The 55,586-nt window shown below is 67.6% G+C and carries 33 protein-coding genes; 6 read left to right on the top strand and 27 right to left on the bottom strand.

Going from position 1 to position 55,586, the window contains the following annotated elements:
- The 14 genes from pks13 to AB4Z09_RS21265 form a co-directional block, all read right to left on the bottom strand.
- On the bottom strand, positions 1-3,756 hold a 3,756-nt coding region (gene pks13, locus AB4Z09_RS21330; protein ID WP_442240616.1), incomplete at its 3' end, for a polyketide synthase Pks13.
- A gap of 45 nt (positions 3,757-3,801) precedes the next feature.
- The gene (fadD32, locus tag AB4Z09_RS21325) at positions 3,802-5,697 is read right to left on the bottom strand and encodes a long-chain-fatty-acid--AMP ligase FadD32 (RefSeq protein ID WP_174907487.1); all 1,896 of its coding nucleotides are present in this window, start codon (positions 5,695-5,697) and stop codon (positions 3,802-3,804) included.
- 238 nt (positions 5,698-5,935) lie between these two features.
- Complete coding sequence (locus tag AB4Z09_RS21320) at positions 5,936-6,937, bottom strand: LLM class F420-dependent oxidoreductase (protein ID WP_114724117.1); 1,002 nt, start codon at positions 6,935-6,937, stop codon at positions 5,936-5,938.
- A gap of 186 nt (positions 6,938-7,123) precedes the next feature.
- The gene (locus AB4Z09_RS21315) at positions 7,124-8,116 is read right to left on the bottom strand and encodes a cutinase family protein (protein WP_174907485.1); all 993 of its coding nucleotides are present in this window, start codon (positions 8,114-8,116) and stop codon (positions 7,124-7,126) included.
- A gap of 6 nt (positions 8,117-8,122) precedes the next feature.
- Positions 8,123-8,689: a DUF732 domain-containing protein gene (locus tag AB4Z09_RS21310; RefSeq protein WP_174907483.1), complete on the bottom strand. Its 567-nt coding sequence runs from the start codon at positions 8,687-8,689 to the stop codon at positions 8,123-8,125.
- Positions 8,690-8,744: 55 nt separating this feature from the next.
- The gene (locus AB4Z09_RS21305; RefSeq protein WP_174907481.1) at positions 8,745-10,631 is read right to left on the bottom strand and encodes an alpha/beta hydrolase-fold protein; all 1,887 of its coding nucleotides are present in this window, start codon (positions 10,629-10,631) and stop codon (positions 8,745-8,747) included.
- A 194-nt stretch (positions 10,632-10,825) separates the two neighbouring features.
- Entirely contained in the window at positions 10,826-11,824 is a 999-nt protein-coding gene (locus AB4Z09_RS21300; protein WP_174907480.1) for an alpha/beta hydrolase, read from the bottom strand.
- 290 nt (positions 11,825-12,114) lie between these two features.
- On the bottom strand, positions 12,115-14,031 hold the full coding sequence (gene zomB, locus AB4Z09_RS21295) for a flagellar motor control protein ZomB (RefSeq protein WP_302675470.1): 1,917 nt from the start codon (positions 14,029-14,031) through the stop codon (positions 12,115-12,117).
- Positions 14,009-14,914: a decaprenyl-phosphate phosphoribosyltransferase gene (locus tag AB4Z09_RS21290; RefSeq protein WP_114724123.1), complete on the bottom strand. Its 906-nt coding sequence runs from the start codon at positions 14,912-14,914 to the stop codon at positions 14,009-14,011. Before AB4Z09_RS21290 ends, zomB begins: the two co-directional genes overlap by 23 nt.
- Positions 14,911-15,426 (bottom strand): phosphatase PAP2 family protein, encoded by a 516-nt coding sequence (locus AB4Z09_RS21285; protein WP_114724124.1) that lies wholly within the window; start codon positions 15,424-15,426, stop codon positions 14,911-14,913. The genes AB4Z09_RS21290 and AB4Z09_RS21285 overlap by 4 nt, the downstream gene beginning before the upstream one ends.
- Positions 15,410-17,260 carry a glycosyltransferase gene (locus AB4Z09_RS21280; RefSeq protein ID WP_174907478.1) on the bottom strand — a complete coding sequence of 617 codons (1,851 nt, stop codon included), beginning with the start codon at positions 17,258-17,260 and terminating at the stop codon, positions 15,410-15,412. The genes AB4Z09_RS21285 and AB4Z09_RS21280 overlap by 17 nt, the downstream gene beginning before the upstream one ends.
- Positions 17,257-18,477: a UDP-galactopyranose mutase gene (gene glf / locus AB4Z09_RS21275; protein WP_114724126.1), complete on the bottom strand. Its 1,221-nt coding sequence runs from the start codon at positions 18,475-18,477 to the stop codon at positions 17,257-17,259. Before glf ends, AB4Z09_RS21280 begins: the two co-directional genes overlap by 4 nt.
- Positions 18,478-18,559: 82 nt before the next feature.
- Positions 18,560-19,318 (bottom strand): MerR family transcriptional regulator, encoded by a 759-nt coding sequence (locus tag AB4Z09_RS21270; RefSeq protein ID WP_442240615.1) that lies wholly within the window; start codon positions 19,316-19,318, stop codon positions 18,560-18,562.
- 166 nt (positions 19,319-19,484) lie between these two features.
- Positions 19,485-21,200 (bottom strand): SpoIID/LytB domain-containing protein, encoded by a 1,716-nt coding sequence (locus tag AB4Z09_RS21265; RefSeq protein ID WP_442240614.1) that lies wholly within the window; start codon positions 21,198-21,200, stop codon positions 19,485-19,487.
- 389 nt (positions 21,201-21,589) lie between these two features.
- Here AB4Z09_RS21265 and AB4Z09_RS21260 point away from each other — a divergent pair, with 389 nt between their 5' ends.
- On the top strand, positions 21,590-23,617 hold the full coding sequence (locus tag AB4Z09_RS21260; protein WP_442240613.1) for an N-acetylmuramoyl-L-alanine amidase: 2,028 nt from the start codon (positions 21,590-21,592) through the stop codon (positions 23,615-23,617).
- A 144-nt stretch (positions 23,618-23,761) separates the two neighbouring features.
- Here the strand turns inward: AB4Z09_RS21260 and AB4Z09_RS21255 are convergent, their stop codons facing one another.
- The 11 genes from AB4Z09_RS21255 to AB4Z09_RS21205 form a co-directional block, all read right to left on the bottom strand.
- Positions 23,762-27,040, bottom strand: coding sequence for a protein kinase domain-containing protein (locus AB4Z09_RS21255; protein WP_442240612.1), 3,279 nt, complete (start codon positions 27,038-27,040; stop codon positions 23,762-23,764).
- 246 nt (positions 27,041-27,286) lie between these two features.
- Positions 27,287-28,111, bottom strand: coding sequence for an HAD family hydrolase (locus AB4Z09_RS21250; protein WP_114724131.1), 825 nt, complete (start codon positions 28,109-28,111; stop codon positions 27,287-27,289).
- Positions 28,112-28,202: 91 nt separating this feature from the next.
- A complete protein-coding gene (locus AB4Z09_RS21245; protein ID WP_174907468.1) occupies positions 28,203-28,961 on the bottom strand; it encodes a lysophospholipid acyltransferase family protein in 759 nt (252 codons plus the stop codon).
- A gap of 119 nt (positions 28,962-29,080) precedes the next feature.
- Complete coding sequence (locus AB4Z09_RS21240) at positions 29,081-31,396, bottom strand: Ig-like domain-containing protein (RefSeq protein ID WP_442240611.1); 2,316 nt, start codon at positions 31,394-31,396, stop codon at positions 29,081-29,083.
- A 107-nt stretch (positions 31,397-31,503) separates the two neighbouring features.
- Positions 31,504-32,919 (bottom strand): Ig-like domain-containing protein, encoded by a 1,416-nt coding sequence (locus AB4Z09_RS21235; RefSeq protein WP_442240610.1) that lies wholly within the window; start codon positions 32,917-32,919, stop codon positions 31,504-31,506.
- Between the two features lie 435 nt (positions 32,920-33,354).
- On the bottom strand, positions 33,355-34,602 hold the full coding sequence (locus AB4Z09_RS21230) for an Ig-like domain-containing protein (RefSeq protein ID WP_442240609.1): 1,248 nt from the start codon (positions 34,600-34,602) through the stop codon (positions 33,355-33,357).
- 250 nt (positions 34,603-34,852) lie between these two features.
- Positions 34,853-36,928, bottom strand: coding sequence for an Ig-like domain-containing protein (locus AB4Z09_RS21225; protein WP_442240608.1), 2,076 nt, complete (start codon positions 36,926-36,928; stop codon positions 34,853-34,855).
- 26 nt (positions 36,929-36,954) lie between these two features.
- Positions 36,955-39,276, bottom strand: a complete 2,322-nt coding sequence (locus AB4Z09_RS21220; protein WP_442240607.1) for an Ig-like domain-containing protein — start codon at positions 39,274-39,276, stop codon at positions 36,955-36,957.
- A 256-nt stretch (positions 39,277-39,532) separates the two neighbouring features.
- A complete protein-coding gene (locus AB4Z09_RS21215; RefSeq protein WP_442240606.1) occupies positions 39,533-43,168 on the bottom strand; it encodes a beta strand repeat-containing protein in 3,636 nt (1,211 codons plus the stop codon).
- 355 nt (positions 43,169-43,523) lie between these two features.
- Positions 43,524-46,457: an Ig-like domain repeat protein gene (locus AB4Z09_RS21210; protein WP_442240605.1), complete on the bottom strand. Its 2,934-nt coding sequence runs from the start codon at positions 46,455-46,457 to the stop codon at positions 43,524-43,526.
- 221 nt (positions 46,458-46,678) lie between these two features.
- Positions 46,679-49,870 (bottom strand): beta strand repeat-containing protein, encoded by a 3,192-nt coding sequence (locus AB4Z09_RS21205; protein ID WP_254622725.1) that lies wholly within the window; start codon positions 49,868-49,870, stop codon positions 46,679-46,681.
- Between the two features lie 553 nt (positions 49,871-50,423).
- Between AB4Z09_RS21205 and AB4Z09_RS21200 the strand changes: the two genes are divergently transcribed.
- Positions 50,424-50,912, top strand: a complete 489-nt coding sequence (locus AB4Z09_RS21200) for a PaaI family thioesterase (protein ID WP_114724140.1) — start codon at positions 50,424-50,426, stop codon at positions 50,910-50,912.
- 82 nt (positions 50,913-50,994) lie between these two features.
- Here AB4Z09_RS21200 and serS read toward each other — a convergent pair whose 3' ends face one another.
- Both serS and AB4Z09_RS21190 read right to left on the bottom strand, forming a co-directional pair.
- Positions 50,995-52,254, bottom strand: coding sequence for a serine--tRNA ligase (gene serS, locus AB4Z09_RS21195; protein ID WP_174907455.1), 1,260 nt, complete (start codon positions 52,252-52,254; stop codon positions 50,995-50,997).
- A 30-nt stretch (positions 52,255-52,284) separates the two neighbouring features.
- Positions 52,285-52,707 (bottom strand): ankyrin repeat domain-containing protein, encoded by a 423-nt coding sequence (locus AB4Z09_RS21190; RefSeq protein WP_174907453.1) that lies wholly within the window; start codon positions 52,705-52,707, stop codon positions 52,285-52,287.
- A gap of 51 nt (positions 52,708-52,758) precedes the next feature.
- Between AB4Z09_RS21190 and AB4Z09_RS21185 the strand changes: the two genes are divergently transcribed.
- From AB4Z09_RS21185 to AB4Z09_RS21170, 4 genes are all read left to right on the top strand, one after another.
- Complete coding sequence (locus tag AB4Z09_RS21185; RefSeq protein ID WP_441346792.1) at positions 52,759-53,841, top strand: septum formation family protein; 1,083 nt, start codon at positions 52,759-52,761, stop codon at positions 53,839-53,841.
- A 1-nt stretch (position 53,842) separates the two neighbouring features.
- A complete protein-coding gene (locus AB4Z09_RS21180) occupies positions 53,843-54,193 on the top strand; it encodes a metallopeptidase family protein (RefSeq protein WP_114724143.1) in 351 nt (116 codons plus the stop codon).
- A gap of 124 nt (positions 54,194-54,317) precedes the next feature.
- A complete protein-coding gene (locus tag AB4Z09_RS21175; RefSeq protein ID WP_174907449.1) occupies positions 54,318-54,626 on the top strand; it encodes a PE family protein in 309 nt (102 codons plus the stop codon).
- A gap of 55 nt (positions 54,627-54,681) precedes the next feature.
- A partial coding sequence (locus AB4Z09_RS21170) for a PPE domain-containing protein (protein WP_442240604.1) occupies positions 54,682-55,586 on the top strand: 905 nt, incomplete at its 3' end.

Genomic DNA, 55,586 nt, shown 5'->3' with positions numbered 1-55,586 from the left:
GCCCTCGGTTGCGGCAGCCTCGCGCTCGGCCTGCTGCTGCGCGGCCAGGGCCGCGACCTCCTCGCGGTTCTCGACCGCGTAGTGCAGGTACTTCGCGACGTCCTGCATGCTCGCGTCCTTCACGGCCGCCAGCTGCAACTGCGGAATGTCGAACTCGTACTCGACCCGGTTCTTGATCCGCACCGCCATCAGCGAGTCCAGACCCAGCTCCACGAGCGGAATCTCCCCCGGCAGATCCTCCGGCGCGTAACCCATCGACTCCGCGACGATGATCGTCAACCGATCCTCGAGGGACTGCGAGCTGCTCGGATCCCACCGGTCACCGAACGTCTCGACAACCTCGCCCTGCACCTGGTCCGACACGGTGGTCGGGGCAGCGACGGCAGCGAGGGCGGGCTCCGGCAGTGCCTCGCCCGAAGACACGACGGCGTCGTAGACCAGCGCGAACGCGTTGCCGGCCTTGCCATGCACCTGCACCGACGCGCCACCGAGGTGCGGCACCAGCGTCGTGGTCAGGGTTCCGGTCGACGGCACGTCACCGTGCGCGACGGCGCCCGTGAGCGCGACATCGGCGAACAGCTGCGACGCGGCGGCGGTGACCAGGGCGTTCAGGTCCGAGACCGCGGACGCCTGCACCTCCCACGCGTGCCGGCCGTCGGGCAGCGCGACATGCGCGCCGGGGACCCGGGTGTTGCCGGCCGACGACACCCGCGCGTCGATCCAGTGCCGCTTGCGCAGGAACGCGGTGCGCGGCAGGTCGGCGTAGTCGCCGGCGGGCAGCAGCGACGGCAGATCCACCGCATGCCCGTGGACGTACAGCTGCGCGAGGGCGGTGAGCACGCCGAGCGGCTCGTCCTCCTTGCGCTTGAGCGTCTGGATCAGCTGCGTGTCGGCGACACCGGCAGCCCACGCGGTGGCCGCGACGGACATCAGCGTCACCGGGTTGGGCGCGAGCTCGACGAACGTGGTGTGTCCGGCGTCGACCGCGGCCTTGACGGCGTTGGTGAAGTACACGCTGTGCCGCAGACCCTTGGTCCAGTACTCCACCGGATGGATCGGGGCGTGCCCGGCCGGGTAGAAGGTGTCCTGGTCGACCGACGAGTACTGGCCGACCTTCAGCGTGTGCGGCTCGATACCGGCCAACTCGGCCGCGAGCTCACCGAGCAGCGGATCGACCTGCGACGTGTGGCTGGCGCCCTTGGTCTTGAGGACCCGGGCCATCTTCTCCTCGGCCTCGGCGCGCGCGACGATCGCGTTCACCTCGGGCTCGGGGCCACCGATCACGGTGTGGGTCGGCGCCGCGTACACGCACACCTCGAGATGCGGGAAGTCCGGCAGGACCTTCTCGATCTCGTCGGCCGTGTACTCGACCAGCGCCATCAGGCGGATGTCGTCGCCCTCGAGCAGCCCCTCGGCCTCGCCCATCAGGCGCGAACGCGAGCAGATCACGCGGACGGCGTCCTCGAGCGACAGGCCGCCCGAGACGAACGCGGCGGCGGCCTCGCCCATCGAGTGGCCGACGAGTGCGGCCGGGTCGGCGCCGTGGTGGCGCAGCGTCTGCGCCAGACCCACCTGGATCGCGAAGATGCCGACCTGCGACGTCTCGACGTCGTAGTCGACCGAGTCGTCGAGGAACTTCTCCTTCATGGAGTAGCCGGCCTCGTCCTCGATCAGCGCGTCCACCTCGTCGATCGCGGCCGCGAAGACCGCGTTCTCGAGGTACAGCTGCTTGGCCATCTTGCGGTGCTGCGAGCCGAAGCCCGAGAACACCCAGACCGGGCCCTTCGACGCGGGTGCGTCGGCGGACAGCACACCCGGCGCGGGCTTGCCGGCGGCGACGGCGCGCAGGCCGGTGACGGCCTCGGCGCGGGTCTTGGCGATGACGACGGCACGGGAGCGGCCGTGGCTGCGCTTGGCGAGGGTGCGCGCGACGTCGGCGAGCGGCGTGCGGCTGCCCTCCTCCGTCTCGAGCCAGTTGGCGAGGTCCTCCGCGGCGCGGCGACGGCGGGACGGCAGGGACGCCGACACCGCGAGCACGACCGCCGTCTCGGTGGCATCCGACAGGCCCACCGACTCGGCGGCCTCCGCGAGCATCCGCTCGGCCTCGGCCTCGATGGTGGTGTTCTCGTGGTCGAGGTCGACGGGAGCCGCATCGGCGTCGGCGACCGCGGCGGGACCGGTGTACTCGCGGACCACGACGTGCGCGTTGGTGCCACCGAAACCGAAACCGGACACGCCCGCGACGGCCTTGCCGGTGTACCGCGGCCACGCGGTGGCCTCCGGAATCACCTGCAGGTGCGCCTTGTCGAACTGGATGTACGGGTTGGGGCCCGCGTAGTTGAGCGACGCCGGGATGACGTCCTCACGCATCGCGAGCACGACCTTGATCAGGCCCGCGGCGCCCGCGGCGGCCTCGAGGTGACCGAAGTTGGTCTTGGCCGAGCCGAGCAGCACCGGCTTGTCGTCGTCGCGCCCCCGCCCGACGACGCGGCCCAGGGCATCCGCCTCGATCGGGTCGCCGAGGATGGTGCCGGTGCCGTGCGCCTCGATGTAGTCGACGCCGGTCGGGGCGATCCCCGCATCGTGGTACGCGTGTCGCAGGCAGTCGGCCTGCGCGTCCGGGTTGGGCGCCAGCAGGCCGTTGGAGCGGCCGTCCTGGTTGACGGCGGTGCCCGCGATGACCGCGAGGATCGAATCGCCGTCACGCTCGGCATCCTCGAGCCGCTTGAGCACGACGACGCCGCCACCCTCCGCGCGGACGATGCCGTTCGCGTCCGACGAGAACGCCTTGATCTTGCCGTCCGCGGTGAGGATGCCGCCCTCGTCGAAGCCGAGGGTCGCGGGCGGCGCGAGCAGCATGTTGACGCCACCGGCCAGCGCGATCTCGGACTCACCGGAACGCAGGCTGCGCACCGCCTGATGGACGGCGACCAGCGACGACGAGCACGCGGTGTCGAGCGCCACCGACGGGCCACGGAAGTCGTAGAAGTACGAGACACGGTTCGCGACGATCGCGGTGGACGTGCCGGTGAGCGCATACGGGTGCGCCGACACCGGATCGCTCACCGCGAGCAGCTGGTAGTCGTTGGCCGACGAGCCGAGGAAGACACCGACCTCGCGGCCCTTGAGCTGGTTCGCCGGGATGTGGGCGTGTTCGAGCGCCTCCCACGTCAGCTCCAGCGCGAGGCGCTGCTGCGGGTCGACGTTCTGGACCTCGAGCGGCGACATCGCGAAGAACTCCGCGTCGAAGCCCTGCACGTCGTCGAGATAGCCGCCCTTGGTGGCGGCCTTCTCCACGGCCGCCGCCACGTACGGATCGGCCATGAACTCGGTCCAGCGGCCCTCCGGCAGATCGGTGACCGCGTCGCGGCCCTCGATCAGCAGCTTCCACATCTCCTGCGGGGTGTGCCCGGCGCCCGGGAACCGCGTCGCCAAACCGACGATCGCGATGTCGTGGGACTGCCCGGCAGGGAAGCCACCGCGATAGTACGAGGCGTCCTCGGCCTCCGCGGGCAACTCCGGCTCGCCCTCGATGATGCGGGTGGCCAACGAGGCGATGGTCGGATGCTGGTAGACGATCGTGGCGGAGAGCGTGACGCCCACCAGATCCTCGATCTCGCCCGACAGCGCGACCGCGTCGCGGGAGGAGAGCCCGAACTCCTCCAGCGGTCGATCGTCGGATATCGAAGCGACCGGTTGCCCGGTGGCCTCCGCGATCCACTTACGCAGCCATTCGCGCAGCTGCGCGACCGTCATCTCGTGTTCAGCCATCAAATCACCAAGCTACCCATCAGGAAAGGACTAGTCGGAAACGCTATCGGGGAAAGCGGTCTGGGCGTGACCGCCACGCAGCGTTCCCTCGATGTAGCTCGCCTTGCAGGCCCGGCGCGCCAGCTTGCCGCTGGACGTACGCGGAATCGAACCGGCCGGCACCAGCAGCACGTCACGCGCGGTGACGCCGTGACGCGACGAAATGGCGGCACGGACCGCGTCGGCGACGGGCTGCGGATCGGCCTTGCCGGCACCCGGCGCCCGTTCCGCGACGATGACCAGCTGCTCGGACGCGTCGTCCTGGTCGAACTCCAGACCCGAGTGGGAGTTCTCGAACACGACCGCCGGAAGCTGGTTGGCCGGCACGGCGAACGCGGCGACGAAGCCGGGGCGCAGAGCGGCGCTGGCCTCCTGCGCCGAGTACTCGAGGTCCTGCGGGTAGTGGTTGCGACCGTCGACGATCACCAGGTCCTTGACGCGACCGGTGATGTACAGCTCGCCGTCGACGAAGACGCCGTAGTCGCCGGTGCGCAGCCAGTTGGCGTCGTCGGGCGCGCCCGCAGCGTGCGTGTTCTCCGGCAACCGCTCGAGCAGCTTGTTGTGGAAGGTCTCGGCAGTCTCCTGCTCACGACCCCAGTAGCCCTGGCCGATGTTGTCGCCGTGCAGCCAGATCTCGCCGACGTAGCCGTCGGGGCGCTCGGACGCGGTGTCGGGATCGACGATCGTGGCCCACTGGCTGCGCGAGATGGCACCGCACGCCACCTGCGCGACAGCGCCCGGAGCGTCCTGGTCGACCTGGACCATGCGGCCGTTGTTGAGCGCGTCGCGGTCGACGTACATGACCTTGGCCTCGTCCGACGGATGCGTCGTGGACACGAACAGCGTGGCCTCCGCCATGCCGTACGACGGCTTGATCGCCGTCTTGGGCAGGCCGTACGGCGCGAACGCCTCGTTGAACTTGCGCATCGACGACACCGTGACCGGCTCGCTGCCGTTGATCAGGCCGATGACGTTGCTCAGGTCGAGGTGCTCGCCGTCCTTCGGCAGACCGCGCACCGCGGCGTGCTCGAACGCGAAGTTCGGCGCGGCCGCGTACGTGCCGGCACCGTCGGCGATCGCCGCGAGTTCCTTGATCCAGCGGTACGGACGCGCCACGAACGCGCGGGGGCTCATGATCGTGATGTACTGCCCGCCCAGCGCAGGCAGGATCACGGTCAGCAGACCCATGTCGTGGTAGAGCGGCAGCCACGTGACGCCACGCGAGTGCTCACTGAGCCCGAGGGAGTCGACCATCTGCAGCACGTTGGTGGCGACACCACGGTGCGTGATCTCGACGCCCGCGGGGGTGCGGGTGGAGCCGGACGTGTACTGCAGGTACGCGATGTCGTCGAGACCGACGTCCGGGCGGACCCACGTGTCGCCGACGCTGTCCGGGATCGCGTCGACGGCGATGATCCGGGGGCGCTTCGCGGCGGGCAGCGCGCGGAAGAACTGGCGCACACCTGCAGCGGACGACGTCGCGGTGAGGATCGCGGCCGGCTCGCAGTCGCCGAGGACCGCGTGCAGTCGGTCGGTGTGGCCGGGCTCGTCCGGGTCGAACAGCGGGACCGCGATACGGCCGGCATGGATCGCCGCGAAGAACGAGATGACGTAGTCGAGGCCCTGCGGAGCGAGGATCGCGACGCGGTCACCGAATTCGGTGACCTGCTGCAATCGCGCCGCCACAGCGCGTAGACGCAGACCGAACTGACCCCACGTCAGCTCGTGGGCCTCACCGTCACGCTCACGCGAGTAGTCGACGTACCGGTACACCAGTTCGCCCGCATTGTTGCGCGTGTGCTCGTCGACATAGTCGATCAGCGTGTGACCCGGCGTGAGCCGGATGTGGCCCTGTTCGTCGAGGTAGTCGTCGAACATTGCGTTCATTCCTTCTCCTGTCGAAGCGATCACACAACCATCAACCGACATGATTGCGCCCCAGACTTCCTTCGCCGCGCGGATTCAATTGCTTCTCACTGCTTGGTCGGTGCCGGCCTGCTACTTGTCGCCGCTCGTGGCTACCCTGTTCAGTGGTAGTCACTCGCAACTTTCGGGACGTAGACGACATGCCTACGAGTCACTCCATCGACTCGAAACCAGCAACATGTTACAGATGTGCATCGATCTATTCGCCTCGGAGCAATGGGATCACCGGCGCGAAAGCTTCCATCTGAGTCGGGAACACACCCACATATGACATCGACGTCTTCTCGCGTACGTTACGGATCTGATCCGCGATCTCGTCGTACGACCCGATCGCCAGGTACGGCGAGTTCAGGATCTCCTCGACCGACAATTTGACGTCTACCTCGATGTTCGGGGGGAATCCCTGATCGAGGGCGGCCAGTGCCATCTCCGCCGCCTGCTCACGGTCATCCGTGATGAGGATCATCGTGATGGTCCAGTTCAGCTCGATGTCGTCGAAGCGATCACCCGCGGCGTCCCGGATCCGCTCGACGCGGGCGATGGTGTTCTCCATCGTGATGCCCGACAGCAGCAGCCGGCCCTCCGCATTGGTCGGGGTGGCCACGGAGATGATGTCGGCGTACTTGGCCGCCAGCGCCAGCATCTTCGGTCCACCGCCACCGACCGCGATCGGCGGGCGCGGGCCCTGTCGCGGGCGCGGGCTGCCCTTGAGACCACTGATCCGGTAGTGCTCGCCCTCGAAGTTGCACTCCTGGCCACGCAGCAGCGTGTCCAGAATCTGCAGGGACTCTTCGAGTTTCGCAATTCGGACACCGGGGCGTTCGTACTCGATGCCGCCCTTGTCGAACTCTTCCTTCATCCACCCGGCACCGATGCCGAGCTCGAGGCGACCACCCGACAGGACGTCAATGGTGGCCGCGTCCTTCGCGAGGACCGCGGGATGACGGAAGCCGTTGGCGAGGACAGCCGTGCCCAGCCGGATCTTGTCCGTGGCGATCGAGAGCGCGCCGAGCGCGGCGATCGGTCCGACCTGGTTGCCCAGATGGTCCGGGATCATGAAGCTGTCGTAGCCCAGTTCCTCGGCCTTCTGCGCCAGCTTGACGAATCGACGGGCACCGCCTTCCTCGGCGTTCCCCTCGCCACCGGCCGCGAACCGGAACTTACGCGGCACTCGGATACCCGAGTCGTCGGTGGAACTCATCAAAGCCTTCTTCCTCACTTCACGCACGCGAGCATGGTTGGGCCCGTCGGGCACCAACCCATCAGCATAGGGACCCACCCCTACGACCCGTGATCGGGCCGCGAGCACGGACACTACCGCGCAACTGACCGCCAGGTAGCCACTTCCGCCGACTCGGTGCGACTCGGTGCGCCCGGGCGCGAACCGCTACTCGTGCGCAGGCGTCGGAGCCGCTTCGATCTTCTCGGTCGCCCAGTTCGTGATCCACTGCGTCGCGGTGGTCCCGTTTCCGTCGACGACGAACGAGTTGTACAGCGCGTGAACAGGATTGTTGTAGTACTCGCCGAGACGCGACGCACTGCTGAGCCAGTTTCCGACCTTGAGCGCTTCGGCAGGGGCATCGCAGATTCCGTCGCTGGGCGCGCAGATCTGCAACGCCCGGTCCGAGAGCGCGCCGAACCCGCCGGGCCGCGGGCCGGTCATCGTGATGCCGGGAAGTTTGAGCCCGGAGAGCGCCAGTTCGGCGCCGACACCGGCGACCGGCGGCCCGACGGTGGGTGCCGCCGCCGGATCCCGCCGGCCGTCCGCGATGAGGCCGACGCCCAGCACCAGGTCCGCGGGCACCGGCCCGTCGCCGGCCCCGATCCGCGCCGCGACGTCGCCCGCGATGACCGCGCCCTGCGAGAAGCCCGCCAGCACGTACGTCGTGAGCGGGCATTCGGCGTACCGGCGCTCCATGACGTCGATGGTGGCCTCGGTACCTGCGGCCCGGGAATTGTTGTACGACTCCTGACCATCCGGCGGGAGCGCGATCGGATTGGAGAACTGCGCGACGTACGGGACGGTGTACACGTCGGCACGCTGCGGAGAGAAGCTCTCCCGCAGCGGCCGGGTGACGTTGAGCATGAGCGACGCGGGATTCGCGGTCGGGTTGTGCGGGTCGTCGCCGACACTCGACTCCCACGTACCCGGAACCGAGATCACCTGGACATCCGGGCAGTCGGCCGGTTGCGCGCTGGGCGGCGTCGGCCCCGGAGGCGTCGGCGGTACCGGCGAGGGCACGCGCCCCGCCAGCAGATACCAGATCGCCAACAGCACGAGGACCAGCACGAGGAGTGCCGCCACGATGGCGACGATCCCGAACCGCCTACGTCCCCGATTCTTCCCCGACTTACGCGTCCCGCGTCCGCTCACAGTCATCGATTGCTACTTGCTGCAGTACTCGGCCTGCGCGACACGGATGTAGACCTGGGCGTTCTTCCCGGCCTGCTCCGGTGTCAGCTCCTGACCGGCCGCGCTCGCCTCACTGCCGACGGCGGCGGTGACGAACGTGGCGATCTCCGCGTCCGAGCTGCCCTGCTCGCCGGCAGCACAGATGTAGTCGGCCGTCGAGACCGCGATGAGGCCGTCGGAGGCGGGCGTGATGCCCTCCTTCTTCAGCCCGTTGAGGAAGGCCTCTCCGCGCGGGGAGATCGGCACCTCGGTCGGGCCGGGGAAGCCGCTCGGCACTGCCTGCGGCTCCTCGACCGGCTGGGTGGCACCGCCGCCCGATCCCTGGGCGGGAGTCTGCTCCGGAGCCACCGGGGCCGCCGACGCGCCGCCACCGGAGGGCGCCTTGGACGTGGTGGACGCCGCCGTCGTGGTGGTGGTGGGGCTGCCCGTCGCCGTCGTGTCGTCGTCGCCACAGGCGACCAGCAGGCTGCCGGCAGCGAGCGTCATAGCGCCGACGGCCACAGTGCGGGCCAGCGCGGAACGAGTGCGTAAGAAGTGCATATCAGTCCTTGCGTTGACTTGGGTCGTACACCGCCCGCACGTGGTCAGCTACAGGTCAGCGGATCGCTGCCTTGCCGTCCTTGATGGTGATGACACCATGCTGGAAGTTCTGCTCGACACCACCCGGGATGTCTCGCTGGTCACCGATCGGGAAGCCGAGACGGCCGTTCTCGTAGTTCTCGTCCTTCCAGGCGTCGAAGATCGGGCCGTTCTTGACCGACCATGCGCCGCTGGCGGGGCTCCAGTAGATGTTGCCGTTCTGGAACCGGTTGAAGCGACCGCCGTCCTTCACGGGAACCTCGTTGGTCAGCGGCAGGCCGAGCCAGCCGTTCTCCCAGTTCAGTTCGCCGTACTTCTTCATGATCAGGCCCTGAACCGCATTCGCTCCGGTCTGCGGCGTCCAGTAGACGGCACCGCCCTCGAAGCTCTGGATCAGGCCTTCCTTGCCCGGGATCTTGACCGCGTCGTCAGTCGGGTAGCCCAGTCCACCGGTCTCCCAGCCCAGCTTGGACCAGGTGTCCCGGATCGGACCGCTCACCGCGTGCGCGCCGGTCTGCGGCGTCCAGTAGACCGAACCGTTCTGGAAATGGTTCAGACGCCCGCGGCCGTCGGCCAGCACGATCTCGGGGGTCGTCGGCATTCCGAGGTCACCGGCCGGTCCGCCGGCACCCTGGTACGCACCACCGATGCGTCCCGCGACCGGGTACGTACCGCTACCCGAGTGGAAGATCCGACCGAAGCGGTAGTCCTGCGCCACACCGCCGGGCACGGAGTACTCACCGGTGAGGCAGTCGCCGATCCACTTGTTGCCGTTCGCGACCGGCGCGATGGCACCGCTCGGACCGCAGGCCGGCTTGTCGACCTCGACGCCGAGCGAGTTGGCGAGCTGCGGCCACAGCTGGTGCAGCTCGAACTCCCAGTACGGCCACGAATGCGTGCCCGACGGACGGTAGTTCACGGTTGCGGGGATGTTCAGCTTGCGCAGCTTGGTCGTGAACGTCTGCGACGTGAGGCGCGACAGGATCTCGAGACCCATGCCCGCGTAGTTGGTGCTGATGCCCGGGATGCCGGACGGCTGGTCGTAGGGACCCGTCGTTCCGCTGCCGCTGGAGATGTAGAGGCTGACGCCCTTGAGCTTGTCGGCCAGCAGGTACGGATCGTGCGCGGCCCACGCGTCGTTGGTGGGGTTGCCCCACATCGCGTCGGCGTCGAATCCGCCGGCGTCGTTGATCGCGTACGAGATGGCCTGCGGCATACCGAGCGTCGTGGTCGTCAGGATGCCCGACAGCGAACCGGCGAACTTGAAGAAGCCCTGGTTGCGCGCCGAGAGCATCATCGCGGACGTGCCGCCCATCGACAGGCCGACGACACCACGCGTCTGCGTGGTCCGCCACTGGCCCTCGAGGATCGGCGGGAGTTCCTTGGTGAGGAACGTCTCCCACTGGTAGTTGTGACCGTTGTTCTGGTCGAGCCAGTCGGCGTAGAAGCTGGAGTTGCCGCCGATCGGCAGCACCACGTTGACGTTCTTGTCGGCGAAGAACGCCTCGGCGTCGGTGTCGAGCGTCCAGCCGTTCTCGTCGTCGCGCGCACGCATGCCGTCGAGCATGAAGACGGCGGGGAACTTGGCGTCCGGCTTGGCATTCCAGTCCCGTGCGAGCAGCAGCTGCACCTGGATCGGGACGCCCATCGACGGCGAATTGACCCACACCGCGACCCGACGATCCGTGAGCCAGTCGACGCGCTGGACGGTGCCCGGCACCCCGGACTGCATGGTCGAGGGCGCCTCGGGGGAGCCGATCGACTGGGCGACAGCGGTGCCACCCGACGTCAGGCCCGCCGCGATCGGCAGCACGAGCGCGGCCGCGGCGAAGCCGAGCGCCCGCTTGCGCCAACCTCCCCCGGCTCCTTCGCGGCGCTGTGGCCGCTCGAGACCTAATCGCATCGGGACAACTCTCCTTCGTCGTGGCGGACGCCCCCAACTGGGCCAGAACATCGCTTCCTTACTACACGGAAGGACCTTCGAAGTGGGGTTGCCGCGCTGGTGGGATAGTGAATTTGTCGTTACAGAATGCGACATGCCATCCCCCGCGCCCGAGGGCGTGGAGGATGGCATATCGGTTCAGGTCATGGTTGCGGTCACCGAGCGCCGAGCGCGTCGAGGATCTGACCACGGGCCTTCCACAGTTCGTCCGACCAGTAGCCCCATGCATGGGTGCCGTTCGCCGGGAAGCTGTAGGTGGCCGGGATCTTCAGCGTGGCCAGGCGCAGCTGGAACGCGCGGGTGTTCGCCAGCGACAGCGCCTCGAGGCCCATCGCATTCGCCGCGTTGTAGTAGTCGATGGCCTTGCGCGGGTTGTCATACTTGCCGGGCAGACCGCTCGCCGCCGAGATGTACATCGACAGGCCCTCGAGCTTCGGCGCGAACACGAACGGGTCGTTGCGCAGCCAGTTGGGGCTCCACGGCGGGCCCCACATCGAGTCGACGTTGAAGCGGCCGGCGTCGAGCATTGCGACGCGGATCGCCTCACGCATGCCAGGCGCCGAGATGTGCAGGTACCCGGAGAGCGACCCGGCGAACTTGAACTGGTCCCGGTGGTAGGCGGCCAGCGTCAGTGCGGCCGAGCCACCCATCGACAGTCCGAGGACGGCGTTGTTGCTGCGCGAGACACCGCGGGTCGCGAGGTAGGCCGGAAGTTCCTTGGTCAGGAACGTCTCCCACTTGTAGGTGATCTGCTGCCCGTTGAAGTTGCTGGGCGCGTACCAGTCCGTGTAGAAGCTGGACTGGCCGCCGACCGGCATCACCAGGGTGACGTCGTCGAGGCGGAACTGGTCGAGTGCGTTGGTCTCGAAGGTCCACGCGTTGGCGTCATCACGAGCACGAAGACCGTCGAGCAGGTAGAGAGCGGCGTCGCCACCACGGGCGGCCCACTGGACCTGCACCTTGACCGGCCCCATCGACGAAGGCACCGAGAGCTCTTCGTATCCGCCCGCGGGAGCAACGGCGCGCGCCGGAGCGGCAGTTGCGACTGCACCGCCCGCGATTCCGGCGGCGAGAGGCAGCACCAGGGCGGCAGCACCGAGCGCCATCACCCGCTGCTTGAAGCGCCGGGTCAACCTTTGTCGATCAAAACGCATGGATACTGCTCTCTCTTCGTCTTCGTCTGCGGCGCCCCGCTCAGGAGAGTGGGCACCGTCGGATTCCGTCGGGAAACAAGGCATTTACCGGCCCGCTTTCGACAAGGCCGGTAGCGGACCTCATCCAAGTCACACTGCGCTCGGTGGACTTTATGTCACGGTTTGCGTTGACACAAATGGCACTCAATGCAACGGCGAGGGATCTCCTCGTGTGCCGCTCGTCACGTGATTGGATCGATTCGTCGCAGCGTAGCGTTACGCAAACGAGACACTTCGACCCGGGTGAACCCTCACGACGTCGGAGTTCCGAGCCCACACCTCTGGATCTCGTACGCCGGGATGCGGTCGATCCGATAGTCGGCGAACTCGAAGGACCGTCGGAAGTTCTGTTTGAACCGGGCCCACGTGAGATCCGAGCGATAGGACGTGAGCAGATCCTGGGTCTGCGGGCAGGTCAGCGCCGTTCGAGCATCCGCCACCCAGCGCTCATCGATGAACGGCGGCAACCACGGATGCACTGGCACCATCCCCGTGTCGGCGACGAGCCAGTCCGGGAGCAGGTCCTTGTCGTGGCCGATGCGTCCGTCGGCAAGTCGATCCGTGTGCGCGGCGATGGGGTTCGCCAGTCCGATGTTGTCGACCACACGAACGTCCAGCGGGACGTTCATCGCCGCCATTCCGAGCATCGGGAAGAACACCGTGTGGCCGGCGCCGCCCGGCGGGATCGGCACCGGAGGCGGAACCACCCACATGAAATCTTGGGCGCCGGAGGACATCAACAAACCACCGTCCGGGGTGTCCGCGATCGTCTCGACGATCGCGCGTACCCGCGGGAAGTCGAGGTAGTCCTCGGCACGGATCGGGTGCTTGTGGCCGGTGTTGAGCGAGTAGAACGCTCGCTCGTCGACGATGCCGCTCCTGCCGACAACGGTGCCGTTCGGCATGCCGACGAGGCTGGCGGCCCATGCGGCCCACCCCACGATGCCGACCCAGACCGCGAGCGATCCGGCACCGAGGATCATCGCCCGCCGGTCCTGCCGGTCCCCTGCCCGCGGCACGCGGATCGGGACGACGGCGACCGGCAGCAGCAGGCAGAAGAGGGCCGGCAGCAGGGTGCGTCCGTGCATGAAGTCGCCGCCGACGCGAATGGCGTACGCCGCCAACAGGGCTCCGCCGACCAGGATGAAGGCCACGACCCCACGGGTGCTGCGCAGCCAACCGCGGAATCGGAGTACCCGCGACGGCGCGGAAACCGCGATCTCAGCGGTGCGGGTGGACCGGGTCAGGCACCAGACGAGCCCGGCACCGACGCCGAGCAGAAGCAGTGGAAGCCACAACAGATACGGCCCGACCAGGTTGCCGAGGTAGGTGAAGCCCTGGCTCCATTCGGAACCGCCGGCTTCCTTCGTCACCGCCGTGTTCGGGTACGGCAGACCGTAGTAGCCCATGCGGAAGATCTGATAGGCCACCGGCACCAGGCCCGCCACGACGACGACCGCGGTCCTCGAGCGCCAGTCCATTCCGGTCGAGAGGAGAACCATGAGGAGGGCGAGGGCGCCGAGGATCGCCATCTCGGGACGCACCAGCGGACTCAGCCCGGCGACGAACGCCAGTGTGAGGACCGAGGCGCGGGACGGGTCGGCGGCCTGCGCCCATCGCACGAGCAGCAGCGCCAGCAGGGCGATCCAGAAGATGACCAGGCAGGTTTCCAGACCGGAGGTCGCGAAATCCCGGGCCGGGGGCAGGGCGATGTAGACGAGGACTCCGGCGGGCAGAAGCACCATCGTGCTGCCCGATGCCGACATGGTCGGCGCGTAGAGACGCCGGGCGGTGAACATTGCCAGCACCATCGCACCGACCGACATGACCAGGGCGATCGTCAACACGACGTACTCGAGCCGGGCCTGCGTGATCCAGCCGAAGGCGTAGACGACGTACGTCCACAGCGTGCTGGTGTTGGCTTCGACGCGCTCCCCCGCGTTGAAGACGGGACCGTTGCCGGCGAGCAGATTCCGGACCGTGCGCAGCACGATCAGCCCGTCGTCGGCGATCCACCGTCGCTGCCACGCACCCCAGGCGAAAAGGAATGCCGTGACGACGACACCACCGACGAACACGGCGCGGCTGATGCGGTTGCCCTGGGGGCTCCGATCAACTACGGGTTCGTCGGTGGTGCGTGTCGGCTCAGATGAGGTAGAGAGCGACACCTACTACTCCGATCCAGGCAATCGCGAGGAACTGGAGCACTCGGTCACCAAGCGCAATCTCTTCGGGCTCGCCCGCCTCGCCACCGTCGACGTCCACTGCGTATCGCAGGATAGCGATCGTGAAGGGCACCATCGAGATCGCGAACAGGTTGGTGTCGTTCGCGCGATCCTGCTCGAAGGCCCACAGCCCGTAGCAGATCACGACAGCCGTCGCCGACAGCGTCCACACGAACCGCAGGTAGGTGCCGGTGTAGTACTCGAGGGACTTGCGGATCTTCGCGCCGGTGCGCTCCGCCAGCTGGAGCTCGGCGTATCGCTTGCCGGCCGCCATGAACAGCGATCCGAACGCCATGATCAGCAGGAACCACTGCGACAGCGGAATCTCGGCGGCCACACCACCGGCGATCGCGCGCAGCAGGAAGCCCGACGAGACGATGCAGATGTCGAGGACGGCCTGGTGTTTGAGGCCGAAGCAGTACGCCAGCTGGATCCCGATGTACACGGCCATGACGACCGCGAGCTGCCAGTTCGCGACGAACGACAGGAGGATCGAACCGGCGAGCAGGACGACGGCCATGCCGTAGGCCATGTTGACCGGCAGCACGCCGGCCGCGATGGGCCGGAACCGCTTGGTGGGGTGTGCCCGATCGGCCTCGACGTCCATCGCGTCGTTGACGAGATAGATGCCCGACGCCGCCATGCAGAACACGACGAACGCGATCGCGACCGGCAGCAGGACGTCGCCCTGTGTGACGGACCCGGCGGCCAGCGGGGCCGCCAGCACGAGCACGTTCTTGACCCATTGGCGCGGACGGACGGCCTTGACGATGCCTCCGGCCAGCGTCTTCGGGGGTCCGGTGACGACCGCCGGCTCCTCGCTCATTTCACTCCAAACTTCTGCTCGGCCCGCAGCACTGCTGCTGCGGACACGGCGCCGAGTGCCGACCCCGCGAGCACGTCGGTCGGGTAGTGCACCCCGAGAACCAGGCGCGAGAGCAGCATCGGCGGGACCAGTACCGCAGGCAAGGGTAGCCCGGTGAGTCGACCGAGCAGCACCGCCGCCGCCGTGGTGGATGTCGCGTGCGAGGACGGGAAGCTCAACTTGCTCGGCGTCGACACGTTGATCTGGACGGACGGGTCGTTCGGCCGGGGACGGCGGACGACTCGCTTGATGACGATCGACGCCGCGTGCGCGCCGACCGCGCCGACCGCGACGCCTGCCCAGCGCCGACGTCGCGGCTTGTCCAGTGCCGCACCGACACCGGCGACGGCCACCCAGCCGAGCGCGTGTTCACCGAAGTGCGACAGCCCGCGCGCCGCGCGGATCACCTGGGGCCTGGACCCGATCGTGGCCTGCACGGTCTGCAGGATCCGGACCTCAGATGCCGAAGACACGTTCCCACCTCTCCTTGCTGGTCAGCTCCGGCGCGGCGGCCTGGTACTCGCGCGCGAGTTCCGGGAACCGCTCGGCGAGCTCGCGCCGCAGACGCAGCGATTCCTTGAGCAGCCGCGCCGCGACCTTGGGGTCGCGCTTGCGGTAGACGACGCCGCGACCGTCGGCGGTGGTGACGGTGACACCGTCCACCTGCGACAGCAGGAACCAGCGAGCGTCGAGCGTCGGCACGTTCAGCTGCGGCTGCTCGAGGTGCTCGGGCTTGGACTTCTTGACGTTGTGCACCAGACCCTTGACCAGGCGGGTGGCGATGGCCACCTTGTTGGTCGGGAGGCTGACGTTGCCCACGTCCTCGCGGGACGGGAGCGGCAGGCTCGTCGAGGACGGCAGCACCACGGCGTCGGGGTATTCCTTGCGCAGCGCGTGGACGGTGCCCAGCGCGGTGGGCAGCAGGTCGGCGACGTGCTCGGGCCCAGCGAGGAAGTCCTGGATCGCGAGGTTCTGGATCGCGACCGTGGAGTACTCGAGGCACAGCAGGTGCTTGGCGGTGGCCTTGACCGTGTGCAGCACCAGCCCGTTGATGCTGTCGGGCATGTGCAGCGCCGCGACGACGAGGCGATTCCTCAGGTGGAAGTACGCCTGCCAGTCGATGGCGTCGTCCTTGTCGCTCCACGCCATGTGCCAGATCGCGATACCGGGCACCGTGGCCGTCGGGTAGCCGGCACGCTGGGCGCGCAGCGCGTACTCCCAGTCGTCCCACTTGATGAACAGCGGCATCGGGAGACCGATCTCCTCGGCGCAGACGCGGGGGATCATGCACATCCACCAGCCGTTGCCGTCGACGTCGATGCGCCGGTGCAGGTTCTTCGAGTTCTCGCGGTCGCTCAGCGGGTACTCGGAGAAATCGTGGTCGTACTCGGCGTTCGGCGCACCCGTCCACATCGTGACGGAGCGGTCGATCACCTCGCCCATCGTGTGCAGGTGGCTTCGTTCCTGCAGGTTGAGCATCTGGCCGCCGACGAGCATGGGGCTCTTGGCGAACCGCGACATCGCGAGCGCGCGCAGGACCGAGTCCGGCTCGATTTCGATGTCGTCGTCCATGAACAGGATGTACGGGCTGTCGGTGTTCTTCAGGGCCTCGTACATGATGCGGCTGTAGCCGCCGGAGCCACCGAGGTTGCCCTGGTCGTGAATCGTGAGCTTGTCGCCGAGGATGGCGGCGGCCTCGGCGAAGCCCGGCTCGTCGCGCACCTTGCGGGTGCCCTGGTCGGGCATGATCACGGCGTCGATCACTTCGAGAACGAGGGGATCGGACGCCAGCGCTGTGAGCGCCTTGACCGCGTCGGTGGGGCGGTTGAAGGTGGGGATTCCCACCGCGACGCGGCCCTCACCCGGGGCGTCGACCGGCGCGTACCAACCGGCGCTGCGCAGTTCCACCTCGGCGTCGGTGGTGATGTCGAACCAGATCCAGCCGCCGTCCTCGAACGGGCCGAGATCGATGTCGAACTCGAGAACTCCTTCGCGGAACTCCTTGCCCTCCACGTGGATTCGAGAACCGTCCGCCTTCGATCGGTAGACGTCGACCCGGCAGTGCCCGAACAGTTCGAGCCGCAGCACGACGGATTCGAGGACGGTCCACCGCCGCCAGTAGCTCGCGGGGAACGCGTTGAAGTAGCTGCAGAACGACACCTCGGACTCGGCACCGATCGAGACCGACGTGCGCGACGTGGCGTGCGCGCGGCGCGCGTTGGTCTCGGATTCCTCGGTGTAGAGGCTGCGGACGTCGAGCGGTTCACCGGCGCGCGGGAGCAGGACCCGCTGCAGCAGCGCGCTCACGCCTGGTCTCCGGCCAGCGGCTCACCGGACTCGAGGTGCGGACGCAGCGTGTTGTCGAACATCGACAGCGCGCTCGCGATCGCCATGTGCATGTCCAGGTACTGGTAGGTACCGAGGCGCCCGCCGAACAGGACCTTCGCGTTGGCCGTCTCGGACTTCGCGCGGTCGCGGTAGGCCTCGAGCTTCGCGCGGTCCTCGGGGGTGTTGATCGGGTAGTACGGCTCGTCGCCGCTCTCCGCGAAGCGCGAGAACTCGCGCATGATGACCGTCTTGTCCTTGGGGTAGTCCCGTTCCGGGTGGAAGTGGCGGAACTCGTGGATACGGGTGAACGGCACGTCGGCGTCGTTGTAGTTCATGACCGGGGTGCCCTGGAAGTCACCGCAGTCGCTCAGCACCTCGGTCTCGAAGTCGAGGGTGCGCCAGCCCAGCTCGCCCTCGGAGTAGTCGAAGTACAGGTCCAGCGGGCCGGTGTACACGACGGGGGCGTCGGGGTTGGCGGCGCGCAGGTCGTCGCGGACGTCGAACCAGTCCGTGTTCAGCCGGACCTCGATCTTGGGGTCCTTCGCCATGTTCTCGAGCCACGCGGTGTAGCCGTCGACCGGCAGACCCTCGTAGGTGTCGTTGAAATAGCGGTTGTCGAACGTGTACCGCACCGGCAGGCGGGTGATGTTGCCGGCTGGGAGGTTCTTCGGGTCGGTCTGCCACTGCTTGGCGGTGTACGCCTTCATGAACGCCTCGTACAGCGGGCGACCGATGAGGCTGATCGCCTTCTCCTCGAAGTTCTTCGCGTCCTTGCTGTCGAACTCGGCGGCCTGCTCGGCGATGAGCGCACGCGCCTCGGCCGGCGAGAAGTAGCGGCCGAAGAACTGCGACACCAGCCCGAGGCCCATCGGGAACTGGTAGGCCTGGCCCTTGTGCATCGCGAAGACGCGGTGCTGGTAGCCGGTGAACTCGGTGAACTGGGTGACGTAGTCCCAGACCCGCTTGTTCGACGTGTGGAACAGGTGCGCGCCGTACTTGTGGATCTCGATCCCGGTTTCGGGATCGGCCTCCGAGTACGCGTTGCCGCCGAGGTGGTGGCGGCGCTCGACGACGAGCACGCGCTTGCCTAGCTGCGTCGCAGCCCTCTCGGCGATCGTCAGACCGAAGAATCCGGATCCGACGACGATCAGGTCGTACTGACCTACGGACGGTGCGGGCGCGTTTTGGGCAGTCACGGAAAACAGGGTAGGCGACTCCGCCGCCTGTGCGCCTTTCCGGTGGCGCGAACCACCGAAAAGGCGCACGGGCGCCCAGCGCCTACAGGTCGAGCGCGAACGCGAGCATCGCGTCGCTGACGAATGACGCGGTCCCCTCGCCGTGCCGGTCGTAGTTCGCCGCGAACCGGGGGTCAGCCACATACATCTGGGCCAGGCCCGCGAACTCGTCGGCGCCGGGGCGACGCCCCTGCCAGCCCGCCGCGACCCATTCGTAGTGCCGACGGGTGATCTCCCGCACTTCGGGGCCGTCGGGCGCAAGTCCGGCGGCGTGGGCGCGTCCGTAGTCGGCGGCGATGTCGAGTTGCTCCTGCTGGAAGCTGTTCTTGTCCGCGTCCGGCAGCGCGCGCCACCAGGCGTCGCTGCTCCGGTACGCCTGCTCTCCCCACCGCTCGATCACCTCGTCCTTGTATCGGGTGTGATCGAATCCGTCGAACATCTCCTCGGCCATCAGTGGCTCACCTCTCCTCGTCTTGTCCAGGGTCGTGCGCACCGACGCGATCTGACGTTGCAGTCGAGCCTGTTCCTGCTCGAGCAGGTCGAGGTGGGTGCCCAGTGCCGTGACGGCGTCGGTCTCGCCGCCGAGCACGTCGGCGATCGCGGCCAGCCCCAGCCCCAGTTCACGCAGCAGCAGGATCCGCTGCAGCCGCACGAGCGCGGCCTGGCCGTAGAAGCGGTACCCGTTGGCCCCGATGCGGCTCGGCTCGAGCAGGCCCAGGCTGCCGTAGTGCCGCAACGTCCGGCTCGTGGTTCCGGTGATCCGCGCCAACTGCTGGATGGACCACTCTCCGGGTCGGTTCACGTCGCACCTCCTCGACCTCGATCTTCGTCGGTCCTTCCAGCGTGCAGGTTGACGCGACGTCAAGGTCAAGCGGAGAACAGAAATCGGGCAGGACCCACGGAGAGTTGCTGATTCTCCTGGGGTTCCTGCCCGATTCCCTCAGGCGCCGGCTGTCGGCGTCCTCCTTCTATCCGGTAGCGCTTCCCGGCTCGATCTCACCGCTGCCCTGAAGCACCTGCTGCAGGACGACGCTCGAGTCGACGACCTGCGCACCCAGCGTCGGCGTCCACACGATGGTGCCGCCGGCGTAGGCACGGAACTTGCCCGACTCGTCGGGCAGCATCAGCTCCGGGCCGGTGGGTTCACCGAGACTGCCCGCCGGTCCCCCGAGTTCGCGGTACTTGGCGTCGATCAGCGACTCGGGATCTGCGACGTCGGCGACGGCCGCGACATCGACAGGCTCGGCGATCGGCAGTGGTCCGCTCGAGCCCGGCAGGGGCGGGAGCGGGGGCAGCGGCGGAAGCGGGGGCAGCGGGAGAGACTCGAGCGAGCCCGGCGTGATCTCCGGCAGCGGCGGCAGTGGGATCGACTCGAGCGAACCCGGTGGCAACGGGATCGGCAGTCCCGGGATCGGCCCCGGTGCTCCACCGCCGCCCACTGTGAACCAGTCCGACTTGAGCCCGAGCTTCCACCGGGCTTCGTCGCCGGTCGCCTCGACGGTGCGGGTCGAGCCGGCGACCCGCACCCGGGTCACGCGGCCGCCGTCGGCACCCAGCCCGTTACGGCCGATCACCTCGAACGAGAACAGTTCGCCGACCCCGAACGCGTTCGCGATGGCCCCGGCCGTGACGGTCTGCGTCCAGTTGCGGTTCGGCGACATGACGTCGCCGTCGTCGGGGACGGCCGGGAAGACACCGCCGGCGGTGAATCCACCGGACGAGGACGAGAACTCGGCGGCCATGGTCTGGTTACCGCGCTTGAGCACGGTGCCGGCGGTGGAGTTCACCGCGTCGGTGGTCCGGCGGTCCTCGTTGGACGACCCGCGATACACCTGGCAGGACTGGGTGTCGCAGGTCTGCGCGTACCCGTAGCGGCGCTCGGCCGCGGCGTACGAACGCGCCGCGATGGCCTGGGCGCGCAGCGCCTCCCGCCCGCCGGAGTCGGCCCACGACGGGACCGATTCGGCCGGCACCACACCATAGAGATAGTCCTCCATCAGTACCCGGTTCACGGTCCGCCAGGCGCCGTTGCCGTCGCGCGTGGCGTTCATCGCGCCGCGATACGGCACGTTGCCGTCGCACAGTCGCAGGTGTTCGTTGGCCGGACGGTTCCCGCCGAGGTTCACCGGGTCGACCCACGGATGGTTGGTGGAGCCCCGCCAGATCTCGCGGCCGGTGCACCCCTCGGTGACGGTGACATCGGCGCCACCCGGCGTCGGGGTGAGGTGCGCGGAGGAATTGGGCCCGAAGTAGCGACCCGCGACGTTGAGTCCGGCCTGCGAGTAGACGTCGAGGCGCTTGTCGTCGCGGCCGAGCAGTCGCACGGCCACCCACGGGTCGTCGACTCGGCCGAGGGTGGTGTTGCCGTAGTAATGGCCCACGATCCGCTCCGCTGACCAACCCTGATTCTTGGCGTAGCCGTAGGCGCCGTACTGGCCCATCCCGCGGCCGTGTCCGTAGCCGTGACCGTTGAGCGTGATGGATGTCTCGGCGGCAACCACCGGCGCGATCGCGGGTTCGGAGTCACGCTCGAATGCGGCGAGTCCCACCACGGCTCCCACCGCGAGGGCCGGGGCCAGCCCGAATGCTGTCAGTCGGGCCAGGGACCAGGAGGGGCCGGTCACGGATCGTCGGCGGATACGGACACCGCGATTCGTGACTCTGCGGAGACGGGGGGTCGCCATACTGCGCTCCTCATCGGTGAAGGGTCCGGAACATCGCGCGAGGTCCGGAAACGGTCGTGCCGACGACGCAGCTGCCGTGGATCTGGAGCGAGGCAGCCGCCCGACCTGCACACTCCCAAAAGGCTCAAGCTAAGGTTGAGCGTTATGGATGTTGCGACTAGTGTGGCAACTGTGACTGGTGTTGGCAACAGCTACCACTGAGGTAACACCAATCACATCAGTAACATCTGCATCACAAGTTGCAGACATCCTCGGATGATCTGTGGACTTCCTCCCGGGGCAGCCCCCAGGATTCAGTCCGAACCCCGACCCCACCGGGATCGGTCCGGCCGAGAGGTCGCTCGCAGCGCACGAAGACACCCCGCGCACTACCACGAGGAGAATTCGCCTTGCCGCACCGTCGACCGAAGAACTCGATCGTTCTGGCCGCAGTCGCCGCGGTGGCAGTCGCCACGCCGTTCGCGGTGCAGGCCCTGAACAGCGACCAGTCCGATGTCCGCTCCGCCAGTGATTCCTACCCGACGATCGAGACCCAGATCGCGGAGGTCGTCCTGGCCTCGGTTCCGGACATCGTGATCCCGCTCAAGGAACTCACCGGGCTCGATCTCCCGGACATCCACCTGCGTGACCTACCGCTGCCGACCCAGATCCCACTTCCGGGTGGCGGTTCACTCGACCTGCCGTCACTGACCACGCCGGACGCGCCGGGCGACATTGCCGCTCCCACACCGGCACCGGCGCCCGAGACGACGACGGTCCCGGCCGATCAGCTCGGTGCCACGGTCAAGGAGATCACCCGGGACGAGCCGTTCTCGATGGTCGCGCTCACCGCGCCGGACCTCGAGTCGACGGTGACGAAGCTCCGCGCGAAGCTCGCCGACGGGTCGTGGGGTGAGTGGTTCACCCCCGACGTGATCGAGAGCGGCAGCTCCGACATGGCATCGCAGTCCGGCAAGCAGGGCACCGATCCCGTGTTCGTCGGCGAGACCAATGCGGTCCAGATTCTCGTGTCGCCCAAGGACGGTGCCGCCGCCGGCACCGCTGGAACCGGCGAGCAGGCAGCGCCGGCCGCAGGGGCCCCCGCGGAAGCGCCCGCCGAGTCCCCGGCCCCGGACGCAACGGCCGAGACGCAGCAGCCGCTGGGCTACGTCCCGGCAGCGGTGTCCAAGCCGCTCCACGCGGCCACCGTCAACGCGAACGACATCGCCGCCGTCCTCATCAATCCCGGTAGCGGACCGCAGGATTCGAACCTCTCCGACATCGCGACGCCGACGTCGGTGAACGGCATCAACGTGATCTCACGCAAGGCGTGGGGCGCCGACGAGGGCATCCGCTGCCAGAACCCGACCTACGACGACTCCACCGGTGGCGCGACCGTGCACCACACGGCCGAGAACAACAACTACACGAAGGACCAGTCGGCGGGCATCGTGCGCGGCATCTACGCCTACCACGCGCAGACGCTGGGCTGGTGCGACGTCGGCTACAACGTGCTCGTCGACCGCTTCGGCCAGATCTTCGAGGGACGTTTCGGTGGCCTCGACCGCCCCGTCCAGGGTGCGCACGCCGGTGGCTTCAACGAGAACACCGTCGGTATCGCCATGATGGGCAACTTCGTCAACACCCCCGCACCGGCCGCGACGATCGAGTCGGTGGGCAAGTACCTCGGCTGGCGGCTCAAGCTCGCGAACCTGAACCCCAAGGGCTTCACGACCATGTACTCCGAGGGCACCTCGTTCACGAAGTACCCGCTGGGCACGGCCGTGAATCTGCCGATCATCTTCGCGCACCGCGACGTCGGCTACACCGAGTGCCCGGGTGACGCCGCCTACAACCAGATGAACCAGATCCGTGACATCGCCGCAGCCAACTACGGCGGCGGAGTCGGCGGCCCGCCGCCCACGAACCCCAGCTCGGGCAACAACAACGGCGGGAACAACGGCGGGAACTCGCTCGACCTGGCACAGCACATTCCGGCCGTCGTCAACGGGATCCTGTCGATCGCCGACTCCAACCCGATCGCACAGCAGTGGCTGGCCATGGGCGGCAACCGCAGCATGCTGGGCGACGCCATCACCGGACTGCTGACCACCGCGACCGGACAGCTGTACGCGTTCTTCCAGAACGGCGCCATCTTCACCTCACCGCAGGGCGGGGTGGTCACGATGCTCGGCGAGATCTTCAAGTCGTGGCAGGCGTCCGGCGGCGCACTGAGCGACATCGGTCTGCCGATCAGCGACGAGTACCGGGTGGCCAACGGCTTCCGCAGCGATTTCGAGCGTGGATCGATGATCTTCGACGAGACCACCAAGCAGGTCACGACGATCCTGAACTCGCCCGCAGCGGCACCGGCGGCGGCCCCGGCCGCAGCAGCACCGGCGGGCACGGTCTCCGAGGCCCCGGTCCAGATCAACTGATCACCGCTCGCGACAACGAAAGCGCTTCCGCTTCCACACAGTCGGCGGATTCCAGGCGTTGTCGCGACACGCGAACCGAACACGAAGTGCTTGCCACGACCGAGGTCGTGGCAAGCACTTCGTGTTCGACGATCCGGTTTGCTCTCACATACCCGACGCATGTTCCTGTTCGACGACCCAAGCCGCGATCTGCGCCCGCGAAGTGAACCCCAGTTTCGTCAGGACATGCTCGACGTGCCCGTCCACCGTTCGTTGCGAAAGTACGAGTCGGGCCGCGATCGCCTTGTTCGTCAGGCCCTCGGCGACCAGCTCGGCGACCTGCTGTTCGCGCTTGGTCAGGTCGGTCGGGGCACGGGCGGCGGCGGTCCTGTCGTCGGAGCGCTCGCCGAGGGCGAAGGCGATCGCGGCCTCCAAGTCCAACGAGCGACCCTCGCGGTAGGCGGTTTCGAACGCTCGCGCACCGAGTGCGCGACGGGCTTTCCGCTCGGACTGTTCCTCGTAGGGGAGCAGACTGGGAAACAGAATTGGCGGGCTGCCCACGGTATGCCGCAGTTCGGCGGCGGCTCCCATCATGACAGCGGCCCGCCGAGAGTCGTTGCGCTCGGCGGTAATCCACGCCAGTGCCTGCAGACACGTCGATGTCGTAATCAGATTGTCCACCGGTCGAGTAAACAGGAGTGCCTTTTCGAGTTGTTGTAGCGCGTAATCGCTGTCTCCGTGCCGCCATAGGGCGATTCCCATGGCCGCCAGCGCGTACGACCTGTACACCGACTCGCCGTGAGATTCCGTGATGGCCAGCACCTTCTCGTGATTGGCAAGAGCTCGAGCGGTCTGACCGCTCATTTGGTAAACCCATCCGAGCAGCAGGAGCGCATAGATCCGTGGCGGGAGGTCGTCCGGTACTTCGGGTACCTCGGTGGCCTCTTCGAGGCACTCCCGTGCGCGGTTCAGATCCCCGCCGGCGACAGCGACGAACCCCTCGGCGGCGGCGACGAAGGCGTGCGTCAGGGGGTCGACTCCGGCTCCCGGCACCTCGAGGGCATGAGCTTCCGCGACCCAGGTGTCGGCCGCTGCCAGGTCACCCTGGATCGCAGCGAACTCGGACGCGGCGAAGATCGCCTTGGCGCGTTCGACGGTCGAGTCGCGGCGGGGCTGGGCCAAGGTGCGATCGAGCCAGCGTCGGCCCTCGCTGACCAGTCCCCGGGAGCGCCAGAATTCGTAGAGGGCCGCAGCGATCTGGAGTGCGCTGCCGTCGCGCTCGGAGAGGCCGAACTCGAGGGCTTCGCGCAGGTTCGGCAGTTCCCGCTCCAGCCGGGTGATCCAGTCGAGCTGACGGGGACCGATCCACTCGGCTTCGGCGGCCAGCGTCAGCCGCTGGTACCACTCGCGGTGCCTGCGGCGCAGATCCTGGTACCGGTCGGCGTGCGTGATCGCGTCCCGACCGTAGTCACGGATCGTGTCGAGCATCCGGAAGCGGACCTCGCCGTTCGATCCCTCGCAGATCAGGATCGACTTGTCCACCAACGCGGTCATCGTGTCGAGGGGATTGTCCGGCGCCCCGTCGCCGCCGCACACGTACTCGGCCGCACCGAGGTCGACGCTGCCGGCAAACACCGACAGCCGACCCCACAGCTGTTGTTCGGCGGAGGTGCACAGGTCGTAGCTCCAGCCGATGGCCCCGCGCAGCGTCTGCTGCCTGGTCGGGGCGCTCCGGCTGCCACGGGTCAGCAAGGTGTACCGGTCGGTCAGCCGCTGCAGGATCTGCTCGGGCGAGAGCGTCCGAATCCGCGGCGCCGCAAGCTCGATCGCCAACGGCAGCCCGTCCAGGCGAGCACAGATCGCGGCGACGACGCCCCTGTTCTCGTCGGCGAGTTCGAAGCCCGGTACGGCGGTGGAGGCGCGTTCGGCGAACAGCGTCATGGCGTCGAAGCGGGACACGTTCCGCCGGGAGAGAGTGTCGTCCGGTTCGGGAGTCGTCAACGGGGACACCCTGATCACCGATTCGCCGCCGATGCCGAGTGCTTCTCGGCTGGTGGCGAGGATGCGCAGCTTCGGGCATCTCGTCAGCAGTGTCTGTGCCACGTCGGCGACGGCCGCGATCACCTGCTCGCAGTTGTCGAGCACCAGGAGCGTGGTGCGCGGGGCCAGGACATCGACGAGAACCTCACGCACAGGTCTGGCCGACTGGTCGCGTACTCCCAAGGAGGTGGCGATCTGCTCGATCACCAGCGCGGGGTCGCGCAGCTCGCCGAGTTCGACCAGCCACACGCCGTCGGGAACTGCCCGCTGTGCGGCCGCGGCAGCCCGCAGCGCGAGCCGGGTCTTGCCGACCCCGCCGATGCCGGTCAGCGTCACCAGACGAGCTGCCGACAGGGAATCTCGCACCTGCGACAGTTCGGTGCGGCGCCCGACGAAACTCGTCAGTTCCGTCGGGAGATTTCCCCGGCGTGCCCGGTTCTTCCGCGCATCTCCCGCCGCGATGTCGGTGCCGGCCGACGGTGCGGTCTGCCGTTCGAAAACCGGGTCGGCCTCTGGCGCAGTGTCCGCGACGGACGGGCCGTCGCCACGCTCGAGTCGGCCGAGCTGCTCGCCCAACGCCTCCGGGGTGGGGCGCTGGAGGGGGTCTCGCGCCATCGCCGCCTCGATGGCCGCACTGACGTCGGCGTCGATCCCACTCTCGCGCAGGTCCGGTACGGGTTGGGTGGTGATACGCAAGAACTGTGCGACCAGTCGCTCACCGTCGTAGCGCTCGAACGCGGCATGGCCGGTGAGCGCGCAGAACAGGGTCGCGCCGAGCCCGTACACGTCGGCGGCAGGCGTGGGGGGTTGGCCGCCGAGCACCTCGGGGGCGGTGAAGGCGGGCGAGCCGGCGACGATGCCGGTGGCAGTCTGGAAGCCGCCCGAGATGTGGGCGAGACCGAAGTCGGCCAAGGCCGGCTCACCGTAGTCGGTGAACAGGATGTTCGCCGGCTTGATGTCGCGGTGCACGATGCCGAGCCGGTGCGCTGCCTCGAGCGCCCCGGCCAAGTTCACCCCGAGCCGCAGCACCTCCTGCACCGGGAGGGGGCCGCTTTTGCGAATCCGGGCGTCCAGGGATCCCTGCTGGTGGTACTGCATCACCAGGAACGGTCGCCCCGATTCCGTCTGGCCGACCTGCAGTATCCCCACGATGTGCGGGTGTCCGGTGAGCTGCCCCATCGCGCGTTGCTCGCGCAGGAATCGCGGCAGATTCTCCGCGTCCGGTTCGGCCGCGAACATCTTCACCGCGACCGTCCGGTCGAGACCTACCTGGGTGCAGCGGTAGACGATCCCGAACCCACCCCGCCCGATCTCGACAGCACCGTCGAACCCAACCGCGCTCAACTCCGCGGCGGGGGCCGACTCCACGTTCCGCTGTGTTCTGAAGGGATCGTTCTCGACCATGAAGTCACCTGCGATTCAACTGCCAAACCAGGGTAGCCCGACGCAGGCCGACCTCGTCTTCCCGAATCCGGTGCCGACCGTTTCGTTTCCGACGACCGATTCGTTTCACAGGTTCGTGGTTCCACCGGGCGGATCGCCTCCGGCCGACACCGGACTCGGCACAGTCGTTGCACCACAACATGGTTCACACAGGACCGGAATGCCCCACAGCCGAACTACGTGGTGGGGGCAGGGGTTGTTCTCGGTTCAGTCCGCCCAGATGCGTTCGAGGACCCGGGCCACGCCGTCGTCGGAGTTGGTGGCGGTGACCTCGTCTGCGGCCGCCTTCGCCTCCGGGTGCGCGTTGTCCACGGCGACACCGTGACCGGCCATCGCCAGCATCGGGATGTCGTTGGGCATGTCCCCGAACGCGACGATGCCCGACTCGGGCACCTCGAGGCGCTGCGCCATCAGCTGCAGCCCGGACGCCTTGGTCACGCCCGGCGCCGACACCTCGATCAGACCGTTGTTGGTCGAATACGTCAGGTCGGCCCGCTCCCCCACCAGTGGGCGCAGCTTCGCCGCCATGTCGGCGCTGCTCGCGCCGGGAACACGGATCAGCATCTTGACCGCGGGCGCGGACAGCAGGTCCTCGGGCGCCATCTCCGTGTGGCCGGGATTGAGCCAGGCGTGCTCGTAACCGGGGGCGCTCACGAACTGTGCGGTCGCGGTGTCGTGCGCGGAGGCACCGATCCGTTCGGCCGCCAGGCCGGCGCCCGGTAGCTCCCACTCCACCAGGTCCGCCAGCCACGCGAGGGTCTCGAGCGACAGCGTCGCGGCGGAGATGACCCGGTCGGCTTCCGCGTCGTAGAGCACCGCGCCGTTCGCGCACACCGAGAGCGGCGCGAAGCCCAGACCGTCGACCACCGGGCCGAGCCAGCGCGGCGGGCGGCCCGTCGCGAGGACGAACGGCGTGCCGGACTCGACCACCGCCTGCACCGCCGCCCGGGTGCGGGCGGTGACGCGTTCGTCGTCGTTGATCAGGGTGCCGTCGACATCACTGGCGACCAGGCTGGGGAGTTCGGGGTGCACCGGGCCATTCTGCCCCGTTCGGGCGACTTCCCGCCCCTGGGTTGCGATCGGTGAGCGCAATCTCACCACCCGCGTGGACGGGCCCCGGCCGCTAGCTTGCCCCGGTCTCCTTGTTGCGGCGTGCGGCCGCCTTGGCCTCGGCCTCGTCGGCGTCCATCTTGTTGGCTTCCTCGAGCGTCGGTGCCCCGCCGCCGAGCCGCGCGGGAACCCAGTACTCGCCCGCCGGATGGTCGTAGTTCGCCTGCACCCCGCGGAGCAACTCCTCCATGCGGGTGTGCAGCAGCGCCGTCATCTCGGACGCGGGTTCGAACGGCGCGATCGGTTCGCCGACCGCGATGGAGATGGGGGTGTTCGTTCGTCCGAGACGCTTGGGGAACCCCTTGGTCCACACGCGCTGCGAACCCCAGATCACCATCGGGATCACCGGGGTGCCCGATTCGAGCGCCATCCGGGCGGCGCCGGACTTGAAGTCCTTGAGTTCGAAGCTGCGGCTGATCGTCGCCTCGGGGAAGACACCCACCAGTTCACCGTCACGCAGGGCCTGTACCGCCGCGCGGTATGAGTCGGAGCCGGCGGACCGATCGACGGGGATGTGCTTCATCGCCCGCATCAGCGGGCCGGAGATCTTGTTGACGAAGACGTCGTTCTTCGCCATGAACCGGATGTACCGCTTCACGGCGCGGGCGGGCAGGCCGGCGTAGGTGAAGTCCATGTACCCGGTGTGGTTGATGGCGACCACCGCCCCACCGCGCTCGGGAACGTGCTCCTCGCCGGTCACGGTGAACTTCAGTCCCTGGCCTGCGAATACGACACGAGCAACGCCGATGATCGTTCGGTAGAAGGGTTCCACACCGAGCAGCGTAGTCGTCGGGTGGTGGCCACGGACACATCCGTTCCCACAGACGACACGGTCCCCCGCCTCCGGTGAGGGCGGGGGACCGTGTTCAGCAGCTCAGGAGATCAGGACCCTCAGGACCCGAATCCCGAGCGTCCGGCGCCGCCGAGCGACCCGAAGATGGTGCCGAGCGAACCGGCACTACCGGTGCCGCCGTTGTCCGCCGCGGTGACCTGAACCGACTGCTCGGCGGAGGCCGACGCCTTGACCCCCTGTCCGCCCGAGTAGCGCGCGGTGATGCGGTGCGCGCCGTCGGTGGTGAAGGTGTGTTCCAGATTCGCGACACCGTCGACGAGGGAGACGTGGTCACCGATCGGGAGGTCGCCGTCGTAGAACTGGACCGTGCCGGGCAGATTCGTGCCGCCTGCCACGGTGGCCGACAACGTCACGGGGCTGCCGACCGTGGCCGTCGCCGGGACCGTCACAGTGGTCGTGGTGACCGTGTCGTCCGGGGTCGGCACCGACACCTGGACCGTCTGCGAGGCTCCGTTCGAGTTGGTGAAACCGGATGCACCCGTGAACGTCGCGCCGACGGTGCGGTCACCGGCCGCGGTGAAGGCGTGCTCGAGCTTCGCGACACCGTTCGCCACGGTGACGGGGCCGCCGATGGCGACGCCGTTCTCGGTGAACTGCACGGTGCCCGACGCGTCGGCCGGGGTCGTGGTGGCGGTCAGGGTCACCGACGTGCCCGTCTGCGCCGCGGACGGCACCGACAGCTCCAGCGACGTCTGTACCAGCGCGGTGCTCACCGTCACGACCCGAACCGCCGACGTCGAGTTCTTGAAGCCCGTGTTGCCGGTGAAGACCGCGGTGATGCTGTGCTGACCGGCCGTCGTGAACGGCGTCTGTGTGGTGGCCTTGCCGTTCGAGACCGCCACTGCGTTACCGATGTTGACGTTGCCGTCCTTGAACTGCACCGAACCCGAGGCGTTCGCCGGATCGAGGTTCGCGGTCAGGGTCACCTGCTGCCCCGTCTCGGCGGTGGCCGGGCCGGTCAGGGTCGTGGTGGTCGCGACGTTCGGCACGCTGACCGCCACCGACTGTGCCTGCGACGTCGATCCGACGAATCCGGGAGCGCCGGAGAAGACGGCCGTGATGCTGTGCTGACCCGCCTCCGAGAAGGTGTACGGCAGGTCGGCCTTACCGTTCGACACCGCAACCGGCGCACCGATGTCCGCGCCGTTGTCCTTGAACTGCACAGTGCCGCCACCGGGATTCGGGGCGACGTCCGCCGACAGCGTCACCTGGGCACCGGTGTCCGCCGTGGACGGGACGGTGAGCGTGGTGGCGGTCGCCGCATCCGGGACGCTCACCGACACCGCCTGCGCGGGTGCCGACGAATTCACGAACCCGGTTCCGGCGATGAAGTCCGCCGCGATGCTGTGGTTGCCGGCCGTGTCGAACGTGTGCTGCAACGTCGCCGTACCATTCGACACCACCACCGGCACACCGATATTCGTCGACCCATCCCTGAACTGCACCGAACCCTGAGCATTCGACGGCGTCACCGTCGCCGTGAGCGTCACCGCAGAACCCGTCAACGCCGACGCCGGAGCCGACACCGTCATCGACGTCGCCACCGACACCGAAACCGACTGCGGCGCCGACTCCGACGCCTTCGCCTTCGCCGTCCCCGCAAACTTCGCCTGCAACGAATGCGCACCCGCCGACGACGGCATCCACGCGAACGTCGCCCCACCCGACGCATTCAACACACCGGTCCCGACCTTCGTCGCACCGTCATAGAAATCGACCGAATCACCCGCCACCGCACCGGACACCGTGGCACTGAGCGTCACCGACTGCCCCACCTGCACACCCGACACCGCAGCCAACGACGTCGACGTCGCGTTCTTCGCGACCGCGACCGTCGGCCCCTTGTCCGCATACGTCCCCGAACCCAACGAACCGCCATAATGCATCGTCGTCATCAACGGCGTCTCACGCGCACAATCCGCACCCACCCGATACGAGAACTCGAACGTACGAGTATTCGGATTCACCAGCGCCCGCACCGGCCACTCGATCGAAGACCCCTCGATGCGCGCGAAGTCAGCGCCCTTGCTCTCGAGACCCCGCGGAGAACCATCAACCTTCGCCGAACCCTCGACATACGTCAGACACGTCGGATGCAGATCCTTGACGGCGTAGATGTACTCCACCACACCAGCAGTCCGCTGGAACGTGGTCTTCGACGTGACGATGTCACCCTCTTTCGGGTTCACATCACTGATCGTCCGCGTGAACTTGCTGTCACCGTCCTGCCATGTCACCGAACCCGGTGCAGCGCTCGCCGCGCCGGCACCGGCAGTGACCGCAAACCCCGCAGCCACCGCAGCAGCAGCCCCCACCGCCACGGCCATCCGTCGGCGAGTCCTTCTGTCAGACATAGGTTTCCTCTCGACGACGGACTTCGCCGACCGCCATGGAGTGAGAAGTGGAACCTCCGGCCCGGGACCGAGGTCCTGGGCCGGAGGGAAATCGAAACTCGAGGCGACTATCCGCCGAGCGAACCGAACATCGTGCCGAGCGAACCGGCACTGCCGGTGCCGCCACCATCGCCGCCGGTGCCTGCCGGCGCGACGGTGATCGACAGGTCATCGGACGAGGCATTCACGGTGCCGGCACCCGAGTACTCGGCCCGGATGACGCGCTGCCCCTGGGTCGCCGGGGTCCAGGTGACCGATGCGCGGCCGCTGCCGTCGACCGTGGCCGTTCCGATGACGGTGTTGCCGTCCTTGAAGGTCACGGTGCCGCCGGCACTCCCGGTGACCTGCGCCGAGATGGTCTGTGCCACACCGACCTGACCGTTGCCGGCCGAGACGACGGTGCCGGACTCGGTGTTGTTCACCGGCTTAGCGGCGACAGTCACGGTCGCGCTGGAGTTGGAGCCTGTGACTCCGTTCCGGCCGGAGAACTCCGCCTTGATCGTGTGGCTGCCGTCGGTCGTCGGCGTCCACGCGTAGGTGGCCTCACCAGCACCGTTCACAGCGACCTCGGCGAGGAGCTGTCCGCCGTCCGTGAACTTGACGGTTCCGCCGGCGGCGGCCGGGTTGACGGTGGCCTTGAGCGTCGACGCCTTGCCGACCTGGGCGCCCGAGACGGCGGCGATCGCCGTGCTCGACGGGAGGTCCGCCTGGATGACCTCGACGCCCTGCACGGCCGACTCGGAAGCGGTGGCCCTCGCGGTACCGAGGAACTTCGCCTTGAGGTTGTGCGTGCCACGCGCCCCGGGCGTCCACGCGTAGGTGGCGGTGCCGTTCGCGTCGAGGGTTCCGGTGCCGATCTTGGCACCGCCGTCGAAGAAGTCGACGGCGTCGCCCTGCGCGCCACCGGTCACCGTCGCGGCCAGAGTGGTTACCAACCCGACCTGGGCGCCGGGAACCTGCGCGAGCGTCGTCGACGTGGTGTTCTTGTTCACCGTGATCGTCGGGCCCTTGTTCGAATATGTGCCGCTACCCAGGCTGCCGCTGTAGTGCATCGTCGTCATCAACGGGGTCTCCCGAGCACAATCCGTGCCCACCCGATAGTTGAACTCGAAAGTCTGTGACTGCGGGCTGATGTTCGGATACACCGGCCAGTTCCCCGCCACCCGCACATAATCCGCAGCCACCTCCGGACCGGAAGTATTTCCACTGACATACGTGAAACAGGTCGGATGCAGATCCTTCACCGCCTGCAACCACTCGACCACACCACCCGTGCGCTCGAACTTCGTCGACACCGTCACGATGTCACCCTCGTTCGGCGTCGTATTGCTCACCGTCCGCGTGAACCGGCTGCTGCCGTCGTCCCACGTAATGGATCCCGGTGCCGCACTCGCCGCACCGACACCGGCAGTGATCGCGAATCCGGCGGCGACTGCGAAGGCACTCAGGCCGGCGAGTACACGACGGGTGTTCTTGTCAGACATGCATTTCCTCTCGACAACGAACCTCGATGAACATCGAACCCACGTTGCGGACGACTGGGGCGACTCGCGTGGTGGACATGGTTGTGCCAGTCAGAGGGCGTATCGGTATGACGATCCGAACACGCGGGCCGCGCGGCACTCCGCCGCTGTTCCCGCGGTCGACGAAGTGAATCGCGTCGTCGATCGGGCCATTCTCCGACTCCCCTCAGAGCACGGTCACCGTGGTTCCGGATCCTTGAATCACCGGGACCACGTGTTCTTCCGCCCAGGTGTCGGCCCGACTCCACACACCTGGCTCGTTCTTCTCGACCACAAACGTCGAGTGAAACGCGCCCCACTGTATCGAACAAACGTCCAGATCCGTGTGGAAACCGTTACCGCGAAAGATTCGAGGCCCCCTGCGCATGCGCAGGGGGCCTCGAATCGAGCATCGGATCAGGAGCCGAACGTCGAGCTTCCCCCACCGAGGCTTCCGAGGCTTCCGGTGCCGGGCGAGATGGGCGCGTCAGCGACCTGGACGGTCTGCGAGGTGGACGAAGAGCCCCTCACACCGGGTCCGCCGGTGAAGGACGCGCTGATCTGGTGCGGGCCGGTCGTGCTGAAGATGTGATCGATGCCGACGACACCGTTGCCGACAGGGATACGGGGTCCGATCGGGTTACCGCCGTCGTAGAACTGGACCGTACCGGTGAGCGGCGCCGTGCTCGAGACCTGCGCGCTGAGACGCACCGAGGTGCCGGCGGTCGCATTATCGGGAGCGGTCATGAGCGTCGCCGATTCCTTGGCACTCGGGTCCGGCGTGGACACCYGGACGAGACGCCCTGCCGCACTCGAGTTGGAGAATCCGGCGCTGCCCGAGAACTCCGCAGAGATCGCATGGGATCCGTCGGTCGTGAACGTGTGCGACATGCTTGCGATGCCCCCGGCCACCGGCACGGACCCGCCGATGTTCGTGTTGCCGTCCTTGAACTGCACCGTGCCGGACGCGTTCGACGGCGTCACGGTCGCCGACAGGGTCACCGGTGCACCCTTGTCGGCCGTCGGCGGAACCGTCACCGCGGTGGTCGTGTTCGTGACCGGCTGCTGCACCGACAGGTTCAGCTGGTTGAGGGGGGCCCACCGCTGCGTGTTGTTGAACGAGTAGATGTCGAACTCCATACCCGTAGTTCGCGGGCCTGGCTGAGCGTCCGCCGCCACCTTGTAGGTGAATGTCAGGGTCGCGCCCTTGTTTAGGAGCCCCAGACGGCACCATGCAGCGACGCAGTTGCCAGGTCCCTTCCAGTCCAGCCGCACCAACCCCGTGACCGAATCCTGAGTCGCGCTGCCGTCGAACTGCCCCGACTTGTTCCATCCGCCGCTCACCGAGTCGCCGCGCCACACGTTGGCGGTGACGCCCTGCAGGACGTAGTTCTGCGGCGGGTGGTCCGTGAAGTTCTGCAGATACCGGTCGATGATGTTGGTCGTTTGGAACGTCACCGTGGAGACCACCGTGTCCCCCGGGAAGGCGTTGGGCTTGTCGATCGTCTTGGTCGCCTTGATGTTGTCCGTCGTCACCGTCTGCGACACCGGATCGGCCGCAGCGACACCGCCGCCGAGGACCGCCTGTCCGACTCCGAGCGTGGCGACCGCCATCGCCCCGACGAGCATCTTCGACACGGTTCTCCGCATCACCGATCGGGCCATTCCGACTCCTTCCAGAGCGTCCACCCCGCGCGTCGGTGGGGACACCGACTCCACGCAGCGCATACGAACGCATGTGCAAATGATTCGTCGACCGCCGGCCCGACTCCAACGTTCGACCGTGCTCGATGTGCCGCAATGGCACTCGGAGCCCGTCTCGATCTTTATAGAACAAACGTCCAATATCAGCGAGTTTTCGTTACACCCGCCCGAGGAGGACGGCGGATCTCGCCGCCGCCCTCCTGACGGATGCTTACGACCCGAAGCTCGGCAGGCCCGCGAGGCTGCCCGTGCCGGTGGTGCCGCCGGGTGCCGTTTCGGTCGAGGTGATCTCGACGACGCGCACATCCGACGACGAACCCTTCAGGCCTGCCGCACCGGAGTAGACCGCGGTGATCCGGTGGGCACCGGACGTGGTGAACGCGTGGTCCCGCGTGGCGACGCCGTCGACCAGTTCGACGGCCTCCCCGATCGGCGTGTCACCGTCGAAGAACTGGACGGTCCCATCGACGGGGCCCGACGACACCACCGAGGCCCACAACCGGACGGTGCTGCCACTGGCCGCGCCGGCCGGAACTGTCAATGCCGTCGCGGTGTCGGCATCGGTCGGCGCCGGTGCCGTCACGTTCACCATTCGGGTGACGGCCGTCGACCCGTCGAGCGATGAAACTCCGGAGAACACCGCGGAGATCGCATGTGCACCAACGCCACTGAACGTGTGCGGCAGCCGCACCACACCGTCGGTCACCACGATCGGGGCGCCCAGATCGGCCCCGCCGTCGCGGAACTGGACCGTGCCACCGTCGACGGCGACACCGGCCGACGTCCGGACCGTCGCCCAGAGATCGGTGACGACGCCCGACTTGGCCTCGCCGGGCACACTGAGCAACGTCACCGTCCCACGCGGCGCCACGACGGGATCGGTCACCGAGACGGACTGCGGCGGCGACGTCGACGGCTCGAATCCCGCTGCACCCGAATACGTCGCGGTGATGCGGTGACTGCCGACGGACGTGAAGGCGTGGTCGAGCGTCGCAGCGCCGTCGACGACGGCGATAGGGCCGCCGATGGCGGTGGCGCCGTCCTTGAACTGCACGGTTCCGCCGGTCGGCTTCGGGCTGACCGACGCCGACAGCGTCGCCGCGGCACCGGCCTGAGCGGCCGACGGCGCGGTGACCGTCGTCGTGGTCTTCAGATCCGGATCGGTGACCGAAACCAGCTGCGGCTCAGAGGCGGACGAAACGAAACCGACGCCGGTGAAGGCCGCCATGATCGGATGCGTGCCCGCCGAGGCGAATGTGTGAGACACCTGAGCTGTGCCGGCGGTGACCGGAACCGGTGCACCGATGTTCGTGTCGCCGTCCTTGAACTGCACCGTGCCGGAGGCGACCCCGGGCTCGACCTTGGCGGTGAGGTTCACGGCGGTGCCGGTGAGGGCGCTCGGTGGCACCGTCACGGTCGTGGTGGTCGGAACGTCGGCCTCGGCGACGGACACCGACTGCACGCCCGACTCGGATCCGTTCGCGAACGGCGTGCCGGCGAACTTGGCCTGCACCGACCGCGCTCCGGCCGTCGACGGCGACCACGCGAAGGTGGCCACACCCGACGCGTTCAACTGGCCCGAACCGACCTTTGCCCCGCCGTCGTAGAAGTCGACCGGGTTGCCCTCCGCGCCACCGGTCACCGTCGCGCTGAGCGTCACCGACTTCCCGACCTGCGCACCCGGCACCGCGGCCAGCGCCGTGGTGGTGGTGTTCTTCACGACCGTGATCGACGGAGCCTTGTTGTCGTACTCCCCCGAACCCAACGAACCGCTGTAATGCATCGCCGACGTCAACGCCACCCCACGCGCACAGTCCGCACCGACGCGATACGAGAACTCGAACGTGTGCGGCTTACCGTTGATCAACGCGCCCACGGGCCATTCCACGGACGACCCCTGGACCCGTGCGAAGTCGGCGCCCTGGCTCTCCAACCCACGCACCGAACCGTTCACCTTCGCCGACCCGTCGACATACGTCAGGCACGTCGGATGAAGATCCTTGACGGCATAGATGTACTCGCCGGGAATCGCCGTCCGTTCGAACTTCGTCGAAACGGTGATCACGTCACCCTCGTTCGGCGTCGTGTTGCTCACCGACCGAGTGAACTTGGTGCTGCCGTCGTTCCAGGTCACCGAGTCCGACGCGGCACCGGCCGTACCCGCGCCGAGAACGACGGTGAGCCCCGCCGACAGCGCGGCCACACCCGCGGCGGCCACCAGCCTCCGCTTGGTCCTACTCGACATGCCCATCTCCCGTTCCTCGTGCCACGTCGTCGTTTTCGTCATTCGCTCGCGCATCGTTTCGTTTCYGCTCACGAGCCGAAGGCCGGGATGTCGATGCTGCCGGTGGCGGTGCCACCGCCGGTGGTGCCGCCGGCTTCGGTGACCGCCAGAGTTCCGGAAGTCGACGTGGCGGCGATGAATCCCTCCGCGCCGCTGTACTTCGCGGTGATCGAGTGGGCACCGGTCCCGGTGAACGTGTGCGCGAGCGTCGCGCGCCCGTCCACCAGGTCCACGGCCACACCGAGGGGCTTGTCGCCATCGAAGAACTGCACGGTGCCGTGCGGGGTCCGCGGCGCGATCACGCGCGCGGTGAGAGTAACCGGGCTCCCGGCCGTGCCGGACGCCGGAATCCCCAGCTCGACAGCCGTCGCCAGGTCGCTCACGGCTGCCGCAGTGACGTTGATGTCCTGAGTGTCGGTGGTGGAGGTGCCGTAGGCTCCCGCGCCGCTGTAGACGGCCGAGACCGCATGCGTGCCGGCGGTGTCGAATGTGTGCACCAGCTTGGCAGTTCCGCCCACGACCGGCACCGGAGAACCGAGATTCGTCGCGCCGTCACGGAACTGCACCGTGCCGCCGTTCGACACCTCGGTGCCCTCGGGCAGCTCGAAGACCGTGGCCCACAGCTCGATCGGCGCGCCCGTCTTGGCCTCACCGGGAGCGTTGAGCAGCGTCACCGTACCGATGTTCGACGCCGTCACGGCCACGTTCACCGGCGAGGCGCTGGAGCCGAGGGAGCCCACACCACCGCTGTAGACCGCGGTGATCGGATGCGACCCGCCACGCGCGAACGTGTGGGCGAGCGTCGCAACGCCGTCCGACACGAGCACGGGGGAACCGAGATCGGTTGCACCGTCACGGAATTGCACGGTGCCGTCGAGAGGTGCCGGGGACACCGTCGCCGAGATCGTCACCTCTGCGCCGACCTCGGCCGTCGAGGGTGCCGTGACGACGGTGGTGGTCGCGACCGCGTCCGGCATCGGCTCGGACACCGTCACCGTCCGGTTGCCCGACATCGAGGGCGCGAATCCGGTGCCGCCCGAGAAGCTGGCGCTGAGGCCGTGCGCACCCGTCGTGGTGAAGGTGTGCGACAGCGTCGCGATCCCACCGGCCACCTGGACCGGCGCGCCGATGGCGTTGCCGTTGTCCGTGAACTGCACGGTGCCCGACGCGGTGGACGGCGTCACCGCGGCCACGAGATCGACGGCGAGGCCGGTGGTTGCGTTCGGCGGCACCGTGACCACCGTCGTGGTGGCGGCTACGGGCGGCGTGACCGTCACGGTTCGAGCCTCCGAAGTCGACGACGCGAAGCCGGATGCGCCCGAGAACTCGGCGGTGATGCTGTGCGCACCGAGCGAGCCGAACGCGTACGACAGAGCAGCCGAACCGTTGGCGACGGGGACCGCCGCGCCGATGGCGTTGCCGTTGTCCTTGAACTGCACGGTTCCCGACGCGTCCGCGGGCGAGACCGCGGCAGTCAGCTGGACGGCGGAACCGGTCGCGGCGGTGCTGGGCACGGTCAGCGCCGTCGTGGTGGCCGCGTCGGGCACGGTGACCCGGATTGTCGCGAGCGGACCCGCGCCCGCGTTGAGGCCGCTGGATTCCCCGTTGCGCGGGCTACAGCGCGTCGGCGCCCACTGCACACCCAAGAACGACGCCTTCGCAAGCTGAGTACTGAAGTTCTTGTCGTTGTTGTAGCTGCCCGCGTCACCACTCGTGCGGATCTTCGGCTGGATGACACCGGGCTGCCCGGCGACCATCGTGACGTCGATCGCCGGCATCTGGAACCAGGAGTCGCCGTTGCCATTGGGCGTGCCGTTGATGTTCTTCTTCAGCTTGGGGGCCAGAATGCCGCCCTCGCTGTTGGTGCTGTTGGAGGCGCCGTTTCCGATGACCTCGTTGTTGCCGGAGATCCGAAGAATCGTGCCGTTCGGGTCGACGGTTCCGCTGTCGTTGACCCGGATGACGCTCGGTGCGACGCCCGAGATGTTGACCGCGGAGTTCCCCACGATCGACGCGCTGACGAACGTCGCGTTGGTGGGGATCTCGAAATCGTTCTTGAGGCGCGACAGGTTCGTCGTCGACGCACCCGAATCGGAGTCGGGGAACGACTGCGCGTTCGTCTGCATGCGGAAGGTGAACGTCTCACCCGGCGCGACGCTCGCGGAACTCGTCACCGTCACCGAGGCGGCGGGAGTCTTGGTCACGTTCATCGTCGCCGTGGCCCGGCATGTGGTGGTGAACTCGACCGTCGACGTTGCGGCCGAAGCCGGTTGGACGATCAGTAACGGCCCGGACAGCACCACGGACCCGGCGAACGCGACAGCGCAGCGCCTCCGAAACGAGGAACTCATCAAACTCCCTGAACAAACAGTCGAAGGGCGCCGCGGCTGCAGAGCTCCCGAGCCGGAAGGATAAACCCTCCCACTGGAACGCGTGTCAGTTTTCTAAGTCAAACGTTCAGTTAGCCACTTAACGACAACGACCGAACGAACGAACTGGTCGGATGCTGTTCTTTCGCTACACGAAACAAGGAATTATCCGCCGGTGAAGGACGAATGGCCCCCTGCCCGATACCGGGCAGGGGCCACTCACTCAGGAGCTACGGAGTCAGGAACCGAACCGTAGGCCGCTCAGGCTGCCGAGCGAACCCAACGAACCGTTACCACCGTCACCGCCGCCGGACTGCGCGACGTCCAGCGTCTGCACCGGCGACGTCGAACCCTGCACGCCCGGGCCGCCCGAGTACACCGCGTAGATCTGGTGCGGCCCACTCTGAGTGAAGGTGTGCACCAGTTCGGCGACACCGTTCACCACCGACACCGGCTGACCGATCTCGACACCGCCGTCGAAGAACTGGACCGTGCCCTGCAATGTCGGAGCACCGCCCACCTGGGCAGTCAACGTGAACGCGGTACCCGCCGTTGCCGACTGCCCCGACGCGATCACCACCGTCGACGGCACGTCGGTCGGATTCGGCGCGGACACCTCGACCGGATGCGGCGTCGACGTCGAAGCCGCGAACCCGGCACCCGGAGCGAATACCGCGGTGATCTGATGCGTCCCTACCGTGGTGAACGTGTGCTCGAGCGTTGCCGCACCGTTCGACACCGTCACCGGCGAACCGATCTCGATGCCGCCGTCACGGAACTGCACCGTGCCCGTCGGCACCGCCGTCCCGGACTGCGCCTGCACCGTCGCCGAGAGAACCGTCTCGATGCCCGTCGTGGCCGTGTCCGGGGAACCCACCACGGTCACCGTCTCGACATCGATCGGGGCAGGATCGGAAACCGTGATGCTCTGCGTCGCGGACGTCGAGCCCTCGAATCCGGGCGCGCCCGAGTACACCGCCGAAACCGCGAACGATCCAGCCGAGTTGAACGTGTACGGCATGCTCGCGTGGCCGCTCACATCCACAGTCACCGGAGCGCCCGCATCGGCACCGGCCACCTTGAACTGCACGGTTCCGCCCGTCGGAGCCGGCGACACCGCCGCCGACAGCGTCACCTGCTGACCGGTCTCGCCGGTCGCGGGAACAGTCACCGCCGTGACGGTGTGTGTATCCGGGACAACCGGATTCGTCACCGTGATGCCCTGCGGGGCCGCGGTCGAGTTCGTGAATCCGGCAGCGCCGGTGAACTCGGCAGTCACCGAGTACGAACCAGCAGCACCGAACGTGTACGGCAGCGTTGCCGAACCACCCGACACCGCCTGCGCGGTTCCGACCGGTGCGCCGTCGACCTTGAACTGCACCGAACCCTGGGCATTCGACGGACTAACCGTCGCCGACAGGTTCACCGAAGCGCCCGTCTCCGCAGAGCCCGGAGCGGCAACCGTCAGCGACGTCTGCTGATCAGGTTCCGTCACCGTCACCGACTGGGCCGCGGCCGACGAATTCACGAAACCGGGGCCCGCCGCGAAATCGGCAGTGATGCTGTGGGCGCCCGACGTAGTGAAGGTATGCGGCAGAGTGGCAGCACCGTTGACGACGGCTACCGGGGATCCGATGTTCGTGCCGTTGTCCTTGAACTGAACCGTGCCTGCAGCATTCGACGGCGACACCGTCGCCGTCAGATCAACCTCGGAGCCGGTCTGAGCCGAACCCGGAACCGCCAACGACAACGACGTCTCCTGATCGGGGTCGGTGACCGTGATGTTCTGCGCCGTGGCAGTCGAGTTCGTGAACCCGGCAGCACCGGTGAACTCCGCTGTCACCGCATAGGTTTCAGCGGCATTGAACGTGTACGCGTACGTCGCCGTACCACCTGACACCGTCACCGGGCCACCGACAGCAGTGCCGTCCACCGAGAACTGCACCGTGCCTGCAGCATCCGCCGGCGTCACCGTCGCCGTCAGATCAACCTCGGCGCCCGTCTCCGCAGAAGCCGGAACACCAACCGTCAGAGACGTGGTCACATCAGGATCGGTCACCGTCACCGACTGCGCCGACGCCGACGAGTTCGCGAACCCGGAACCGGCAATGAAATCGGCCGTGATGCTGTGCGCACCCGCCGCAGCGAACGTATGCGGCAGGGTCGCCGAACCACCCGACACCGACACCGGCGAACCGATATTCGTGCCGTTGTCCTTGAACTGCACCGAACCCTGAGCATCCGACGGAGACACCGTCGCCGTCAGATCAACCGACGAACCGGTCTGAGCCGAACCCGGAACCGCCAACGACAACGACGTSGTCACATCAGGATCTGTGACCGCTACCGACTGCGCCGACGCCGACGAATTCACGAAACCGGAGCCGGCAATGAAATCGGCCGTGATGCTGTACGAACCAGCCGTCGTGAAGGTGTGCGGAAGGGTAGCCGTGCCACCGGACACCGTCACCGGCGATCCGATGTTCGAACCATTGTCCTTGAACTGCACCGAACCCTGCGCGTTCGACGGAGACACCGTCGCCGACAGATCCACCGAAGCGCCCGTCTCAGCAGAAGCCGGAGCCGCAACCGTCAACGACGTCGCAACATCAGGATCGGTGACGGTGATCGACTGCGCCGCAGCGGTCGAACCCGTGAACCCGGCAGCACCCGTGAACTCAGCGGTCACCGAATACGAACCAGCAGCACCGAAYGTATGCGGCAGCGTTGCCGAACCACCCGACACAGGAACCGCCGCACCCACCGGAGACCCATTCACCGAGAACTGCACCGAACCCTGAGCATTCGACGGAGACACCGTCGCCGACAAATCCACCGACGCACCCGTCTCAGCAGAAGCCGGAGCCGCAACCGTCAACGACGTCGCCACATCAGGATCCGCGACCGTCACGGTCTGCGCCGCTGCCGACGAATTCACGAAACCGGAACCGGCCACGAAGTCGGCGGTGATGCTGTGCGCTCCGGTGGCTGTGAAGGTGTGCTGCAGCGACGCCTGGCCACCGGACACCGTCACCGGGGATCCGATGTTCGAACCATTGTCCTTGAACTGCACCGTGCCCGACGCGTTCGACGGCGTCATCGCCACGGACAGGGTCACCGGAGTGCCGGTCACGGCAGTTCCCGGGACCGACAAGGCGGCGCTGGTTGCGACCGGGGCGTTCACCTGCACGTTCTGCGCGGCGGACTGCGACGAGGCCGCGATCGCCGTGCCCGGGAACTTCGCCGACAGACTCCGGGCACCCGCCGTGGTCGGCGTCCACACGTAGGTCACGACGCCCGACGCGTTCGACTGTCCCTCACCGAGCTTCGTTGCGCCGTCGTAGAACTCGATCGTGCTGCCCTGCGCGGCGCCGGTCAGCGTCGCACTCAACGTGACAGACTGTCCGGTCATGATCGGATTCGGCACCGCGGCCAACGTCGTCGTGGTGGCATCCTTCGCGACGGTGATCGTCGGGCCCTTGTCGGGGTACGTGCCGCTGCCCAGGCTGCCCCCGTAATGCATCGTCGTCATCAACGGGGTCGCGCGGGCACAGTTCGCGCCCACCAAGTAGGTGAATTCGAAGGTCTGCGACTTAGGACTGATGTTCGGATACACCGGCCAGTTCCCCGTCACCCGGACGTAGTCCGCGGCGATCTCAGGACCGGAAGTATTTCCACTGACATACGTCATACAGGTCGGGTGGAGGTCCTTCACCGCCTGCAACCACTCCACCGTACCGCCGGTGCGCTCGAACTTCGTCGACACCGTGACGGTCTCCCCCACCGACGGCGTGGAGTTGCTTACCGTCCGCGTGAACTTGCTGTTGCCGTCGCTCCAGCCGACCGACGCCGGCGCGGCACCGGCCGCCCCCATGCCGAGGCTCGCCGCGAAGCCCGCGGATAATGCGAAAACACTTATACCGCCGACTATTCGGCGTAGTCCCCTGCCAACCATGCACTTCCCTCTCGACGACGACTCGACGGCCGCCAACTCAACGGATCAGGTACGACCTGGGACATCGCGCTGAGGGGATCGAGTCCGGGGCGCGTTGCAGGGCCCATGCCACCCCCTGCAACCAACCGCAGCCCGACTCCGCGTCTGAAATGCGGCTCGAACTCTACCGGACAAACGTCCAGATCAGGATCGAACGAGGGATTCGACCAGTGGAACGACTGTGGCCCCCGGACCATCAGGTCCGGGGGCCACAGTCTGCGTCAGTCGAGAGGTGTCAGGACCCGAACCGCAGCCCGCTCAGGCTGCCGAGAGACCCCGTCCCCAACGACCCGAAGCTGCCCGTGCCGTCACCGGACTCGGCGACATCGAGCACCTGCACCTGGGACGTCGAACCCGCCACGCCCGGGCCGCCCGAGTAGACCGCGTGAATCTGATGCGGACCGCTCAGGGTGAAGGTGTGCGCGACCTCAGCGAAGCCGCCCACCACCGGCACCGGCTGACCGATCTCGACGCCACCGTCGAAGAACTGCACGGTGCCCGGCAGCGACTGCGCACCGATCACCTGAGCCCTCAACGTGAACGGCGTGCCGGCCGTCGCGGATGTAGTCGACGTCATGACCGCCGACGTCTGGACGTCCACGGGGTTCGGCGCGGACACCTCGACCGGACGCTGCGTCGACGTGGATCCCGCGAAGCCCGAGTCGGGCTGGAACACCGCGGTCATCTGACGCGTCCCCGGGGCGGTGAACGTGTGCTGAAGTGACGCCGAGCCGTTCAGCAGGGCTACCGGCGAACCGATCAGCGAATCGCCGTCACGGAACTCCACCATTCCCGTCGGGACAGCTGTCCCGCTCTGCGCCTGCACCGTCGCCGACAGCGTGGTCTCCACGCCGGTCGTCGCCGAACCCGGAACACCCAGCAACGTCACGGTCTGGATGTCGACCGGAGCCGGATCGGTCACCGTGATGTTCTGACCCGTGGCAGTCGAGTTCGTGAACCCGGTAGCACCCGTGAACTCGGCCGTAACCGAATATGTATCAGCAGCATTGAACGTGTACAGCAGCGTCGCAACAGCACCTGACACCATCTGCGGCGATCCCACCGCGACACCGTCGACCTTGAACTGCACCGAACCCTGAGCGTTCGACGGTGACACCTGAGCCGACAGGCTCACCTGCTCACCAGTCGTAGCGGTCGCCGGCACCGACACCGTCGTCGTGGTCTCCTGATCCGGATCAGTCACCGTCACCGCCTGGGCCGAAGTGGTAGAGCCCGCGAAACCCGCAGCACCGGTGAACTCCGCCGTCACCGCGTACGTGTCAGCGACATTGAACATGTGCGCCAGAGTCGCCGAACCACCCGACACCGTCACCGCAGCACCAACCGTGCTGCCGTTGACCGAGAACTGCACCGTTCCTTGAGCATTCGACGGAGTAACCGTCGCCGACAGATCCACCGACGCACCCGTCACCGCAGAACCCGGCACCGTCAACGACAACGACGTCTGCTGATCCGGATCCGAAACCGTGACGTTCTGAGCCGACGCAGTCGAATCCGTGAACCCGGCCGCACCCGTGAACTCAGCGGTCACCGAGTACGAACCCGCAGCACCGAACGTATACGGCAGCGTCGCAACACCACCCGACACCGTCTGAGGCGAACCCACCGCGACACCGTCGACCTTGAACTGCACCGTGCCCTGAGCATTAGCCGGAGCCACCGTCGCCGACAGGCTCACCTCGGAACCGGTCTGAGCCGTACCCAGCACCGTCAACGACACCGACGTCGTCACATCAGGATCCGTCACCGTCACCGACTGGGCCGCAGCCGACGAATCCACGAAACCGGGGCCGGCCGTGAAATCGGCAGTGATGCTGTGCGAGCCCGCAGAGGTGAACGTATGCGGCAACGTCGCAACACCATTCACCACGACAACCGGAGAACCGATCGGGGCACCATTATCCGAGAACTGCACCGTGCCCTGAGCATCCGAGGGAGACACCGTCGCCGTGAGATCCACCGACGAACCCGTCACCGCAGAAGCGGGAGCGGCAAGCGCCAGCGAGGTAGTTACATCGGGATCGGTGACCGTGACGTTCTGTCCCGGGGCCGTCGAGTTCGTGAACCCGGCAGCACCGGTGAACTCGGCCGTCACCGCGTAGGTGTCAGCCGCGTTGAACGTGTGCGGCAACGTCGCCGAACCACCGGACACCGGAATAGCCGTACCCACCGGAGCGCCGTTCACCGAGAACTGCACCGAGCCCTGAGCATCCGACGGCGACAACGTCGCCGTCAGATCCACCGACGAACCGGTCTCAGCGGAAGCCGGAACATCAACCGTCAACGAGGTGGTCACATCAGGATCGGTGACCGTGACGGACTGCGCGGCCGAAGTCGACCCGAAGAAGCCGGCACCGGGGACGAACTCCGCGGTGACGCTGTGTGCACCGGCCGAGGCGAATGCATGGGATAGCGTCGCCACACCGTTCACCGGCGTCACCGGCGATCCGATGTTCACACCGCCGTCCTTGAACTGCACCTGGCCGTTCGCGTTTGCCGGGCTCACGGTCGCGGTGAGGTTGACCGACTGCCCCGTCATCGCCGAAGCCGGCACCTGCAGCGCGGTGGTCGTGGCAAACTCCTCCACCCTGACCTGCACATTGAATGGGTTGGCTCCCTTCGGGTTTCCGGAGAACGCCCACACGTCCAGCAGCACGCCGCTGTCATACGTACCGAACGCGAAAGTGTCCGGTACCCGGTAGCTGGTCTCGAGCGTGACGTTCTGCCCGCTCTTGACGATGAACCCGTTGCCGAAGGCGTTGCAGCCACTGCCGCTGCACTTTGCGGTGACGCCGCCGTCCGACTCGTTGGTGAAGGTGGCCTTGTTCGTGGCACCCAGGTACGTCACCTTGGGGCTGCCCGACACCAGCGTGAACCCCGCGGGCGGCACGTCCCGGAACTTCGGAATGTAGCGCTCCACACCGCTGTCCACCCAGATGGTGCTCTTGTACGTGACCGTGTCGCCTCGATGGAGGACGTTGCTACCGATCACTTCCTTCTTGAACTTGACGTTGTCGGACGAGCCCTGGTTGCTGGCCGGAGGTGGATCGGCCGCAAAGGCCAGGCCACTTCCCGCGACCAAGAGTCCGACCGCCGCTACACCCGCTACGACCGGTGTAGCGAGCCGCCGCAAGGATGACAAACCCACTGAATCCTCCCTCAGGTATGCGCTTCCCCGACCCAGCGGTGTAAAAAGAATGCCGACGCTAGCTGGACTGCAGCGTCACCGTTTGCTGATCGTTGCAGAGTCGTTTCTCGGCAACCGCCAAGAGCGATTTCCATTCGCCAACAATCATTTTCGGATCTGACGATCTCAGGCKCGGCCCCGTCTCCGCATGGAGGCGAGACCGCGCCTGGATCAGGAACTACTTACGAGCCGAACTTCAAGCCACCAAGAAGGCCGCCGAAGAGTCCACTCAGACTGCCCAAGCTTCCGCTCGGGTTGCCCCCGGAGACCTGGACGGTCTGCGAACCCGAGGTCGAGTTCGCGATGCCCTGGCCGCCGTTGAACTCCGCGTGGATGCTGTGCGCACCCGACGTGGTGAAGGTGTGGTTCAGAACCGCCGTGCCGTTGACCACGGTCACCGCGTCACCGATCGGGTTGGCCCCGTCGAAGAACTGGACCGTACCGGTGACCGGCACGTCACCCGCACCGGTGACCTGCGCCGACAACTGCACCGAGGTTCCGGCCGTCGCGTTCGCCGGCACCGTCACGACCGTGGCCGTCTCGACGTCGGCCACTGTCGGCACCGTGACCACGACCTGCTTCGCCCCGGCGTTGGAACCGGCAAACCCGGTCGCGCCGCTGAACGTCGCGGTGATGGTGTGCGTGCCCGCCGCGGTGAAGGTGTGCGCCAATGCGGCAACACCGTCAACCACCAGAGCTGTTCCGATCGACGTTGCGCCGTCGAAGAACTCGACAGTGCCGCCGCTCGGGACGACCTCCGCAGTCGCGGCGTTGTACACGGTTGCGTACAGATCCTCCGACTCACCGGTCTTGGCGTTGCCCGGGACGTTCAGCATCGTCGTGGTGTCCGCCTCCACCGGAGTGGGATCCGAAACCGCGATCGTCTGCGCAGACGCAGCCGAGTCCGTGAATCCGACCGCACCGGTGAACGCTGCAGTCACATTGAACGAGCCCGCGGCAGCAAAGGTGTGCGTGTACGTTGCCGCACCGCCCGACACCGTGACCGGAGCACCGACCGGGCTGCCGTTCACCGAGAACTGCACCGTGCCTGCGGCATTCGCCGGAGTGACCGCAGCAGACAGATCCACCGCAGCACCCGTCTCAGCCGTGGCCGGAACCGTCAGCCCCAGACTCGTCTCCACATCCGACGGAGCCGGATCCGAAACCGCGACGTTCTGAGCCGACGCCGTCGAACCCGCGAACCCGGTGGTTCCCGAGTACACCGCGGTCACTGCATACGAACCCTCCGCATTGAACGTGTACGGCATGCTCGCGTGACCGGTGCCATCGACATTCACCGGAGTACCGACATCACTGCCGGCGACCTTGAACTGCACCGTGCCACCGGTCGGAACCGGGGCAACCGCAGCAGACAATGTCACCGAGGAGCCCGTCTCAGCCGTGCCCGGAGCCGTCACGGTGGTAGTGGTCTCCGTGTCCGGAACCACCGGATCGGTCACCGTCACGGTCTGTGCACCCGCGGTCGAGCCCGCGAATCCCGCTCCACCGGTGAAGGTGGCCGTGATGCTGTGCGAACCGGCCGAGGTGAACTGATGCGACAGCGTCGCAACACCGTTCGAGACCGTCACCGGCTGACCGATGTCGGTGCCGTTGTCCTGGAACTGCACCGAACCGACCGCATTCTGCGGAGTGACGTTCGCCGTCAGGTCCACCGCTGCGCCGGTCTCCGCGTCCTGCGGGACCGTGAGCTCAGTCGTCGTCGTGGTGACCGGATCCGTCACAGTGACGTTTTGCGTCTGCGCCGCAGTGGAGGCAGCGAATCCGGCGTCACCGGTGAATGCTGCGCCGACCGCGTACGAGCCGGCAGTGGCGAACGTGTGCGGCAGCGTCGCAACACCGTTGGACACCGTCACCGGCGAACCGATGTTGCTGCCGTTGGCCGTGAACTGCACCGTGCCGGAAGCATTCTGCGGGGCGACGTTCGCGGTGAGCGTCACCTCGGCCCCGGTCGCGGCGTTGGCCGGAGCCGACACCGTCGTCGTGGTCTCGACATCCGGAACCACCGGATCGGCGACGGTCACGTTCTGGGCTCCCGCGGTCGAACCCGTGAAGCCGGGTGCGCCCGTGAAGTCGGCCGTGATCGCGTGTGCGCCGGCCACGGTGAACGAGTGCGACAACGTCGCCGCGCCGGACGCCACCGTCACCGGGGAACCGATGTTGTTGCCGTTGTCCTTGAACTGCACGGTGCCCGCGGCATTCGCCGGGGTCACGGTGGCGGTCAGGTCGACGGCCGTGCCGGTCTCCGCGTTCTGCGGAACCGTCAATCCCAGTGTCGTCGCGACATCGACCGGGGTCGGGTCGGACACTGTCACGGTCGAAGCCACCGACGTCGAACCGGTGAAGCTACCGGTACCGGTGAACACCGCCGTCACCGAGTGCGAACCGGCAGACGTGAACGTGTGATCCAGGCTGGCCGAGCCGCCCGACACCGCCACCGGGGAGCCGATGTCGGTGCCGTTGTCCTGGAACTGCACCGAGCCCGTCGCGTTGTTGGGCGCGACGTTGGCAGTCAGCGTGACCGGGGTGCCGGTCTCCGCCGCGGCCGGCGCAGCGAGGGTAGTGGCGGTCGACACCTGAGCAGCAACGACATTGATCGTGGCCAGCGGGCCGGCGCCGGCGTTGAGCCCTGCGCCCTTGTCGTCGCGCGGCGTGCACCGCGTGGGCGCCCACTGGTTCCCGAAGAAGCTCGCCAGCGGCAGGAAGGTGTAGTAGCTCTCATTGGCGTTGTAGTTCGCGGCGCTGCCTGCTGTGCGCACCGTCGGCGTGATCACACCGGCTGACCCAGCCACCATGGTCACGTCGACAGCGGGCAGTCGGAACCAGCTGTCACCGCCGGTCCCGTTGCCGTTGAGGTCCTTCTTCAGCTTGGGTGCCCGAATGCCACCTTCGCTGTTGGTACTGGTGCTCGGCCCATTCGAGATGGTCTGATTGTTGCCGGACAGTCGCAGGATGTTTCCTGCGGCGTCAGGGTTTCCGGAATCGTTGACCCTCAGGACGCCGGGGGCCACACCATCGAGATTGATGGCCGTGCCGGGCACGACCGAGGCGCTGACGAACGTGGCGTTCGCCGGAATCTGATAGTCGACCTTCAGCCGCGACACGTTCGTCGTGGTCGCGCCCGAGTCCGAGTTGGGGTACGAAGCGCCAACCGGCTGTATCCGGTAGGTGAATGTCTCACCCGGTGCCACCGTGGCAGGAGCGTCCACAGTCATCCCGGTGTCCGCAACCTTGTGCACGGTGATTGTGGCCGATGCCTGACATGCGTTCTTGAAGTTCGTCGTGTTGACGACCGCATTCGCCGGGCTCCCGATCAGGAGCGTCCCGGCGACGAGCGCTGTGCCTGTGAGTGGCACGACACAGCGCCTCACTATCGAATTTTGCATACTCGCTTCCTTTGCAGAAGTTGCGGATGGGGGGAGGGGAAATCCGCAGAGGTCCGCACACCATAACGGCGGGATTACGCCTATGTGTCGGTTTTGCCGACCAAACGTCCAAATGTTGCTGGAGATTTGCCGAACACACGTTTGTTACCGGCCGGTACGTCCGATCCGGAAGAAACCCTCGGCCGCCACATGGACACGGAGGCAAAAAAATAGCTTCCAACTGGGTCAACATGCCTGGACATGAGTCCAGTACCATGTCTAGCGTCGCCGCGTGTCCAGAATCGGGAACTTCACCTCGGGATTAACCCTTACGCTTCACCCCGCACCGAAATGAGCCTCAAACTCGACACCGACGGCCCCGCCCTCGCCGAGACGCCGACCGGGAATCGACCCGCTACGGCGAACAAAGAATTGATCACTCCTACATACCGCAGGGTATTATTGAATTGAATTCCAGAAATGGAATTCGGCCCGGCCAGCCACCGGGCCGCGAGCCCGCACCGCCGCGGGTACGGTCTGACGGGTGTCTCCCGAACGTCAGCGCACCTACACCTGGAACGACCCCGCCCCGATCGCGGATGCCAACCGGAACCTCAGTGGACTCGAGTTCGTCCGCGGCCTGGTCGACGGCACCGTCCCGCACCATCCCACCGCGAGCACCCTCGGCTTCCGCGTCACCGACGCCCGCGAAGGCTTCGTCGAGATCACGGCCGAGCCGGCCGAGTGGCACTACAACGCCGTCGGCAGTGTGCACGGCGGCGTCATCGCCACGATGATCGACACCGCGATGGGCTTCTCCGTCTCGAGCACCCTTCCGGCCGGCGTCGGATACACCACCCTCGACATCACCGTCCGGTACATCCGCGGCATCAAGGCCGAACAGGGATCCATTCGCGTGCACGGCTTTTCGGAGCACACCGGCCGCACCACCGCCACCGCACGGGCCGAGGTCCGCGACGACCGGGACCGGCTGCTGGCAACGGCGTCCACCACCTGCCTGATCCTGCGCTGACCCCGAAAACACTTCGGCCGAATGTCACATGCGTTCGGTCCAACTGAACGCATGTGACATTCGGCCAACACCAAAAGTGAGGCTACGGCGCCGTCAGCACCTCACGGCCGACGAACGGCACCAGGGCGGCGGGGACCTTGACGGAACCGTCTGCCTGCTGGTGGTTTTCGAGGATCGCGACGAGCCAGCGCGTGGTGGCGAGGGTGCCGTTGAGGGTCGCGGCGGTCTGCGGCTTGCCGTTCTCGTCGCGGTAGCGCACCGCGAGGCGGCGGGCCTGGTAGGTGGTGCAGTTCGACGTCGACGTCAGCTCGCGGTACTGCTGCTGGGTGGGAACCCAAGCCTCGCAGTCGAACTTGCGGGCCGCGGACGAACCGAGGTCGCCGCCGGCGACGTCGATGACGCGGTACGGGAGTCCCATCGCGTCCAGCATGTCGCGCTCCCAGGCGAGCAGACGCTGGTGCTCGGCGTCGGCGTCCTCGGGCTTGCAGTAGGTGAACATCTCCACCTTGTCGAACTGGTGGACGCGGATGATGCCGCGGGTGTCCTTGCCGTAGCTGCCGGCCTCGCGACGGAAGCACGACGACCAGCCCGCGTACCGCTTGGGGCCGTTCGACAGGTCCAGGATCTCGCCCGAGTGGTAGCCCGCGAGCGGGACCTCGGACGTGCCGACGAGGTACAGGTCGTCGTCCGCGAGGTGGTAAATCTCGTCGGAGTGCTGGCCCAGGAAGCCGGTGCCCTGCATGATCTCGGGGCGCACCAGCACCGGCGGAATCATCATGGTGAAACCGTTGGCCATCGCCTTCTGCGCCGCGAGCTGCAGCATGCCGAGCTGGAGCATCGCACCGAAGCCGGTGAGGAAGTAGAACCGCGAGCCCGACACCTTGGCGCCGCGCTCCATGTCGATCAGTCCCAGCGACTCACCGAGCTCGAGGTGATCCTTGGGCTCGAAGTCGAACGTCGGGATCTCGCCGACGGTCTCGAGCGTGATGAAGTCGTCCTCGCCGCCGGCGGGCGCACCCTCCTGCACGATGTTCGAGATCGCGCGGTGGGCGGCCTCCATCGCGGCCTGCGCCTCGTGCTGGGTCGCCTCGGCGTCCTTCACCTTCCGCGCCAGTTCCTTGGAACCCTCGAGCAGCGCGGGACGCTCCTCCGGGGACGCCTGCCCCACCTTCTTGCCGAACGCCTTCTGCTCGGCGCGCAGGGTGTCGCCGGCCAGGACAGCGGCGCGGCGGGATGCATCGGCCTCGAGCAGCGCGTCGACCAGACCGGGGTCTTCACCGCGGGTGCGCTGCGAGGTGCGGACGGCGTCGGGGTTCTCGCGAAGGAACTTGAGGTCAATCACGACCACAAACCCTACTTGGTGACACCACGCTCACTCCGGGTGCTTCCCCAATATCTGCAGATAGTCGTCGCGTCCGAACATGCGTGCGGCATCGAGCGCCGACGGCTGACCGGCCGCCGCGTCGGCCCCCGCGTCCACGAGCGCGGCCACCACGGCGTCCTCGCCCTTGAACACGGCACCCGCCAGCGGCGTCTGTCCGCGGTCGTTCGGGCGGTTCACGTCGGCGCCCCGCTCGATCAGCGCCCGGACCGCGTCGGTGTGCCCGTGGTAGGCCGCGAGCATCACCAGCGTGTCGCCGCTCGCGTTCGTGAGGTTGACCGGGACCCCGGCGTCGACGTACTGCGCCAACGCGGTCGCGGCGCCGGTCCGGGCCATGTCGAACAATCGACCGGCCAACTCCTGCACGTCTCCCGGCAGGTCGCCGTCGCGCTCACCGGGATGTTCCTCACTCATGTCGGACGAACCTACGCGGAAACTTCGGCATCTGCTCCCGATGCGGGCATTATGGAACCAATGTCCGACGATCAACCGCAGCCGACACCACAGCCGGAGCGGCGCCGACACGTGTCCGCGCCGGTGACCAGGCGTGCTCTCGCGCTCGTCGCGATCGGCGCGGTGATCGCCGCCATCGCCACCATCTTCGTCTCCGGCGGTTTCGACCGCGGCGAGAAACTGCCTGTTCACACGAGTGGCGTGGGACCGCAGCCCACCGGCGCCGTCGCCGGCGAGGCGTTCGGCTCGGCCACCACCGGCGATTGCCTGACATGGAGCAGCGCCGACGCCAGCGACCTCGAGAAGGTCGACTGCGCGCAGGCGCACCAGTTCGAGGTCGCCACCGATGTGGACCTCAGCCTGTATCCGGGCGTCGAGTTCGGTCCGGGCTCCAAGTTCCCCGGTGTACTGCGCTTCTCCGAACTCCGCGACGAACACTGCGCGCCGGCCGTCAACAACTACCTGGACGGACGGTTCGACCCCAAGGGCAAGTTCAGCGTCGGCCTGATCAATCCCGGCGAGGCCGGCTGGGCCGCCGGCGAACGCACCATCCGCTGCGGCCTGCAGTTCTCCGGTGTCACCGGAACACTGCTGCCCATCGAGGGCCGCGTCGCCGAGCAGGACCAGTCGAAGGTGTGGAACGTGGGCACCTGCATCGGCATCAACCAGAACGTCCCGTCCGATCCCGTCGACTGCGCGCAGTCGCACGCGTTCGAGGTGGTCGGCGTGATCGACCTGGCCAGCCGCTTCCCCGGTGGCATGCCCTCCGTCGAGGACCAGGACAAGTTCCTCGAGGGCGCGTGCACCGAGGCCAGCAACGGCTACCTCGGCTCCCCCGACACGCTGCGTGACAAGACCCTGACGCTGTTCTGGGACAACCTCGACCTCGACAGCTGGCTCGTCGGCAGCCGCAAGATCAACTGTTCGATCGGCAAGGAGGTCGACGGCAGCGGATTCGCGACCATCGTCGGCAGCGCCAAGGGCGCCATCCTCATCAACGGGCAGGCGCCCGTCCCGCCGCCGCCCGCGCCCGAGGGCCGTTCCGTGCCGACCCCGCTGCCCGGCGCCGCGCCGCTCCCCCCGGCCGGGGGCTGACGTGCCGGTGACCATGACGGCCGCTCACTTCGAGGAGCTGGTCTCGGAAGCGCTCGACCTCATCCCGCCTCAACTCGCCGCGGGAATCGACAACGTCGTGGTGCTCGTCGAGCCGCGCAACGACGAGGAGCCGACCCTGCTCGGGCTCTACCACGGCATCGCCCTCACCGAGCGGGACAGCCACTACGGCGGCGCCCTGCCCGACACCATCACCATCTACCGCGACGCGATCCTCGACGTGTGCCACACCGAGGACGAGGTGGTGCACGAGGTGATGGTCACCGTCATCCACGAGGTGGCGCACTACTTCGGCATCGACGAGGACCGGCTGCACGAGCTCGGCTGGGGCTGACCCGTCCCGATCCGGTCGAATTCGAATGGAACCGACCGCTCGCTTTCGGCGTCCAAGCAATCAAGGGACGAGTTTCATCTGCTCGCCCCGGTTGCCATCGACCCCGATTCGAGGAGATACCCGCATGTCGGATCACGTGTTCGTCGACCCTGACGTCCTCCTCGCCGCGGCCACCGAACTCGACGCGCTCGCCGTCCGCCTGCAGGTCACCCTCACCGCGGCGGCACCGGCCCTCACCGTCGCGCCGTCCGGCGCCGAGGAGGTGTCGGTGATGGCGGCCGGGTACTTCAACGGCCTGGCGAACAGCTTCAGCCCGGCGGCCGGGCGCAGCATCGAGGAACTCACCGCCGCCGCCGTGATGCTCCGCGCGCAGGCCGCGACCTACCGGGACGAGGACCAGACGATCGGGACGTCGCTCGCGGCCGGCATGTGACCACGCCGGACCGGGACCTGCCAGCCACATTCGAGGGGAACGAGGAGAACACAGCATGACCACTGGTGTCACCGGAGTCGTCTGGATGCCGCGCGGTGCGACCGTCAATTCGACGACGCTCACCGCGGGCGCGGGGCCCGTGCCGCTCAGCGCGGCGAGCCCGGCGTGGGCCGCGGTCGCGGAGAGCTTCGCCGACGCCGGCGCGACGCTGAACAGGGTGATGGCGGAGCTGCGCACCGGCTGGGAGGGCGTGGCCGCCGAGGCCGCGCTCGGCAGGATCGCCCCGTTCGCCGCGTGGGCCGAACAGACCGCGACGCTCGCCGCGGACACCGCGACCAAGGCCTCCGTCGAGGCCGGCGCCTACACGTCCGCAGCGCTGACCATGCCGAGCCTGCCCGAGATCACCGCGGTCAAGGCAGCCAAGACCGCCGCCTACAGCACCGGCGGCGTGGTCAACGGCTCCGCCGCCGTCGCCGAGGCCGCCGACCGTGCGATGGACATCCGGGCCGGGCTGGTGATGGAGGCGTACGAGGCGGCGTCGAGCATCCTGGCGACACCGGGATCCTTCACGCAGCCGCCGCCGCTCACCAACGAATCCACCGCCGGCCTCGAGTCCCGCGACGCGGGCGAGGTCGCCCGCCGCCGACTCGAGAACGACTTCCGCACCGACCCGGTCGGCACCATCGCCGCGGCGGCGACTGCCTTCGCCCAGAACCCGACCGTCATGGCGGCCGCATCGCAGGTCGGCACGGTCGCGGGCACCGTCTCGGGTGCCACCTCCGCCGCCGCCAACATCGGCGGTGCCGTGCTCGGCGGCGTCGCCGGTGGCGCCCCCGTGGTCCTGAACACGTCCACCGCGCCCACCTCGGGTGCAGCCGGGGCCGCGACCGCCGGCGGCGCCGGCCGGGGGTCCGGCTACACCGCCGCGCGCGCCGCGGGAGTCAGCGGTGGGGCCGGCGG

Source organism: Rhodococcus sp. TAF43 (assembly GCF_052113525.1).
Lineage (GTDB): Bacteria > Actinomycetota > Actinomycetes > Mycobacteriales > Mycobacteriaceae > Prescottella.
Note: the sequence above shows the minus strand (reverse complement) of the source record. Positions and strands in the feature narration are given on the sequence as shown.

What these genes read in the sequence shown, in the direction of transcription:
- fadD32 (WP_174907487.1), bottom strand. Translation starts at nt 5,697, where the DNA reads ATGAACGCAATGTTCGACGACTACCTCGACGAACAGGGCCACATCCGG.
- AB4Z09_RS21320 (WP_114724117.1), bottom strand. Translation starts at nt 6,937, where the DNA reads ATGAGTTCCACCGACGACTCGGGTATCCGAGTGCCGCGTAAGTTCCGG.
- AB4Z09_RS21315 (WP_174907485.1), bottom strand. Translation starts at nt 8,116, where the DNA reads ATGACTGTGAGCGGACGCGGGACGCGTAAGTCGGGGAAGAATCGGGGA.
- AB4Z09_RS21310 (WP_174907483.1), bottom strand. Translation starts at nt 8,689, where the DNA reads ATGCACTTCTTACGCACTCGTTCCGCGCTGGCCCGCACTGTGGCCGTC.
- AB4Z09_RS21305 (WP_174907481.1), bottom strand. Translation starts at nt 10,631, where the DNA reads ATGCGATTAGGTCTCGAGCGGCCACAGCGCCGCGAAGGAGCCGGGGGA.
- AB4Z09_RS21300 (WP_174907480.1), bottom strand. Translation starts at nt 11,824, where the DNA reads ATGCGTTTTGATCGACAAAGGTTGACCCGGCGCTTCAAGCAGCGGGTG.
- AB4Z09_RS21290 (WP_114724123.1), bottom strand. Translation starts at nt 14,914, where the DNA reads ATGAGCGAGGAGCCGGCGGTCGTCACCGGACCCCCGAAGACGCTGGCC.
- AB4Z09_RS21265 (WP_442240614.1), bottom strand. Translation starts at nt 21,200, where the DNA reads ATGGCGACCCCCCGTCTCCGCAGAGTCACGAATCGCGGTGTCCGTATC.
- AB4Z09_RS21255 (WP_442240612.1), bottom strand. Translation starts at nt 27,040, where the DNA reads ATGGTCGAGAACGATCCCTTCAGAACACAGCGGAACGTGGAGTCGGCC.
- AB4Z09_RS21240 (WP_442240611.1), bottom strand. Translation starts at nt 31,396, where the DNA reads ATGTCTGACAGAAGGACTCGCCGACGGATGGCCGTGGCGGTGGGGGCT.
- AB4Z09_RS21235 (WP_442240610.1), bottom strand. Translation starts at nt 32,919, where the DNA reads ATGTCTGACAAGAACACCCGTCGTGTACTCGCCGGCCTGAGTGCCTTC.
- AB4Z09_RS21225 (WP_442240608.1), bottom strand. Translation starts at nt 36,928, where the DNA reads ATGACGAAAACGACGACGTGGCACGAGGAACGGGAGATGGGCATGTCG.
- AB4Z09_RS21220 (WP_442240607.1), bottom strand. Translation starts at nt 39,276, where the DNA reads ATGAGTTCCTCGTTTCGGAGGCGCTGCGCTGTCGCGTTCGCCGGGTCC.
- AB4Z09_RS21190 (WP_174907453.1), bottom strand. Translation starts at nt 52,707, where the DNA reads ATGAGTGAGGAACATCCCGGTGAGCGCGACGGCGACCTGCCGGGAGAC.
- AB4Z09_RS21185 (WP_441346792.1), top strand. Translation starts at nt 52,759, where the DNA reads ATGGAACCAATGTCCGACGATCAACCGCAGCCGACACCACAGCCGGAG.
- AB4Z09_RS21175 (WP_174907449.1), top strand. Translation starts at nt 54,318, where the DNA reads ATGTCGGATCACGTGTTCGTCGACCCTGACGTCCTCCTCGCCGCGGCC.